Source organism: Microbacterium sp., assembly GCF_051860965.1.
Taxonomy (GTDB): domain Bacteria; phylum Actinomycetota; class Actinomycetes; order Actinomycetales; family Microbacteriaceae; genus Microbacterium.
On the sequence record NZ_JBIMKU010000001.1, the window covers coordinates 1 to 56363 of the forward strand.

Annotated in this window: 52 protein-coding genes and 2 tRNA genes (1 of these 54 running past the window's edge); 21 read left to right on the forward strand and 33 right to left on the reverse strand. The window is 69.2% G+C overall.

Annotated elements, in window-relative coordinates:
• Positions 1 to 273: 273 nt before the first annotated feature.
• Positions 274 to 1647, reverse strand: a complete 1374-nt coding sequence (locus ACTIFV_RS00005) for a ParB/RepB/Spo0J family partition protein (RefSeq protein ID WP_439590751.1) — start codon at positions 1645 to 1647, stop codon at positions 274 to 276.
• Between the two features lie 266 nt (positions 1648 to 1913).
• On the opposite strand from ACTIFV_RS00005, the gene ACTIFV_RS00010 reads away from it, so the two are divergent.
• Both ACTIFV_RS00010 and ACTIFV_RS00015 read left to right on the forward strand, forming a co-directional pair.
• A complete protein-coding gene (locus ACTIFV_RS00010; RefSeq protein ID WP_439590752.1) occupies positions 1914 to 3098 on the forward strand; it encodes a zeta toxin family protein in 1185 nt (394 codons plus the stop codon).
• Positions 3095 to 3655, forward strand: a complete 561-nt coding sequence (locus ACTIFV_RS00015) for a recombinase family protein (protein ID WP_439590753.1) — start codon at positions 3095 to 3097, stop codon at positions 3653 to 3655. Before ACTIFV_RS00010 ends, ACTIFV_RS00015 begins: the two co-directional genes overlap by 4 nt.
• Here ACTIFV_RS00015 and ACTIFV_RS00020 read toward each other — a convergent pair.
• The 5 genes from ACTIFV_RS00020 to ACTIFV_RS00040 form a co-directional block, all read right to left on the reverse strand.
• Positions 3652 to 3873, reverse strand: coding sequence for a hypothetical protein (locus ACTIFV_RS00020; protein ID WP_439590754.1), 222 nt, complete (start codon positions 3871 to 3873; stop codon positions 3652 to 3654). The genes ACTIFV_RS00015 and ACTIFV_RS00020 overlap by 4 nt on opposite strands.
• Positions 3870 to 4139: a hypothetical protein gene (locus ACTIFV_RS00025; RefSeq protein WP_439590755.1), complete on the reverse strand. Its 270-nt coding sequence runs from the start codon at positions 4137 to 4139 to the stop codon at positions 3870 to 3872. Before ACTIFV_RS00025 ends, ACTIFV_RS00020 begins: the two co-directional genes overlap by 4 nt.
• A 56-nt stretch (positions 4140 to 4195) precedes the next feature.
• Entirely contained in the window at positions 4196 to 4924 is a 729-nt protein-coding gene (locus ACTIFV_RS00030; RefSeq protein ID WP_439590756.1) for a hypothetical protein, read from the reverse strand.
• A 403-nt stretch (positions 4925 to 5327) separates the two neighbouring features.
• On the reverse strand, positions 5328 to 5570 hold the full coding sequence (locus ACTIFV_RS00035; RefSeq protein ID WP_439590757.1) for a glutaredoxin family protein: 243 nt from the start codon (positions 5568 to 5570) through the stop codon (positions 5328 to 5330).
• 11 nt (positions 5571 to 5581) lie between these two features.
• A complete protein-coding gene (locus tag ACTIFV_RS00040) occupies positions 5582 to 5746 on the reverse strand; it encodes a hypothetical protein (RefSeq protein WP_439590758.1) in 165 nt (54 codons plus the stop codon).
• A 186-nt stretch (positions 5747 to 5932) separates the two neighbouring features.
• Here ACTIFV_RS00040 and ACTIFV_RS00045 point away from each other — a divergent pair, with 186 nt between their 5' ends.
• Together ACTIFV_RS00045 and ACTIFV_RS00050 are read left to right on the forward strand one after the other, a co-directional pair.
• A complete protein-coding gene (locus ACTIFV_RS00045) occupies positions 5933 to 6535 on the forward strand; it encodes a helix-turn-helix domain-containing protein (RefSeq protein WP_439590759.1) in 603 nt (200 codons plus the stop codon).
• Positions 6528 to 7661 (forward strand): tyrosine-type recombinase/integrase, encoded by a 1134-nt coding sequence (locus ACTIFV_RS00050; RefSeq protein ID WP_439590760.1) that lies wholly within the window; start codon positions 6528 to 6530, stop codon positions 7659 to 7661. Before ACTIFV_RS00045 ends, ACTIFV_RS00050 begins: the two co-directional genes overlap by 8 nt.
• A 197-nt stretch (positions 7662 to 7858) precedes the next feature.
• Here ACTIFV_RS00050 and ACTIFV_RS00055 read toward each other — a convergent pair.
• Positions 7859 to 7950, reverse strand: a tRNA-Ser gene (locus ACTIFV_RS00055).
• Between the two features lie 103 nt (positions 7951 to 8053).
• Here ACTIFV_RS00055 and ACTIFV_RS00060 point away from each other — a divergent pair.
• On the forward strand, positions 8054 to 9277 hold the full coding sequence (locus ACTIFV_RS00060) for a M23 family metallopeptidase (RefSeq protein ID WP_439590761.1): 1224 nt from the start codon (positions 8054 to 8056) through the stop codon (positions 9275 to 9277).
• On the opposite strand, the gene ACTIFV_RS00065 is transcribed toward ACTIFV_RS00060, so the two are convergent.
• From ACTIFV_RS00065 to serS, 5 genes are all read right to left on the reverse strand, one after another.
• Entirely contained in the window at positions 9278 to 10579 is a 1302-nt protein-coding gene (locus tag ACTIFV_RS00065; protein WP_439590762.1) for an LCP family protein, read from the reverse strand.
• A 6-nt stretch (positions 10580 to 10585) separates the two neighbouring features.
• Positions 10586 to 11860 (reverse strand): LCP family protein, encoded by a 1275-nt coding sequence (locus ACTIFV_RS00070; RefSeq protein ID WP_439590763.1) that lies wholly within the window; start codon positions 11858 to 11860, stop codon positions 10586 to 10588.
• 31 nt (positions 11861 to 11891) lie between these two features.
• Positions 11892 to 11976 (reverse strand) — tRNA-Ser (locus ACTIFV_RS00075).
• Positions 11977 to 12094: 118 nt separating this feature from the next.
• Positions 12095 to 13003, reverse strand: coding sequence for an HAD family hydrolase (locus ACTIFV_RS00080; protein ID WP_439590764.1), 909 nt, complete (start codon positions 13001 to 13003; stop codon positions 12095 to 12097).
• Positions 13000 to 14265, reverse strand: coding sequence for a serine--tRNA ligase (serS, locus tag ACTIFV_RS00085; protein WP_439590765.1), 1266 nt, complete (start codon positions 14263 to 14265; stop codon positions 13000 to 13002). The genes ACTIFV_RS00080 and serS overlap by 4 nt, the downstream gene beginning before the upstream one ends.
• Before the next feature lie 69 nt (positions 14266 to 14334).
• Here serS and ACTIFV_RS00090 point away from each other — a divergent pair, with 69 nt between their 5' ends.
• From ACTIFV_RS00090 to ACTIFV_RS00105, 4 genes are all read left to right on the forward strand, one after another.
• Positions 14335 to 15363, forward strand: a complete 1029-nt coding sequence (locus ACTIFV_RS00090; protein ID WP_439590766.1) for a diacylglycerol/lipid kinase family protein — start codon at positions 14335 to 14337, stop codon at positions 15361 to 15363.
• Positions 15364 to 15388: 25 nt separating this feature from the next.
• Entirely contained in the window at positions 15389 to 15967 is a 579-nt protein-coding gene (locus ACTIFV_RS00095) for a hypothetical protein (protein ID WP_439590767.1), read from the forward strand.
• A 50-nt stretch (positions 15968 to 16017) separates the two neighbouring features.
• A complete protein-coding gene (locus tag ACTIFV_RS00100) occupies positions 16018 to 17361 on the forward strand; it encodes a cryptochrome/photolyase family protein (RefSeq protein WP_439590768.1) in 1344 nt (447 codons plus the stop codon).
• Between the two features lie 127 nt (positions 17362 to 17488).
• Positions 17489 to 18523, forward strand: a complete 1035-nt coding sequence (locus ACTIFV_RS00105) for an MsnO8 family LLM class oxidoreductase (RefSeq protein ID WP_439590769.1) — start codon at positions 17489 to 17491, stop codon at positions 18521 to 18523.
• Between the two features lie 26 nt (positions 18524 to 18549).
• Here the strand turns inward: ACTIFV_RS00105 and ACTIFV_RS00110 are convergent, their stop codons facing one another.
• From ACTIFV_RS00110 to ACTIFV_RS00120, 3 genes are read right to left on the reverse strand one after another with little or no spacing between them, the layout of a single operon-like run.
• Positions 18550 to 18984, reverse strand: coding sequence for a pyridoxamine 5'-phosphate oxidase family protein (locus ACTIFV_RS00110; RefSeq protein ID WP_439590770.1), 435 nt, complete (start codon positions 18982 to 18984; stop codon positions 18550 to 18552).
• Positions 18981 to 19940, reverse strand: a complete 960-nt coding sequence (pheA, locus tag ACTIFV_RS00115; protein WP_439590771.1) for a prephenate dehydratase — start codon at positions 19938 to 19940, stop codon at positions 18981 to 18983. Before pheA ends, ACTIFV_RS00110 begins: the two co-directional genes overlap by 4 nt.
• A gap of 41 nt (positions 19941 to 19981) precedes the next feature.
• The gene (locus ACTIFV_RS00120) at positions 19982 to 20935 is read right to left on the reverse strand and encodes an EamA family transporter (protein WP_439590772.1); all 954 of its coding nucleotides are present in this window, start codon (positions 20933 to 20935) and stop codon (positions 19982 to 19984) included.
• Between the two features lie 72 nt (positions 20936 to 21007).
• On the opposite strand from ACTIFV_RS00120, the gene ACTIFV_RS00125 reads away from it, so the two are divergent.
• Positions 21008 to 21925: a LysR family transcriptional regulator gene (locus ACTIFV_RS00125; RefSeq protein WP_439590773.1), complete on the forward strand. Its 918-nt coding sequence runs from the start codon at positions 21008 to 21010 to the stop codon at positions 21923 to 21925.
• 17 nt (positions 21926 to 21942) lie between these two features.
• Here ACTIFV_RS00125 and ACTIFV_RS00130 read toward each other — a convergent pair whose 3' ends face one another.
• Both ACTIFV_RS00130 and ACTIFV_RS00135 read right to left on the reverse strand, forming a co-directional pair.
• On the reverse strand, positions 21943 to 23049 hold the full coding sequence (locus ACTIFV_RS00130; protein ID WP_439590774.1) for a Gfo/Idh/MocA family protein: 1107 nt from the start codon (positions 23047 to 23049) through the stop codon (positions 21943 to 21945).
• Positions 23019 to 23726 (reverse strand): ThuA domain-containing protein, encoded by a 708-nt coding sequence (locus ACTIFV_RS00135; protein WP_439590775.1) that lies wholly within the window; start codon positions 23724 to 23726, stop codon positions 23019 to 23021. The genes ACTIFV_RS00130 and ACTIFV_RS00135 overlap by 31 nt, the downstream gene beginning before the upstream one ends.
• 111 nt (positions 23727 to 23837) lie before the next feature.
• Between ACTIFV_RS00135 and pgm the strand changes: the two genes are divergently transcribed.
• Positions 23838 to 25478 (forward strand): phosphoglucomutase (alpha-D-glucose-1,6-bisphosphate-dependent), encoded by a 1641-nt coding sequence (pgm, locus tag ACTIFV_RS00140; protein WP_439590776.1) that lies wholly within the window; start codon positions 23838 to 23840, stop codon positions 25476 to 25478.
• Between the two features lie 105 nt (positions 25479 to 25583).
• Here the strand turns inward: pgm and ACTIFV_RS00145 are convergent, their stop codons facing one another.
• Together ACTIFV_RS00145 and ACTIFV_RS00150 are read right to left on the reverse strand one after the other, a co-directional pair.
• Positions 25584 to 27629: a hypothetical protein gene (locus ACTIFV_RS00145; RefSeq protein WP_439590777.1), complete on the reverse strand. Its 2046-nt coding sequence runs from the start codon at positions 27627 to 27629 to the stop codon at positions 25584 to 25586.
• Positions 27630 to 27768: 139 nt separating this feature from the next.
• Entirely contained in the window at positions 27769 to 28833 is a 1065-nt protein-coding gene (locus ACTIFV_RS00150; protein ID WP_439590778.1) for a LacI family DNA-binding transcriptional regulator, read from the reverse strand.
• Positions 28834 to 29094: 261 nt separating this feature from the next.
• Here ACTIFV_RS00150 and ACTIFV_RS00155 point away from each other — a divergent pair, with 261 nt between their 5' ends.
• From ACTIFV_RS00155 to arfA (ACTIFV_RS00170), 4 genes are all read left to right on the forward strand, one after another.
• Positions 29095 to 30450: an ABC transporter substrate-binding protein gene (locus ACTIFV_RS00155; RefSeq protein ID WP_439590779.1), complete on the forward strand. Its 1356-nt coding sequence runs from the start codon at positions 29095 to 29097 to the stop codon at positions 30448 to 30450.
• Positions 30451 to 30527: 77 nt separating this feature from the next.
• A complete protein-coding gene (locus tag ACTIFV_RS00160; RefSeq protein WP_439590780.1) occupies positions 30528 to 31457 on the forward strand; it encodes a carbohydrate ABC transporter permease in 930 nt (309 codons plus the stop codon).
• Positions 31454 to 32380, forward strand: a complete 927-nt coding sequence (locus ACTIFV_RS00165; protein WP_439590781.1) for a carbohydrate ABC transporter permease — start codon at positions 31454 to 31456, stop codon at positions 32378 to 32380. The genes ACTIFV_RS00160 and ACTIFV_RS00165 overlap by 4 nt, the downstream gene beginning before the upstream one ends.
• Before the next feature lie 42 nt (positions 32381 to 32422).
• Positions 32423 to 33934, forward strand: a complete 1512-nt coding sequence (gene arfA, locus ACTIFV_RS00170; RefSeq protein ID WP_439590782.1) for an arabinosylfuranosidase ArfA — start codon at positions 32423 to 32425, stop codon at positions 33932 to 33934.
• Here the strand turns inward: arfA (ACTIFV_RS00170) and ACTIFV_RS00175 are convergent, their stop codons facing one another.
• The 14 genes from ACTIFV_RS00175 to ACTIFV_RS00240 all read right to left on the reverse strand — a co-directional run bounded on the left by ACTIFV_RS00175 (position 33935) and on the right by ACTIFV_RS00240 (position 49896).
• A complete protein-coding gene (locus ACTIFV_RS00175; protein WP_439590783.1) occupies positions 33935 to 35035 on the reverse strand; it encodes a glycerate kinase in 1101 nt (366 codons plus the stop codon).
• Positions 35032 to 36081: a LacI family DNA-binding transcriptional regulator gene (locus tag ACTIFV_RS00180; protein WP_439590784.1), complete on the reverse strand. Its 1050-nt coding sequence runs from the start codon at positions 36079 to 36081 to the stop codon at positions 35032 to 35034. Before ACTIFV_RS00180 ends, ACTIFV_RS00175 begins: the two co-directional genes overlap by 4 nt.
• Positions 36081 to 36962 (reverse strand): sugar phosphate isomerase/epimerase family protein, encoded by an 882-nt coding sequence (locus ACTIFV_RS00185; RefSeq protein WP_439590785.1) that lies wholly within the window; start codon positions 36960 to 36962, stop codon positions 36081 to 36083. Before ACTIFV_RS00185 ends, ACTIFV_RS00180 begins: the two co-directional genes overlap by 1 nt.
• Positions 36959 to 38170, reverse strand: a complete 1212-nt coding sequence (locus tag ACTIFV_RS00190; RefSeq protein WP_439590786.1) for a dihydrodipicolinate synthase family protein — start codon at positions 38168 to 38170, stop codon at positions 36959 to 36961. The genes ACTIFV_RS00185 and ACTIFV_RS00190 overlap by 4 nt, the downstream gene beginning before the upstream one ends.
• A gap of 3 nt (positions 38171 to 38173) precedes the next feature.
• On the reverse strand, positions 38174 to 39379 hold the full coding sequence (locus ACTIFV_RS00195) for a Gfo/Idh/MocA family protein (RefSeq protein ID WP_439590787.1): 1206 nt from the start codon (positions 39377 to 39379) through the stop codon (positions 38174 to 38176).
• A gap of 97 nt (positions 39380 to 39476) precedes the next feature.
• On the reverse strand, positions 39477 to 40985 hold the full coding sequence (gene arfA / locus ACTIFV_RS00200) for an arabinosylfuranosidase ArfA (protein WP_439590788.1): 1509 nt from the start codon (positions 40983 to 40985) through the stop codon (positions 39477 to 39479).
• Positions 40986 to 41009: 24 nt separating this feature from the next.
• A complete protein-coding gene (locus tag ACTIFV_RS00205; RefSeq protein WP_439590789.1) occupies positions 41010 to 41672 on the reverse strand; it encodes a hypothetical protein in 663 nt (220 codons plus the stop codon).
• Positions 41673 to 41676: 4 nt separating this feature from the next.
• The gene (locus ACTIFV_RS00210; protein WP_439590790.1) at positions 41677 to 42615 is read right to left on the reverse strand and encodes a carbohydrate ABC transporter permease; all 939 of its coding nucleotides are present in this window, start codon (positions 42613 to 42615) and stop codon (positions 41677 to 41679) included.
• The gene (locus ACTIFV_RS00215) at positions 42612 to 43577 is read right to left on the reverse strand and encodes a carbohydrate ABC transporter permease (RefSeq protein ID WP_439591369.1); all 966 of its coding nucleotides are present in this window, start codon (positions 43575 to 43577) and stop codon (positions 42612 to 42614) included. Before ACTIFV_RS00215 ends, ACTIFV_RS00210 begins: the two co-directional genes overlap by 4 nt.
• A 102-nt stretch (positions 43578 to 43679) precedes the next feature.
• Positions 43680 to 44966: an ABC transporter substrate-binding protein gene (locus ACTIFV_RS00220; protein ID WP_439590791.1), complete on the reverse strand. Its 1287-nt coding sequence runs from the start codon at positions 44964 to 44966 to the stop codon at positions 43680 to 43682.
• Between the two features lie 192 nt (positions 44967 to 45158).
• Entirely contained in the window at positions 45159 to 46073 is a 915-nt protein-coding gene (locus tag ACTIFV_RS00225; RefSeq protein ID WP_439590792.1) for a family 43 glycosylhydrolase, read from the reverse strand.
• Positions 46070 to 47194, reverse strand: a complete 1125-nt coding sequence (locus tag ACTIFV_RS00230) for a Gfo/Idh/MocA family protein (protein WP_439590793.1) — start codon at positions 47192 to 47194, stop codon at positions 46070 to 46072. The genes ACTIFV_RS00225 and ACTIFV_RS00230 overlap by 4 nt, the downstream gene beginning before the upstream one ends.
• Positions 47191 to 48060 (reverse strand): PmoA family protein, encoded by an 870-nt coding sequence (locus tag ACTIFV_RS00235; RefSeq protein WP_439590794.1) that lies wholly within the window; start codon positions 48058 to 48060, stop codon positions 47191 to 47193. Before ACTIFV_RS00235 ends, ACTIFV_RS00230 begins: the two co-directional genes overlap by 4 nt.
• Positions 48061 to 48123: 63 nt before the next feature.
• Positions 48124 to 49896 carry an ABC transporter ATP-binding protein gene (locus ACTIFV_RS00240; protein WP_439590795.1) on the reverse strand — a complete coding sequence of 591 codons (1773 nt, stop codon included), beginning with the start codon at positions 49894 to 49896 and terminating at the stop codon, positions 48124 to 48126.
• Positions 49897 to 49959: 63 nt separating this feature from the next.
• Between ACTIFV_RS00240 and ACTIFV_RS00245 the strand changes: the two genes are divergently transcribed.
• The 6 genes from ACTIFV_RS00245 to ACTIFV_RS00270 all read left to right on the forward strand — a co-directional run.
• Positions 49960 to 50958 carry a LacI family DNA-binding transcriptional regulator gene (locus ACTIFV_RS00245; protein WP_439590796.1) on the forward strand — a complete coding sequence of 333 codons (999 nt, stop codon included), beginning with the start codon at positions 49960 to 49962 and terminating at the stop codon, positions 50956 to 50958.
• Positions 50959 to 51044: 86 nt separating this feature from the next.
• The gene (locus ACTIFV_RS00250; RefSeq protein ID WP_439590797.1) at positions 51045 to 52382 is read left to right on the forward strand and encodes a Gfo/Idh/MocA family protein; all 1338 of its coding nucleotides are present in this window, start codon (positions 51045 to 51047) and stop codon (positions 52380 to 52382) included.
• Complete coding sequence (locus tag ACTIFV_RS00255; RefSeq protein ID WP_439590798.1) at positions 52379 to 53296, forward strand: NAD-dependent epimerase/dehydratase family protein; 918 nt, start codon at positions 52379 to 52381, stop codon at positions 53294 to 53296. Before ACTIFV_RS00250 ends, ACTIFV_RS00255 begins: the two co-directional genes overlap by 4 nt.
• The gene (locus tag ACTIFV_RS00260; protein ID WP_439590799.1) at positions 53293 to 54192 is read left to right on the forward strand and encodes a 5-dehydro-4-deoxyglucarate dehydratase; all 900 of its coding nucleotides are present in this window, start codon (positions 53293 to 53295) and stop codon (positions 54190 to 54192) included. Before ACTIFV_RS00255 ends, ACTIFV_RS00260 begins: the two co-directional genes overlap by 4 nt.
• Positions 54189 to 55256: a mandelate racemase/muconate lactonizing enzyme family protein gene (locus tag ACTIFV_RS00265; RefSeq protein WP_439590800.1), complete on the forward strand. Its 1068-nt coding sequence runs from the start codon at positions 54189 to 54191 to the stop codon at positions 55254 to 55256. The genes ACTIFV_RS00260 and ACTIFV_RS00265 overlap by 4 nt, the downstream gene beginning before the upstream one ends.
• A gap of 1 nt (position 55257) precedes the next feature.
• Positions 55258 to 56363 carry the 5' portion of an aldehyde dehydrogenase (NADP(+)) gene (locus ACTIFV_RS00270; protein WP_439590801.1) on the forward strand. The gene runs 337 nt beyond the window's last position, so the window shows 1106 of its 1443 coding nt (coding positions 1-1106); it begins with the start codon at positions 55258 to 55260; the stop codon falls past the right edge of the window.

Genomic DNA, 56363 nt, shown 5'->3' on the forward strand with positions numbered 1-56363 from the left:
CTTTATGAGAGTGCTCTCATCTCGCGCCAGGGTAGGACGACGCGAGTGATGCACTTCCACTCCCCGGGTGCGGATTCCGCCCACCCATTCGCAAAGTTCGGCCGCTGGCTACGGCTTTTGCCAGCCACAGCACGCAGACGGGCTGCGAAGTGGGTTCCTCCGGGCCCACCCACGTTTGGTTGTTGAGCTCGCATGTCCTCCCTTTACAACCGCCCATCCGTCCCGGTCGCTATCGAGCGCAGACGTGCCCCCCCCGCTAAGCGTGGCCACGACTCACATTGGGCGGATGTTCAGCCGTCGTGCTTCTTCGCTGGCAACGGAGCTGCCTGCGGCGATCTGCTCGACAGTCGTGAGTGCGTAGCCCCAGGCGGCGAGGGTCTGCAGGTACCAGCCGACATCGGCGCGTGGGCTGCGCCAGGAGTCGCGTCCGGTGGTCCGTTCGATGCCGCCGAGGACGACGGCGAGGGCGACGTGTGTGGCGCGGGTGGGGTGCGCGTCGAGGTAGCCGGTGATGACGTCGCGGGTGCTGTCGTCGAGTCCGAGCAGCGAAGCGGCCCTGCTATTGCTGCGTTCCATGGATGCGCCGACGAGGTGTCGCGCCCGGGTGAGGCCGGTGGCGATCACGGCGGTCGCGTCCTTCGGGAGGGTCTTGCGGGAGAGGAGGGTGGTGATCCATTCGCGGCGGACGGTTTCGGCGGCGTCCCACTCCGTGTTGTTGGCGATGATCTGCTTCCGTTCGGCTTTCTGCTCGTCGCTCATCGGTCCGGCCTTCGGCTCACTCACGAGCACGTCGTCCCGCACGACCAGCCCCAATGCTTCCGGGTCGTCGACGTAGTACTCGGCTCGGGCTTCCCCGCCGTAGTACGTCGCGACGTGCACCGAGACGCCCTCCTTGCCTTGCACGTCGCCGGCGGTGACTCCGTCGCCGTCGGCGGTGGTGAGCATCCGCAGCCGGTACGGAGTTTCGTTCCACCCGGGTCGGTCGTGGAGGATCCGGTGTCCCTTGGCGGCTTCCTCCTGCTCGACCCGCGCCTTCGCCTCCCGCGCGACGCGCTCCTGGCGTGCGCGTTCGACCGCGACGGGGAAGTACCCCGGCTCGGTGGTCGCGGTGCGGGTGAGTTCCTGCACGGTGTCGTCGTCGCCGTCGAACTCGAGGAGGGTCGCGGCCTGGTCGAGGGTGATCCCGTGTTCACTGACGAGGGCAGTTGCGGTGTCTCTGGCGGCGACCGTGAGGCCGGTCTCGACCCGGTCGCGCTTGGTGCCGGTCTTGCGGGCGATCGCGGTGACCGACAGGCCGGCGAGTTCCATTTGCCTCCACGCGGCGACGCGGTCGGTGTCGGTGAGGGCGGTGCGCTGCTCGTTCTCGACCATCTGCTCCACCAGTCGCCGCGCCTCATCTTCCGTGTCGGCGTCGACGAGGTAGACGGGGACGGTGGCGATGCCTGCTTCGCGGGCGGCGAGGGTACGGCGCTGTCCGGCGCGGACGTGCACGGTGCCGCCTTGGTCGCGCCAGCCTAGGAGCGGGGTGAGCACGCCGTTCTCGCGGATGCTGTCCACGAGTCCCTTGTCGGTGGTGGCGAGGGTGCGGACGTTGGTCTCGATCGCGAGGGTCTGCGGGTCGAGGTGTTCGAGGATTCCGGTGGTCATTTCTTCTTCTTCCTTGTGTTGTTTGCCGTGAAGGCACGCAGTGCCGAGGGAGGAAGGTCGGGTGGAGCGCAAGGGACCGTGGAATACCGGACGCAGCGCAGCGGAGGAGGATATGCCGCGAAAGCCCTTGCGCGCAGCCCGGCCGCCGGTACGATGCCGAAGGCTTCACGGCAAACAACAAACGCGCGACTCTCTAGGTGGGCGACCCCGTTGACCCGAAAGTCCTGGGACGACCGATTTCGGGTGAGTAGAATCGCGGCGGAGGGATGATGCGAGTAGCTGTGCCGTCGTGGCGACCTGGGGATGCCGTCGCCTACGACGAACTGCTGACCAGATCTTTCGTCGTTGGCGACGCGACGGAACAGGATCCGATGTGGTCGCGCGCGCTCGGCACGAACGGATTCGATCGGCGCGCGGTGACGGCGATGGCCGAGGAACCCCTCTCGCCTCGTGTGGAGCGATCAGACCGACCGTTCGACTCTGCGCGAGTTCTTGCGGACGAGATCCTTCCGATCCTGTTCGCAGGAGCTCAAGCCTCCGACACACCCCGTCTCGTCCTCCTGAACGGCCTGGCCGGTTCAGGCAGCGCACGCGCGATCGCACAGCTCGTCACCGAACGAACGGACGGCATCGCGGTCGTGTCACCCGCCATCCTTCGCCGGCTCATTCCAGAATCGGAATCCACCGGCTCCGACATTGCCGTCGATGCGAACGCGATCGTTGCGGAGTGGCTGAGCGCGTGCCTGCGACACGCGCGCGACAACCACCTCCCCCTGCTCGTCGATGCGCCCTTCCGATCAGCGGACGCGACCCTCGGCCTCGCGAAGAACTTCGCGAGTCAGAACTTCGAGCCCGTGGTGGCCGTCGTCGCCGTATCACGCGCCGAGAGCCTCATGGCGCAGACATCGGCAGCGCTCCGCTCCCCCGGGCGCGAGGTCCCCACCGTTGCGATCGAGGCACACAACCGAGATCTCGCACAGACCCGCGCCACGCTCGAAGCATTCGCGCAATCATCGACAGAGGCCCGTGTGGTCGTCCTCGACCGGAACGGTACCGCCCAGTTCGACAGTGCTCAGAGCGCCGAGAGGACAGGCGCGGTCACCGCTCTTGACCGCGCTGCGGGGTCGCGGATGTCGACCTTGCAGGCGACGCAGTGGCTCAGCGAGCTGCGCCACATCACGGAGTTCGTGAAGAACCCGGCCACCCGCCGCAGGGACATGACCGACGCGGTCATCGCGCTGAACGACCTGGCCCTCCGCGACGTCATCCCCCGTCTTGCGCTGCCCACCGGCTCGCCGGTGGCGAAGATGCTCGAGACCCGGATCGCCGGCGAACTGCAGCCGTTGCGTGAGGTCGCACACAAGCGTCCCCGCCGTGATGTCGACGTCGAGCGCGGCACGGGTCCGGCCGTTCCTCCCCCGTCGCCTGACCGGTCGGGTCCGTCCCGGTGAGCAAGGTCGTCGGGTACACACGCGCACTGCTCGAGGACGACACCTCCGCCGACGCCGCGGCACTCACGTCGTCGGGCGCGGCAATCGTCTTCACCGACACGTCACCCGACGTCCCCACAGCGTTCCCCGAGCTCGAGCGGTGTCTCGCCGAGTTGAGCGAGGGGGACACGCTCATGGTCACGGCAGCGGTACGACTGGCACCCTCGTCCACGCGATTCGTGAAGATCGTCGCAGCCCTGCGGGCGCGTGGCGTGCGATTCCGCTCACTCGGTGAGACGGCGCTGTCGACGGATGCCGGCCCGGTCGATGCGGCGGAGGTGTTCGCGGCGCTCGAGTCGCTGCGGGTGGACCTGGCGCGCGTGCGAGCACGGAAACGTCTCGGCGAGGACGGCGCGTCTGGTCGTCGGCGCGGACGGCCCTCGGTGGTCACGCCGGAGCGGCTCGCGATCGCGGTCGAGCTGCGACGGCACGACAGGTCACTGGCACATATCGCTGGAGTGCTCGGGGTGAGCGCCAGCGCGGTTCAGCGGGCGCTGGCTGATCCGCCTCGTGACTAGCCGGTGAGGACCGCAGCCGACTCGACGGCTGTCCCTACGACTAGACCGGCCATGGCGGCCAGAGCAACCAGCGCAGTCAGAGTCAGGAGCAGCCGTCTCGCATGGCGACCGTGTCCGCGCAGTCCGGCGACGGCGACCGCCGGGAGCATCACGACGATCCCCGCGGGGAGCAGGACGGTGCAGACCATTGCGAATGGTGCGACGGTGTCGACGTTCATGGCGTCGCCTCCTCCGGCGCTACGAGGTCGGCCAGCGCGCTGTTGAAGGCGACTCGGTGGCTGGTTGGGTCGACGATGGTTTCCTGGACGAGGTGGCGGAGTCGCTCGAAGGTCTCGGGCTCGATGCCGCGGAGGGGCTGGATGCACCAGTCGACGTCTTCGTCGATCGTGTATCCGGGCTCGGTGGCGGCCTTGTCGGCGCGGTAGGTGAGTGCGGCGACTCCGACGCGGAACGTCGCGGCTTCGGCGTTGGCTCGATCGATCATGGTGATCTCCTTGGTTGCGATTGTGGCTGAGGTGGCGGACAGTGCGCGAGGTGAGGTCATCGGGAGAGTCCTCCGGAGTGCGGTGCGGCGCCGGGGGTGTGCGGCGCTGCGGGGTCGGGTCTGGGCGGGCGTCGGCGCCCTGTCCGCAGTTGGCTGTTGATGCGACGTGCGATCGCATCCATCCGCGCTTCCTCCTCTGCCTCCTGCGCTGCCTGCTTGGTGGCGTGCCGTTCGTCCACGAGTTGATTGACGCTGCGTCGCGTTACGTGGGAGGTCAGCCGCGCCTGCGTGTCCTGCTGGGTAGCGAGGAAGTGGGACGCGCGGGCACGCGCGCAGTCGCGCGTCCATCGCGCGATCAGCTCGGGAGGAGTGGGCAGCCCCGCGCGGTTGGCGTGTAGCCGCTCGTCGGAGAGGGGGTGTGTGAAGAAGGCGTTCGCGGCGGTGCGATGCTCCGCGCGCTCGGCAGTCGTGGTTCGGTGACGACGGTACGGAGGAAGACCCGCGTCGTGGCGGCGACGCTCGCGCATGCGGTACTGTCGCTGGCGGTCGCGTGAGGCGATACGGGCGGCCTTGCGCTGCGCGAGGATCCGTTCCCGGTTCGCGGCATAGTACGCGCGCGCCTTGTCACGGAGTTCGGGGGCGTTGTCGCGGTAGTGTGCGCGCAGCTTCGCGTTCTCGCGATCCTTATTCCGATCGCGCCAGCGCTTGTTGCTCTCCCGCCGCTGAGCGAGATACCGCTCGGGGTCCTTGATCTTCTGCCGCTCCCGCCAGATCCGCGTCGCCATCGCAATCCGATCCCGGTTCTCGAGATAGTACCGCCGCCCGTTGACGCGACGACGCTCAACGCGGTCCCGTTCCTGACGAGCCTCCGCGGCGCGGCGACGCCTGTACTCGCGGTTGCGTGCGTTCTCACGCTCGCGGAACTGCTCGTGATAGCGACGGTGGTACTCGCTCACATGCTCGGCATTCCGCCGGCGCCATTCGCGCTTCCACGCGTTCAGTTCGTCGCGGTGCTGCTCCCGATATGCACGGCTTTGTTCCCGCACGCGATCCGGATTCTTCTTCCGCCACACACGTTGCGTCTCGCCCGCTCGCTCGCGGTCGCGCTCGCGCCCGGACAGTTGAGACTCGCGTGACGGCTCACCGCTCGATATCGCGCTCTCGTCTCGGGGAGAAGGCTCTGGCTGGTCAGACATGCCGCGTCGCCAGTTGCTCGATCAGGTCGGGGCGGAAGCCGCTCCAATGGTGTTGATCGTCATCGTCCACGACCACGACAGGAGCTTCGCTGTACCCGAGGTCGTGGGTGATCCAGTCGCGCGCGGCGCTGTTGGTGTCGTCGCGCAGATCGATGACGGTGTAGTCGAGCCCTCGATCATCGAGACAACGACACGTCAATGTGCACCGCATGCACGACGGACCGGTCGAGTACACGATGATGTAAGTCATCGCCGACCGCCCAGGTTGGCGATCTTGGGGTTGCATGTAGTGACCCCGGAGTCGATCCACTGGCGGATCGCATCCAAGTCGTAGAACACGCGACGGCCGACCTTTACGAAGCTCGGACCGCGGCGGTAATGCCGCCAGATGGTGAGAGTGTTCTCGGTCATCCCGGGCAGCATTTCGCACACCTGCGCCGGAGTGACGTACGTGACCTTTCGTGGCGAGCTCTGAACCTTGGGCACGTCGCCCTCCTTTGCGCATTAGCTCCGCGTTTCATCCTTAGTGTGACATTATTTGATACACTCGGCAAGACCGATCCGCGAAACCGCATCGCGATTAGGCAAACTAAGGGGGTGAAGGTAGACGTGAGTACTCCCGAGGGCACGCCCATGACCGTGGACGCGGCCACTACGGCCGTCGGATCGGCGTTGCGGATCGTCCCACAGTTCGTCGCTCGAACGCACCTCGACGACCTCGATGTCGACGTCACGATCCAGAGCACCTACTCCGCGGAAGCTGGCCGCTACGTCGTCAGCCAGGTCTCGACAAGCGCAAGCGAAGCCGGGACAGATGTGAATCTGAACGTGCTTCGCAAGCTGCCGATCGGCTCGATCGTCCAAGCTGCGGCACCGCACTGCATCGCGTGGACGCTCGACGACGAGAGCGATCCGAAGGCCGAGTGGCTGACTGTTGCGGCGCTCTCGACAAACGATGAGCGCGTCATTCCAGCTTGGCTCGCCGAGTCCGTCGTCGCGCCCGGGAACGAACAGGCACGCATGGAGGTCGTCGAACTGCTCTACGGCGCCAGTGCTCTCGCCGGCATCGCCCCGGTCAAGACCATCGCGGACGAACTCTCCATCCCCCACCGGACCGCCTCCGACTGGATCAGGCGCGCACGGGCGGCAGGACGACTCGAAGGCATGAGGTACCACGTCGGCCGAAAGGCGAATGGCTAGCATCCATGCCTACAGGACGCGCGACGGACGTCGCTATCTAGTTCGGTATCGCAACCCTGATCGCAGCCAAGCGGCGAAACGGGGGTTTCGCACAAAGCGCGAGGCCGAGCAATGGCTGGCAGATCTTGAGTCCCAGCGCAGCCGCGGGACCTACGTTGATCCACAGGCCGGTCGCGCTACCGTGGGGATGCTCGGTGAGCACTGGATGCGGGCAAAGCAGGCGTCGTTGAAGCCTTCGTCGTATGCACCCGTCGAGACTGCCTGGCGTTTGCGCGTCCAACCCAAGTGGGGCAACTGGCCGGTCGCGGACATTCGATTTACAGACGTGCGGGCTTGGGTTGCCGATCTCAGGCGTGAGGCGGGGGCGACAGTGGTCCTTCGGACGCTCGGGGTTCTGGCGGGCATTCTGGACGACGCGGTCCAAGACGATCGCATCGCACGCAATCCCGCTCGAATCGGAGATGTGGGTAGGCCCAAGAAGATCCGTTCTCCGCACACCTACCTCACCCACAAGCAGGTGCAGGCACTCGCGACCGCTGCTGGCGACAGGCGACTCGTGATCTTGATGCTCGCCTACACCGGCATCCGGTGGGCGGAGCTTGCAGGACTCCGAGTCGGCGACGTCGACCTGACGCGTCGTCGCATGACCATCAGCGTCAATGCGGTCGAGGTCGACGGTGAGATCCATGTAGGGACGCCGAAGTCCAACCGCAATCGAGTAGTACCCATCCCGGGCTTCCTGGTCGCAGAGCTCACAAGCACGTTCGCCGGCCGCAAAGTCTCATCGCTGGCCTTCCCCGGGCCAAACGGCGACTACATGCGCCGGGTCCGCGCGAGTTCAGGATCCAAGTCCTGGTTCAAGACAGCCATCAAAGAGGCTGGCGTGCCGTCAATGACCCTCCACGACCTCCGCCACACCGCCGCATCTCTCGCAGTCCAGTCGGGCGCAAACGTCAAGACCATTCAGCGCATGCTCGGGCACAGCTCTGCTGCCATGACCCTCGACGTCTATGCAGACCTTTTTGATCACGACCTCGACGCTGTCTCCGCGGCCCTCGACGGTGCAGTGCGTGACGCTGGCTACCAAGCTCCCACTGCGCCAAGCGGCACGTCCCTCGGGCTGTAGCAGCGGGCGCAACAGAAATCGCTTCTGGCACGACGCGTCTAGAGTCGGTTGAAGCGGTGGGCCGAACCGGGCTTCAACGACCGCAGAACAGCGGCGCGAGAACCAGTTGTTCCCATTTTGTTCCCACGCGGCGCCGTCGGATGATCTCAGATGGCTCGACTCCCCAGTGGTTTCAAGGGAACTAGCGGTGGATCTCGTGGCGGAGACGGAGGGATTTGAACCCTCGGTCCCCTTACGAGGACTCCACCTTAGCAGGGTGGTGCACTAGGCCTGACTATGCGACGTCTCCAGGCATCCGCCGCTCGAAAGCGTGCGCATGCGCCCAGCAATCATAACCGCTCGGCGACCGGTACTCTAACGGCGCAGCGGTGGTGCCGGGCATACTGGGCCGCATGGCTCGATTCGCTCGCGCGGTCGCTGTGGCCGCAGCATCCATCCTTCTCCTCGCCGGCTGCACCGCGCCGGCTGCCGACGAGACACCGTCGCCGACTGCCGCACCGGCTGCGCAGACGGTCGAAGACTCGTTCACGCCTGTGCTCGCCCAGACGCTCGCCGTTCCACGCGGGCTGCCGACGAGCGACGGACGCGTGCATGTCGCGTACGAGCTCCTCCTGTCGAACGTCACGACCCAGACGGCGACGGTCGAGCAGATCGATGTCGTGGACGAGAGCGGGGATTCCGTGGCGACCCTCGACGGAGATGAGGTGACGGGGTGGATGCACGTGTCGGGCACGACCGCGCCGGGTCGAGTGATCGGCCCGGGCCAGAACGCGCTGGTGTGGCTCGACGTCGTCGTCGACTCGATGGACGCGCTCCCCTCGCGGCTGACGCACGACATCACGTTCGCATTCGAACCCGGGGCGCCTCCGGTGATCTCGAACCGGATGACGGAGCGCGTCGCTGAGACCGAGGTCGATCGGTCGGCGCCGATCGTGATCGGACCGCCCCTGCGCGGGCCGGGCTGGCTCAACGGCAACAGCTGCTGCGCGGTCACACCTCATCGTGGCGCCGTCAACGCGATCAACGGCAGCTTCCACGCGCCCGAGCGATACGCGATCGATTACGTCCAGCTCGACGCAGACGGGTCGTTCGTGACGGGGCCGATCGACGAGCTCGAGAGCTACCCCTACTTCGGAGCCGACATCGTCGCCGTGGGCGACGGGCCCATCGTGTCGATGCGGTTCGATCTGCCCGAACAGACTCCGGGCGCCAACCCGACCGGTCTCACGCTCGACGAATACGGCGGAAACCACGTCGTCCAAGACCTCGGCGACGGCGTGTACGCCTTCTACGCGCACCTCCAGCCCGACAATCCCGCAGGTGTCGAGGTCGGTCAGGTGCTGAAGAAGGGAGACGTCCTGGGCCTGCTCGGCAACACGGGCAACACCGACTCGCCGCACCTTCACTTCCACCTGATGGATTCGCCCAGTCCGCTCGGCTCGAACGGCATCCCCTTCGTCTACGACACGTATGAGCTCGAGGGAACGATCTCGGCGGCTGAACTCGACGAGAAGATCGCGGCCGGCGGTCCGTTCGCGATCGACGCCGCAGGAGCAGGTTCCCAGACCGACCTCTACCCGATCTGGCTGACCGTGACGGGCTATCCCGAAGGCTGACTACTGCTGCGGGCGGGTGCAGGTCACCTGTGCGGCCGTCTGCCCGGCGATGATCGACGGCAGCTCGACACGGTCCTCGGGGACGACGGGGTCGACCGGCGCGGTGGTCTCGCCCGGGGTGGCCGACGGATCGGGCGTCGCCGTCGGGGTCGGCTTCGCCGCCTCGCCGGTCACCTCGACGCCCATCCCCTGGCTCGCCTCGCCCGTGAGCGTCAGGGCCTTGTTCTCGCGCAGGGCGGCGAACAGGACGTCGGCGGCGTCGGTCACGGGCAGGACGCGGCTCGCTCCATCGCCCGACGCATACCGCGTGGGGTACTGCAGGAACACGATGTCCTCGTACGGCACGTCCTTGACGGCCATCGCGATCTGGACCATCAGCGTCGGGTTGGTGAGGGACTGACTGAGCGTGAGCTGGCCCGCCGACACCTGCGAAAGCAGAGCGGTCGCGAGGTTGAAGAGCACGGGCGGGTTCGCCAGCACGGCGTCGCTCTGGAGCTTGCGCACCATCGACGACATGAACTGCTGCTGGTTCGAGATGCGGCCGAGGTCGGAGCCGTCGCCGATGCCGTGGCGCATGCGCAGGAACTGCAGCGCACTCCACCCCATCAGCGTGTGCTGACCGGCGGCCAGGCTGAGGCCGGTGTGCGGGTCGTTGACATCGCCGGCGACGCACACGTCGACACCGCCGATGGCGTCGGACATGTTGATGACGCCCGTCCAGCGGATGGATGCCGCGAACTGGATGTTCTCGCCCGTCAGAGCCTCGATCGTCTTGACCGTGCATGCGAGTCCGCCGTACATGTACGACGCGTTCAGCATCTGCGCGCTCATCGCGGAGTAGTCGCCGCTCCCGTCTTCGCGGGGACAGGCCGGGATCGGCACGATCATGTCGCGGGGGAACGACACCACGGTCACGCGACGGGGGTTGTCGGAGATGTGGAGCAGCATCGTGACGTCGTTGCGCTCGCCGGCCGTGTCGCCGTTCTGGCAGGCCGCCGAGATGTTCGCGTTCGCACCCTCGCAGGAGTCGGTGCCGACGACGAGCACGTTGACCCCGCCCTCGATCGCGCCGATCGACGGCGGGAGCACCTCGTCCTCATCGAGGACGACCGCGCTGGCGACGGCCGAGTTCGCGGCATCCCACACGGCGTACGCGCCGACGCCGACCGAACTGATCGAGACCACGCCGACCACGACGAGAAGGAAGGCGAGCGCGGTGCGCAGCGGATGCCGCGTCGGCAGCTCGCCGTGTCGCGCAAGGGGTGCACGGCCCGTGCGTGCGGGCCTGTCGTTCGAAGTCATGTGCCGTCAGCCTCTGAGGTTTCCGGCCGAACACGTCTCGTCCGCGGCAGTGGTGCCCGGGATCGAGTTCGGAAGCTCGACGGCCGTCTCGGTCGGGGGTGGGGTCTCTGTCGACCCCGGCGTCGGGGTCGGAGCGGGTTCGGCGGGTGCGCTCGGCTCGACCGTGATGACTCCGCCTCCACGGTTCGGGTCGTTCGTGACGCTGAGCGGCACGTTCGCGGCGAGCGCCGCCCACAGCTGATCCGCTGCGGCGTAGTTCGGTACGACGCGGTTCGGATCGGCGGGATCGGCGTTGACCGGATACTGCAGGAACACCATCTGGTCGAACGGGACGTCCTTCACGGCGAGGGCGATCTGCACGAGGGTGAGCGGATTCGTCAGGCTCTGGCTCGGCGTCACGTTGTCGACGGCGGTGGTGGCGAGCTTGTAGAGCGTCGGAAGGTCGGTGAGGACCTCTTCGCTCACGAGCTTGCGCGCGAGACGTGACATGTACTGCTGCTGGTTCGAGATGCGCGCGAGGTCGCTGCCGTTCTGCAGACCGTGGCGGGTGCGCAGGAACTGGAGAGCCTCGACACCCGCGACATTGCGGGGTCCGGCGGGCCAGTTGATGCCGGTGTAGCGGTCGCGGATGCCGCCGTTGCCGATGCAGACCTCGACACCGCCGATCGCGTCGGTGATGTTGATGACGTTGCCGAAGCTGACCTTCGCCGCCATCGGGATGCTCTGACCGCTGAGCGCCGAGATCGTCTTGGCGACGCAGGAGAGGCCGCCGTACGACCAGGCCGTGTTGATCTGCTGCTTGCTCATCTCGGACGTCGTCGAGCCGTCCGCCCGTGTGCACGAGGGAATCGGCACCATGAGGTCGCGCGGGAACGACACCACTGTCACCCGACGCGGATTGTTCGAGATGTGCACGAGCATGTTGACGTCGTTGAGCTGGCCGCCGGCATCCGCCCCCGTGCAGCGGTCGCCGAAGTAGCCCGCGTACTCGGGCTCGCACTCGTCGGTGCCGACGATGAGGAGGTCGACACCCGTCTCGATCGCGCCGATGTCGGGCGGCACGGCTGCTTGCCCCTCGAGCGGGACGGCGTCTTCGGCGTAGCTCTGCGTCAGATCGGTCAGCGCGTACGCCGCGACGCCGAAGCCCGAGACGAGCACGACCGCGACCATGACGCCCACGACCTTGAGGAGGAAGGACAGCGGATGCGGCGACTTCAGCGATCCGTGCCGCGCGAGGGGTCGACGACCACGCCGTGCGGGCTTGGTCGTCGTCTGGCTCACGGGGTCCTCTCGGGGCAGGGGGCCGCTACAGCGGAGGGTGTGGGATTCGAACCCACGGGACATTGCTGCCCACTGGTTTTCAAGACCAGGTCCATCGGCCGCTCGGACAACCCTCCCGATCGTGCGCACGCGCACGGTCGAACAGTCGTCGAGTCTAACCGACAGCCCTGTCGGCCCATTGTTCCAGCCACGGCTGAGGAAGCTCTGAAAGGCACGCCCGGAGCGCGCCGAGCCTCACAGCTCCCGCAGCACCGCCGCGACCCCGCCTGCCTCGACCGAGAGGGTCGTCTCGCCCGCGGCATCCCGCACCTCCTGCGGACCCTGCTCCATCGCGACCGCGCGTCCGCCGTTCTCGAGCGCCCAGCGGAACATGCCGAGGTCGTTGCGCCCGTCACCCATCACGAGCACGTGCGCGGGGTCGAACCCGAGCTCGGTGCGGACGAGCTCGAGACCCGTCGATTTGTCGACGCCCTGCGGCGCGATGTCGAGCCAGGCGGTCCAGCCGACGGCGTACGACACCTGATGGAGCCCGATCCGCTCGACGAGCTCGACGAAGTCCTCGGCGCCCTGCTCGGGCGCGACGACGACGATGCGGCAGACCTGCTGCATCCCCAGCTCCTCGAACCGCACCTGCCGCGCGTTGGTGAGCCTCCAGTCCTGGAGGTACTCCGTGTAGAGCCGCTCGCCGTCGGGGAGCTCGACGAGGTAGCGCGCATCGGGCAGGTGCTCGCGCAGCAGCGTCAGCACGTCGGCCGGATCGAACGTCTCGATGTGCCAGCGCTCGTACTGCAGGTCGTCCGCCCCGACGCGAGCGAGCACGACGGCGCCGTTTGAGCACACCACGAACTCGGGGGCGATTCCGAGCGAGCGGATGATGTCGCGCGTGCCCTCCCAGCTCCGGCCCGTCGCGATCATGACCTCGTGCCCCGCGCAGTGGGCGTGTGCGATCGCGTCCACGACCCCGGGACTCAGGCTCTCGTCCTCGAGCAGGACCGTGCCGTCGATGTCGAGCACGATGAGCAGGCGCTCCGTCGGGACACTCGGGTCGTCGGTGTCTCGCGCGACCCGCTCGACGATCTTGGCGGCCTTCCTGGCCTTCACGACCTCGATGCCGCCCGTCGGGGGCAGGTGCGCTTCCGTCACGCGGTCGGCTCCATGACTTCGAGGCCGCCGAGGTAGGGCCTCAGCACCTCCGGCACCGCCACCGAGCCGTCGGCGCGCTGGTGCGTCTCGAGCAGCGCGACGATCCACCGCGTCGTCGCGAGCGTGCCGTTGAGCGTCGCGACGGGCTGCGTCCTGCCGCCTTCGGGCCGGAAGCGGATGTCGAGCCGTCGGGCCTGATAGGTCGTGCAGTTCGACGTCGACGTGAGTTCGCGATACGCGCCCTGCGTCGGCACCCACGCCTCGATGTCGTACTTGCGAGCGGCGCTCGACCCGAGGTCGCCGGCCGCCACGTCGATCACCCGGTACGACAGGCCGAGGTCCTGCAGCATCCCCTCCTGCATCTCGACGAGGCGCAGGTGCTCGGCCTCGGAGTCTTCGGGGGTCGTGTAGACGAACATCTCGAGCTTGTTGAACTGGTGCACCCGGATGATGCCGCGGGTGTCCTTGCCGTACGAGCCGGCCTCGCGCCGGTAGCAGGTCGACCAGCCGGCATAGCGCTTCGCACCCTTGCCCAGATCGAGGATCTCTCCCATGTGATACCCCGCGAGCGGGACCTCGCTCGTGCCGACCAGGTACAGGTCGTCGTCTTCGAGGTGATAGACCTCGTCGGCGTGCTGACCGAGGAATCCGGTGCCCTTCATGACCTCGGGGCGCACCAGGGTCGGCGGGATGATGGGCGTGAAGCCGTGCTGGAGCGCGCGGTCGAGCGCGAGCGTCATGAGGGCGAGCTCGAGCCGGGCGCCGATGCCGGTGAGGAAGTAGAAGCGGCTGCCCGAGACCTTCGTGCCGCGCTCCATGTCGATCGCGCCGAGCTTCTCGCCGAGGGCGAGGTGATCGAGGGGCTCGAAGTCGAAGGTCGGCGTGCCCCCGTGCGTGCGGAGTGTGACGAAGTTCTCCTCGCCGCCGGCCGGAACACCGTCGATGACGATGTTCTCGACGCGGGCGAAGGCGGCGTCGGACGCTTCTTCGGCCGCCGCGACGGCGTGCTGCGCCTGCTTGACCCGCTCGCTGAGCTCCTTCGCCGCGGCGACGAGCGCCGCCTTCTCGTCCTTCGGCGCCTGGGCGACGCGCTTGCCGTGGGCGTTCTGCTCGGCGCGGAGCTCCTCGAATGCCGTGATGGCCGCTCGGCGGTCTCGATCGGCGGCGAGGGCGTCGTCGACGGTGTCGGGCGACTCGCCGCGCGCTTCCTGCGAGCGCTTGACCAGCTCGGGATTCTCACGGAGGAGTACGGGATCGATCACCGGTCAAGTCTACTGAGGGCCTGGAACAGCCGAGAGCGCGGCCTCGGCATCCGGGGCTATCGTTTCACCATGACGCCTCCCCCCGCCGATTCGCCCGACGTCGGCGGCACCCGCACGGACGATCGCCACGCGGCTCTCGTCTACAACCCCATCAAGGTGGACGTCCCGGCGCTGCGGGATGCCGTGTCGAAGGAGTCGAAGGCGGCAGGGTGGGGCGATCCCCTCTTCTACGAGACCACGGTCGAAGACCTCGGCGACGGCGTCACGAAGGAGGCCCTCGAGGAGGGCGCCGATGCGGTCCTCGTCGCCGGCGGCGACGGCACGGTCCGCGCGGTGTCCGAGGCGATGGCGGGCAGCGGCGTGCCGCTCACGATCGTGCCGAGCGGCACCGGCAATCTGCTGGCCCGCAATCTGCGGCTTCCGCTCACCGATCGCCAGGCGATGATCCGCGCGACGTTCGACGGCGATTCGCTGACGATGGATGTCGGACTGGCCGAGCTCCGTCGCGCTGACGGCTCACTCGACAAGCACGCGTTCGTCGTCATGGGCGGGATGGGTCTCGATGCCGCGATGATCGCGAACACCAACCCCCAGCTCAAGAAGTCCGTCGGCTGGGTCGCGTACGTCGACGGCGCGGCGCGCTCGCTCGTCAACGCCAAGCCGTTCCGGATCATGTACCAGCTCCCCGGGCGGCGCCTGCACAGCGCGCGCATCCAGAGCGTGCTGTTCGCCAACTGCGGTTCGCTCCCCGCGGGGCTCGAACTCGTGCCCGACGCGTCGGTGACCGACGGATCGCTCGACGTCGTGATCTTCCAGCCCAAGGGCGCGTTCGGCTGGCTCTTCGTCTGGCGCCGCGTCGCGTGGGACAACAGCGTGCTGCGCAAGACCAAGACGGGGCGACGGATGCTGGCACTGCGCACCAAGGACAACTCGGTGCTCTACTCGCGGGGCGACGGCATCGACCTCGCATCCACGGATCCCAAGCCCGTCCAGCTGGACGGCGACGAGTTCGGCGAGGCCGTCGCCGTCCGCACGCGCATCGATCCGGGCGCTCTCATCGTCGCGGTGCCGCGCGGGCACGACGTGACCGGGCTCTAGCCCTCGGAGCCCTCAAGATGGACACATGAAGACGTTGCGCACGATGGCCCTCCTGGCGGCGGTCGCGATCATCGCGACCGGGTGCACCGCGACGACCACCGACGCCGAGTCGGCAAGACCCACGCCGACTCCCACTCCGACTCCCACCCCGGCGTGCATCGTCGGTGCATGGTCCGTCGGCGCCGACCAGCTCCAGCCGATCTACGACGCCCTGCCGAGCGGTCTCGAATATCCCGCAGCGGTCATCGATCCGTCGGCGTCCGCGAGCATCGACTTCGCGGCGGACGGCACGTTCTCGTTCACGCAGAACGTGCCGACGTCCGTCACATGGCTCGGCCGCACCGCCGCGGTCGCCCTGGGCGGCACGATGTCGGGCGACTACACCGCCGACGACGAGAGCCTCGCGCTCACCGCGCGCGAGAACGGGCTCACCGTCGTTCCGACCGACGACGGCACCGCCAGCGCGATCTTCGCCTCCGAGACGGCCGAGACGCTCGCCGAGTGGCCGGTGTCGGCATCCTCGTTCACGTGCACCGGTGACGCGCTCGTGCTGCACCTCGGCACCGAGGGGTACGCCGCATCCGTCCCCTTCGCACGCCGGTAGAGCCTGTCAACCCCGCCTCACCCGTGCGGACGGGTCGACAGAATGGGCTCATGACGTCGACCATCGTGTGGTTCCGGGACGATCTGCGTCTCGCCGACAACCCGGCGCTGCGAGCGGCCCTGGACAGCGACGAGCCCGTCATCGGTCTCTACGTCCTCGACGAGGAGTCGCCCGGCATCCGTCCGCTCGGCGGAGCCGCGCGGTGGTGGCTGCACCATTCGCTGGCGTCGCTGGGTGAGCGGTTGCGTGAACGCGGGTCGACGCTCGTGCTGAGGCGCGGGGCCGCCGAACGGGTCGTGTCCGAGATGGTGCGGGATGCCGGCGCCACCGCCGTCTTCTGGAACCGCCGCTACGGCGGACCAGAGCGGGAGATCGACACCCGCATCAAGACGGGGCTGCGCGACGACGGCATCGAGGCGCAGTCGTTCTCGGGCTCGCTGCTGCACGAGCCCTGGGAGGTCAAGACCGGCGGAGGCACGCACTTCTCGGTCTTCACGCCGTTCTGGCGCGCCTGCCTCGCCCTGCCGGCTCCGCGGGCGCCGCTGCCCGAACCGCGCGAGATCCCCGGGCCGGGCCGGGCTCCGGCATCCGACGCCCTCGACGAGTGGGGACTGCTGCCGACCAAGCCGGATTGGGCGGAGGGTCTCCGCGAGACCTGGGAACCGGGCGAGCCGGCCGCCCGGCAGCGGCTGCGGGAGTTCCTGGCGGACGACCTCGGCTCGTACGACCGTGCCCGCGACGAGCCCTCGGCGGGAGCGACGTCACTGCTGTCGCCGCGGCTGCGGTGGGGCGAGATCAGTCCCTACACGGTCTGGCACGAGGCCGTCGAGGCAGGCGGAGGCGGACGATTCCTGTCCGAGCTCGGCTGGCGCGAGTTCGCGTGGCACACGCTCTTCCACTTCCCCGACCTCGCGGAGAAGAACCTGCGGCGCGAGTTCGACGCGTTCCCGTGGCCACGGCTCAAGCCGTCCCACCTGCACGCGTGGGAGCGCGGGCGCACGGGCATCCCTCTCGTGGACGCCGGGATGCGGGAGCTCTGGCACACGGGCTACATGCACAACCGCGTGCGGATGGTCACGGCATCCTTCCTCATCAAGAACCTGCTGGTCGACTGGCGGCGCGGCGAGGAATGGTTCTGGGACACGCTCGTCGATGCGGACGCTGCCAACAATCCGTTCAACTGGCAATGGGTCGCCGGCTCGGGAGCGGATGCCGCGCCGTACTTCCGCATCTTCAACCCCGAGCTGCAGGCGAAGAAGTTCGACCCGAAGAGTCGCTACATCGACGAGTGGGTCCCGCAGGACGAGCGTGTCGAGCCGATCGTCGATCTCGCCGAGTCCCGGAAGGCCGCGCTGGAGGCGTACGAGCACGTCAAGCGCGCGCCCCGCGGCTGAGTCCCTCCACCGAATGCACGGGTTCGCATCGAATGGACGACCCCGCGCATGTCGTGAGGTCGTGCGTTCGCCGCCAAGCCGTGCATTCGCGGAATAGCGCGGATGCGACGACGGGTTGTGCGTGAGGATGAATGCTTCACTCTCCGTCCTCGACCTCGTGCCCGTGCGCGCGGGGCAGTCCAGCGCCGAGGCGGTCGCGGCCTCCCTCGCCGTCGCGCAGCGCGCCGACGAACTCGGCTACGCGCGCTACTGGTTCGCCGAGCACCACAACATGCCGGCGGTCGCCTCGACGACCCCGCCCGTGCTCATCGCCGCGGCCGCGGCTCGCACTCGGCGGATCCGCGTCGGATCGGGCGGCGTCATGCTCCCCAACCACTCGCCGCTCGTGGTCGCCGAGCAGTTCGCGGCGCTCGAAGCCCTCGCGCCCGGGCGCATCGATCTCGGCATCGGCAGGGCACCCGGGAGCGACCCGGTGATCTCGCAGCTGCTGCGCCAGAGCGGCACGACCAGCGACGTCGAGCGATTCCCCGACAACATCGCCGACATCCTGTCCCTCGTGTCGGCCGACGGTGCGACCGTGCGGTTCACCTCGGGCGGCACCTACGAGGTGCGCGCGACGCCGGCCTCGACCACGGTCCCCGAGGTGTGGCTGCTCGGCTCGAGCGACTACTCGGCGCAGCTCGCAGCATCCCTGGGACTCCCCTACGTCTTCGCGAACCACTTCTCGGGCGAGGGCCTCGAACGGGCACTCCAGCTGTACCGATCGCAGTTCCGCGCGGGCGTGATCGCCGAACCGCGGACCTTCCTCACGGCGAACGCGATCGCGGCACCCACGGCCGAAGAGGCCGAAGCGCGCGCGCTGCCGCAGCTGCGGATGATGGCGCGGCTGCGCACCAACCGCCCGCTCGTCGCGCTCGAGACCGTGGAGCAGGCGATCGCGGGGGCAGCCGACTTCGACGGGCTCGCGGAGTCGATCATGGCCCAGTCGCGGTCGAAGTGGTTCGTCGGCACCGGCGAGACGGTGCGCGCAGAGCTCGACGAGTTCGCGGCACGTCACGGCGTCGACGAGGTCATGATCTCGCCCATCGCCGGGTCGTATGCCGACGAGGGAATGGATGCCGCGCCCGGCCGCATCCAGACGCTCGAACTGCTCGCATCCTGAGCCCTCACCCGGTTCGGGGCGGGGCGCTACCAGGCGATGAGCTTCTCGGGCGTGAACTCGATCACGGTGGAGTATCTCTGCGCCATCGAGGCCGCCGTGAGCTCGAGGCCCCGCAGCCCGTCCTCGTATTTGGCGGTGTAGTCGTCGCCGATGTCGGCGACCCACTCGATCGCCGCGTCATCGTGCAGCACCGCCGTGCCGCGCAGCACGGTGAGCTGCTCGCCGTCCGCCCCCGCTTCGAGGTGCAGGGCGACCTTGTCGTCCGTGCGGATGTTGGCGACCTTCGCCGTCTTGGGCTCGCTGAAGACGATGGCCTTGCCCTCCAGCCAGAGGAACCACACGGGAACGGCGTGCGGGTAGCCGTCGCGCCCCGATGTCACGATCCAGGCGATCTTCTCGGACTCCAGGCGCGCGAGCGAACGCAGGTGCACCTGGTCATCGGGATCGAATTCGAAGCTCATGATTCGGGCTCTCCGCTCAACAGGCCGCGCAGCCAGTCCCGCGCTTCGACGAAGACGTCGTCGGAGTACCGGTCGGGATAGTGCACGACGGCTCGGTCGGCTCGCGGGTACGAACCGAGGAACACGACCTTCGGGCTGAAGCGCCTCAGGCCGAGGAGGGCATCGGCCATGCGCTCGTCGTGCACGTGGCCGTCGGCGTCGATGACGAACCGGTAGCGCCCGAGGGCGTCTCCGATCGGCCGCGATGCCAGCAGCGAGAGGTTGATGCCGCGCGTCGCGAACTGCTCGAGCATCTCCATCAGGGCACCCGGGTGGTCCTCGGGCAGCTCGACCATGAGCGACGTCTTGTCGGCGCCGGTCGGCGGCGGTGGGGCGACCGTGCGGCTGACCAGCACGAAGCGCGTGAGCGCGTTGGCGTTGTCGCCGATCCGCTCGGCGAGGAGCTCGACGTCATGATGCTCGAGGATGCCCGGCGGCGCGATCGCGGCATCCGCCTCACTCGTGCCGTCGAGCAGTCCCACGGCGCTCGCGACGTTGCTCGCCGCGGGGACGTGCGCGTGCGACGGCAGCGTGCGCGTGAGCCACTGCAGGCACTGGGCATAGGCGACGGGGTGCGCCGCGATGAGCGACACGTCCTCCAGTCTGGTGCCGGGCCGCGCGACGAGCACGAAGTCGACGGGCACGAGGTACTCCCCGACGATCCGCAGGCCGCCGACGGTCGCGAGGGCGTCCTGCGCCGTCGAGACACCGCCGTCGACCGAGTTCTCGATCGCGATCATCGCGGCATCCGATCGCCCCTCGACGACGTCGGCGAGCGCCTCTCCCACGTTGCGGACAGGGCTCCAGCGCTGCCCGCGCGCTTCGGGCACCTGCGCGAGCGCCGCCTCTGTGAAGGTTCCGGCAGGCCCGAGGAAGCTGTACGTGCGGATTCCGGATGCCTCGGGCTCGACAGTCACGCGGTCCAGCCTAGTCACGGGCGGACGGTGCCGTGTCGGACTCAGCGACGAGCGCGCTCGCGCGGGGCGGGAGGCCGCTCCTGCTCGGGCAGCGGGGCCGCGAGGTCGGGCAGCGCGGCTCGCGCGGTCCTGCCGCGGAGGTTGGTGACGAGCACCCCGGCCACCAGCACGACGCCGCCGACGGCCTCGGCGATCGTGGGGATCTGTCCGAGCAGCAGCGCCGCGGCGATCATCGCGACCACCGGCGCGAGGAGCACCCACGGGACGACCGCTGCAGACCTGTTGCGCGCCAGGAGGCCGTTGAAGATCGTGTATCCGACGAGCGTGCACAGCAGGCCGGTGTAGAGGGTCGACAGCGCCGGACGCCATCCGAACGCCGCGAGTCCCTCGGCGATCGCCGCAGGCCCCTCGAAGGCGAACGAGAGCGCGAGGGCGGGAACCGGCACGACCAGCGCCGCCCACACGGTGAGCGAGAGCGCGCCCAGGCGCCCTCGTCCGCGGCCGACGCCGGCGCGACGGGAGATGACGTTGCCGATCGCCCATGAGAGCGCGGCCGCGAGCGCGAGGACCACGGCGATCGCCGGCGCGTCGCCCCCGCGCCCCGCCGCCACGACGGCGAGGCCGATCACGCCGATCGCCACGCCGACGGTCTGAGGCAGGGTGGGGCGCTCGCGCAGCACGCCCGCCGCCAGGACGATCGTGAAGACCGCCTGCGCCTGCAGCAGCAGCGCCGCCAGTCCGGGCTGCAGGCCGAGCGCCAACGACGAGTAGAGCAGTCCGAACTGGCCGAGGCTCATGAACAGGCCGATGCCCACGACGGCTTTCCATGACGCCTTCGGTCTCGGGACCACGACGACGGCGGCCGCCACGACAAGGAAGCGGATCGCGACGAAGAGGAGCGGGGGGATGCCGTCCATCCCCCAGTCGATCACGACGAAGTTGAAGCCCCAGAGCGTCGCGACGGAGGCGGCGAGGATCATGTCACGACGGGTCATGCATCCAGTTCATCCCGCCCCCGGATGAAGGACAAGCGATGGTTTATCGCGATCATTCGGTAGCGTGGCTGCATGATCGATCTCGAGGCCGTCATCTCGCTGCGTGCCGTGGCGATGCAGGGCAGTGTCGTCGCGGCCGCGACGACACTGGGCTACACGCCGTCGGCGGTCTCGCAGCAGGTGAAGCGGCTCGAGAAGGAGACCGGCGTGGCGCTGCTCGAGCGGGCCGGGCGCGGTGTCGTGCTGACCGAGGCGGGCACCCGGCTCGTCGTGGCATCCACGCCGATCCTCGCCGACCTCGAGCGCCTGCGCGCCGACCTCCACGTCACGGCCGCCGAAGACGCCCGCGTCGTGGGCGAGATCCGCCTTGCCGCGTTCTCGACGGTCGTCCGCGGGCTCATGACGACCGTGCTGACCGATCTCGCCGAGCGGCACCCGGGCCTCGCGCTCTCGCTGCGCGAGAGCGAACCGTGGGAGTCGATCGCTCTGGTGGCTTCGGGTCAGCGGGACCTCGGCATCGTCCACCGTTGGGGCGGGGTCGCGCTCGCGATGCCGGACCAGGTCGTCGCGACTCCGCTCTTCACCGATGCCGCCGACGTCATCCTGCGCACGGATCATCCGCTCGCGACGCGCGATGTCGTGCACCCGGAAGAGCTCGCGGGCGAGAAGTGGGTCGCGACGTTCGAATCCACCATCTGCCGCCAGTGGCTGCGACGCCTGTTCGACGGCGTCCCCAACGCCCCGCGGATCGTGCACGAGTCCATGGAGTTCGAGAATCACCTCGAGCTGGCGCGCGCCGGTCTGGCGGTCGCGCTGATCCCCCGGCTCGGCCGCGGAGAGCTCGGACCGGGAGTCGTGGCGATCCCGACGGCGGGACCGGCCTCGACGCGGGACGTGCTCGCCATCCATCGCCGCACGCAGGCGGACTCGCCGGCCCTGCGCGCGACGCTCGACAGCGTCATCGCGCACGCGGCGCACCTCGCGAGCTGAGCCGGACGCGACGTCCGTCAGGCGAAGCGGAGCCATTCGTCCCGCGGGGTGAGCGGGACGAGCGCAGGCCGCACGGCCGTCGACTCGAGGGTGACCCGCGAGCCCGAGCGAGCCGACGCGAGGAGCGCCGTCATCGCTTCGAGCACGTGCAGCGCCAGTGCGCCCGCCGCGCGGGCCGGGCGATCGGGCGTCGCCGTGACGAAGTCGATGAGCCCGACACCCCGCGCGCTGTCGGCGTACCCCGCCGACGGGGCGAGGGTGCGCCAGTCGGGGTCGCCGGTGCGGATGAGCCGCACGTCGCCGGCGAACGTGTTCGGGTCGGGCACGACGAGGCTGCCCTCGTCGCCGTGCACCTCGATCGGCGCCGCCGTCGTGCGCGTCGCGTCGAAGCTCGTCGTGAGGGTCGACAGGACGCCGCTCTCGTGCTCGAGAACCCCCGACACGTGCGTCTCGACGTCGACCTCGATGATCTCGCCCGCGCGCGGCCCGCTGCCGATCGTGCGGGTCGTGCGGGGCGTGCTCGCGGAGCCGACGACGGAGCGGATCGGGCCGAGCAGCTGCACGAGCGCCGTCACGTAGTAGGGACCCATGTCGAGAAGCGGGCCGCCGCCGGGGCGGTAGTAGAAGTCGGGATTCGGATGCCAGCGCTCGTGCCCCGGCGTCACCATGACCGCCGTCGCCGCCGTCGGGCGCCCGATCAGTCCGTCGTCGATCGCGACGCGCGCGGTCTGGGTGCCCGTGCCCAGCACGGTGTCCGGCGCGCTGCCGAGGCCGCGTCCGGCGGCCGTCGCCGCGGCGAGCATGTCCAGAGCCGCAGGCAGGTCGGCAGCGAGCGGCTTCTCCCCGTAGACGTCCTTGCCGGCGGCGAGGGCTGCGAGGGCGATCTCTGCGTGGGCCGCGGGGATGGTGAGGTTGAGCACCGTGTCCACGTCGGGGGATGCGAGCAGTTCCGCGACGGTGAGGGCCGCGGCATCCGGAAGCCTCTCCGCCAGCGCGTGCGCGCGCGACGCGTCGAGGTCGGCGACGGCGGCGATGCGGATTCCCTTCGCGAGCGCGAGCGTGTCGAGGTACGCCGCGCTGATCGCGCCGAGCCCTACGATGCCGATGCCGTGCGGCTGACCCACAGGATGCTCCTCTCGACGATGGTGCGGACGTGCTCGTTGCGCAGCACGTCCGGACTGTGGCCCGGGGTCGCGACGGCGATGCGACCGCTCCCCCAGCGGCGCGTCCACACGGCGGGGGTGGTGAGAGCGCGCTGCCAGGGATGCCACGCGGGGGCGGGATGCGTCGTCGTCGCGAGCACGTCGTTGAGCTCGTCGGTGAGCACCCAGTACTGCTCGGTCTCGAGTTCGAAGTCCGGGATGCCGCGGGTGATGGGATGCTCGCGACCGAGGTCGGTCATCTCGACCGTGTAGCGCAGGAAGTTGTCGGTCTCGGCGCCGATGACCTCGTCGGGGTGCTTGCTCGGGTGCGTGGCGAACTGGCCGCCCACGAGCTGCAGGTAGTCCGACGATGCGCGGAACGAGTCCGCGATGCCGCCGTGCCAGCCGGTCAGGCCCGTACCCGCGGCGACGGCGTTGCGCAGGCCCTCGAGCTCGGCGCGTTCGATCGTCGACATCGTGACGGACTGGACGATGACATCCACCTCCGACATGACAGCGGCGTCGGCGTAGACGGCCGGCGACGGCTCGATGCGGATGTCGTAATCCTGCGCCTCGAGGAAGGGGACGAACAGGTCGGTGCTCTCGACGGGCTTGTGTCCTTCCCATCCTCCGCGGACGATGAGCGCCTGCTTGCTCACGATGTGATTCCTCCGTCGATCGGGGCGCGACGGCGCGCCGTCTACATCGTTGCATGCCGCCGGGCCCGTCAAGGTCGCGACATCCGCCCTCGAAAGCGGCAGACTGAAGCCATGAGCCGCGCAGGACAGCCCGCCGAATCCTCCGACCTCATCGACATCGATGAGCTCATCTCCGCGTACTACGACCGAGTGCCCGATCCGACGGTGCCCGAGCAGCGCGTCGCCTTCGGCACGAGCGGCCATCGCGGCTCGTCACTGTCGACGAGCTTCAACGAATGGCACATCCTCGCCACGACGCAGGCGATCGTCGACTACCGGCGGTCGCAGGGCATCGAGGGTCCGCTCTTCCTCGGACGCGACACGCACGGGCTGTCGCTCCCGGCGGAGCGCAGCGCGATCGAGGTGCTCGTCGCCAACGGCATCGACGTCCGCGTCGACAGCCGGGATGCCTGGGTGCCGACCCCCGCCCTCAGCCACGCGATCCTGACCTACAACCACGGCCGGGCGCTGGACGACCGCGGCCGCTCCGACGGCATCGTGGTGACCCCGTCGCACAACCCGCCCCGCGACGGCGGGTTCAAGTACAACCCGCCCAACGGCGGACCCGCCGACACCGACGCGACCGGGTGGATCGCCGATCGCGCGAACGAGCTCATCGCCGCGAAGCTCGAAGGGGTCGCGCGCACGCCGTTCAAGGATCTCGACGGCGACGCGATCGGAGACTACGACTTCCGCGAGGGATACGTGGCGGACCTCGGCTCGATCATCGACCTCGACGCGATCCGCGAGGCGGGCGTGCGGATCGGCGCCGACCCCCTCGGTGGCGCCTCGGTCGAGTACTGGGCGCTCATCGGCGAGAAGTACGGACTCGACCTGACGGTCGTGAACCCCGACGTGGATCCCACGTGGAGGTTCATGACGCTCGACTGGGACGAGAAGATCCGCATGGATCCGTCGTCGCCGTCGGCGATGGCCTCGCTCGTCGAGCGCCGGCACGAGTACGACATCCTGACGGGCAACGACGCCGACGCCGACCGGCACGGCATCGTGACGCCCGATGCGGGCCTCATGAACCCCAACCACTACCTCGCGGTCGCGATCGACTATCTCTACTCGCACCGCGAGGGGTGGCCGACGGATGCCGCGGTCGGCAAGACCCTCGTGTCGTCGATGATCATCGACAAGGTGGTGGCGGCGCTCGGCCGCAAGCTCTACGAAGTGCCGGTCGGGTTCAAGTGGTTCGTGCCCGGGCTGCTCGACGGCTCGATCGCGTTCGGCGGCGAGGAGTCGGCCGGCGCCTCCTTCCTCCGCCGCGACGGCTCGGTCTGGACGACCGACAAGGACGGCATCCTGCTGTGCCTGCTCGCCGCCGAGATCCTCGCCGTGACGGGCAAGACTCCCTCGCAGCGTTACGCCGAGCTCGAGGCCGAGTACGGCTCATCCGCCTATCAGCGAGTCGATGCGCCGGCCACTCCCGCGCAGAAGGCGCAGCTGGCTCGCCTGGCTCCCGAGGCGGTCGCCGCGACCGAGCTCGCGGGAGAGCCCATCACGGGCAAGCTGTCGCACGCGCCGGGCAACGGCGCCGCGATCGGCGGGCTGAAGGTGCAGACCGAGCACGCGTGGTTCGCCGCGCGCCCCTCGGGCACGGAGGACGTCTACAAGCTCTACGCCGAGAGCCTGCGCGGGCCCGAGCATCTCGCCGAGGTGCAGGCCGAGGCCCGCGCGGTCGTGTCGGAGGCTCTCGGCGCGTAGCCCGCAGCATCCACCCGCGTCGTCGAACCCAACCACTCTCGCCGAACCCACGCAGTTCTGTCGACGAAAGCGGGTGGGTCCGCGCGAAGTGAGTGGGTTCGGGGGCTACCAGGCGATCGCGGCCTCCCAGACCTTCACATAGTGCTCGGCGCCCGACATGAGCTGCTGCTTCAGCAGGGGGCCGTCGGCACCGGCGGCATGGACGACATCCACCGTCCAGTCCGCCTGCAGCCCGTACGTCGCGACGCCGTCGACATTGACGTCGTACGTGCGCTGTCCGACGGTGTACTTGCCGAGCGTCACGCCGTTGAGCGCCGTCAGCGGGTAGACGACGGGGTCGGATGCCGCACCCGCCCGTGCCGCCGCCTGCGCGCCGAGCCCGTTGACATCCGAGCCGAAGCCGTACGCGGGGATCGCGCCGGGTGCCGCGGCGGCACGGTTCTCGCGCCACTCGTCGACGAAGCCCTCGCGTCCGCCCTGGTCGAAGGCCGCGTTCGCGTACGAGCCGACGAAGCCGCCGACGTTCGCGATGCGGGCGATCATCGAGCGGTCCGACCACGTGTGCGACGTCAGCACACCCGGGTACCCGCGCTGTTCGGCCAGCTGCAGCACGGCGTCCGCCGTCTTGACGCTCATGTGGTCGATGTTGATCATGATGCCGCGGTCCATGGCCCGATCGACGAGGTAGCGGCCGAGATCGGTGAGGCCTCGGATGTTGCACACCGGTCCGTTCGGATACACCGGCACGATCGTTCCGGCCGGCAGTCCGGATGTCGAGAGCAGACCGGCGACGAGGTCGCTGCGGAGGGGCTGCTCGTTGTCGTGCGCCGCCGTCGGGCACGACTCGACCTGCCAGAAGTTGCCCGTCGACACCTTGTTGCCGATGTTGACCGCGGCACCCTGCGTACCCGAGTCGAACCGCGTGCCGCCGAAGGCGTTGTCGAACTTGTGGACGGGGTAGATGTTGCTGACACCCCACGACTGGATCTCGTCGAGCCCGGCGTCGATCTGCGCCGTCGTGCACTGCGGCGCGTCGAGGATCTGCCGGCAGCCGAACAGCTCGGAGTTCTCGACGCCGACGATGACGGCGAGTTTGCCCTGAGCGGCGATCGCGCGCACGTCCGCCGGCGTCTTGGCGATGCGGAAGAAGCCCTTGCCCGGCCCGCCCGACTGCGCGTCGATGTAGTCCTGCATGTCGACGAGGTACTGCGCCTGCAGCCGGAGCTGCTCCATCTCGTCGCAGCTCGTGACCTTCTCGGGGTAGACCTCGCAGATCACGCGGTTGGCGACGAGGAGGGCGTTCATGACGCGCTCGCCGGACTGCCAGGTGCGCTGGATCCCCTTCCAGTACGCCTGCTCGTGCAGGAGCGTCGTGGGGGTCGGCCAGTCCTTGAACGTCGGCCAGCCCTTGTAGTCCATGAACGGGTCGGTTCCTGCGATCAGCGCACCCGTGTATCCGGAGGCCCCGATCGCGGAGTGGGAGAGGCATCCCTTCAGTGCCTCTTCGACGCCACCGGGGTGGAACGGCGTGCCGCAGCGCATCTTGCCGCCGAAGCCCACCGCGGCCGTGATGTGCGTGTGCGCGTCGATGAAGCCGTTCAGCGTGCCGTCGGCGTTCACCGCGGGCTGCGGCGTGCCCGACACGTTGGTCGCTACGTCGGCGACCCCCGCGCAGCCGGTCGCCGGGACGAACGTGAACGTGCCGTTCGCGGCGACGAGTCCGCCGAGGAAGGAGCCGATGCGCTTGCCGTAGTTCGTCGCCGTGATCTGGTACGTCGACCCGTCGCGGGTGATCGTCCAGTCCGCGCGGTCGCCGTAGCGCGAGCCCGGCATGACGGTGTTGACGACGCTCAGGTACAGCACGCCGCCTCTGTGATCGATGAGGCGGTACCGCCCGAGGTCGGTCGCCTCGAAGCGCACCTTGGTCGCGGCCGACGCCGAGCCGTTCGTGCCGTAGCCGACCGAGCCGCGCGTCACGTAGTTGTTCGTGCCGGATCCGACGCGCAGGACGGCGCACGTGTCGTCGAGATCGTTCGCGGGCGCGGGGGCCGCGTGCGCCGCCGTCAGCGGGGCGATGATGAGCGCGGCTGCAGCCGCGACGGCGATCAGGGTGCGGCGAAGGCGGGCTGTCGATGAAGTGCGGGGGGTCACTGTTCCTCCTCGAACGGCATTGTGCGAGATGTTCCGGACCCTATCCCTCCGCTGTGAGGGCGTGCGGAAACTCTGTCGCGTCGGGACAGACAGCGTCCGCCGGGTTGGTGGGGTTCCTACAGCGAGCGGCGGGCGCTGGTCACAGCGAATCCGCAACCTCGAGCGTGGCGCCCACGGCGGTCGACTCGCGCTCCACGATCGAGAACTCCGGCTTCAGGGTGCGAGGCGGCCGTCGGGTGCCCTTCTCGTTGATGCGCTCGACGAGGAGCTCCACCGCCATCTCGGCGATAGCCGCCCGGCCGGTGTCGACAGAGGTCAGCGACGGCAGCGAGAAGCGCGCCTCGTCGATGTTGTCGAAGCCGATGACGGCGACGTCCTCGGGGACTCGGAGACCCTCCTCGCCGAGAGCCCGCAGCACCCCGAGCGCGAGCGTGTCGTTGAGCGCGAAGACGGCGTCGAAGGACACCTCGTCGGCGAAGAGATGGCGCATGGTGGCGAGCCCGGACTCGCGGCTCCAGTGCCCGCTCCCGCGCACCAAGCGAGGATCGAAACGGATGCCGGCGGCTTCGAGACCGCGTCGATAGCCGAGAAGGCGCAGACCTGCAGAACTGATGTCATCGGCATCGCCGGTGCTCGCGCCGACGAGCGCGATGCGTCGGCGGCCGAGAGCGACCAAATGCGCGACGGCCGCCTCGGCCGATGTCGTGTTGTGCATCGTGACGTGGTCGGTCGGTCCGCCGAAGATGCGTTCCCCCAGAAGCACCAGGGGGAACGGGACGTCGAGCACGTCGACGTCCTCCTGCCCGAGGGCGACGGGGCTGAAGAGCAGTCCGTCGATGAAGCGACGCGGTCCGCCCGATACAGCGAGGATCTCGCGGGATCTCTCCTCGCTCGTCTGCTCCACAACGACCCCCAGGCCGCGTCTCTCAGCGGCACGGATGACGGAGTCGGCGAGCTCAGCGAAGTAGTTCTCACGAAGCGCGGGGACGGCGAGGCCGATGATCCCCGTGCGCCCCGAACGCAATCCGCGCGCCGAAAGATTGGGCCGGTAGTCCAGTTCGGCGATAGCCCTCTCGACGCGGTCACGCGTGTCGCGGCTGACGTGCGGATAGTCGTTGACGACGTTGGAGACGGTCTTGATCGAGACGCCGGCCGCGCGGGCGACATCGTGCATCGTCGCACCCATCGCTTTCCCCCCGTCCACGCGATTCCGCAACTCTAGCGCCCACGGAGCCCACGGCCGCGACGCTCCCGCCGTCTTCGCGATAGAGCGCGAGGACGGTGGCGCACGTCGATCCTCTGAGATCTTGACATGCACGAGCTGCGCTGGGATCCTCGGTGTACAACGTTGATATACAACGTTGTACACCAGGGCCAGCACATCAAGGAAGAGCTGCTGAAAGTTCCGAATGCTCGCAACGTGGTGTTGCACCGACAGAGAAGTCCAGCATCCGAAAGGAACACCGTGAAGACGAAACCAGTCATTGCTGCGGGGGCGATTCTCGCTCTCGCGGCCGCGCTCGCCGCGTGCACCGGCGGCGGGGACGAAACCACCGACGGCGGGAACGACGCGACGAACTGCACCAACACGATCTCCAAGACCGACGCTCCCGTCGTGACGATGTGGGCGTGGTATCCGAACATGGAGACGGTCGTCGACAACTTCAACGCCGACAACGACGACGTCCAGGTCTGCTGGACGAACGCCGGCGCCGGCGGAGACGCCTACGACAAGTTCCAGACCGCCATCTCTGCGGGCAGCGGCGCGCCCGACGTCATGATGATCGAAGCCGACCGCGTGCCCGCCTTCCAGATCCAGGAGGCGCTCGTCGACCTCACCGATCTGGGCTACGAGGACGTGAAGGACAACTTCAGCGAAGGCGCGTGGAAGGACGTGTCGGTCGGCGACGCCATCTACGGAGCTCCGGTCGACGGCGGTCCGATGGGGATGATCTACCGCACCGACATCTTCGAGCAATACGGTCTCACCGCTCCCACCACCTGGGCTGAGCTCGAGACGACGGCGCAGGCACTGAAGGACGCGGGCGGACCGGTCTTCGCCAGCTTCGCGGCCAACCAGCCCGCGACGGCCACGGCGTACTTCTACGGAAACGGCGCCGAGCCGTTCACGTACGACCCCTCGGCCGAAGGCGAGATCGGGATCAACCTGAACAGCCCCGAGATCAAGGAGGTCCTCGACTACTGGGACGGCCTCGTCGACAAGGGCCTGGTGGGCACCGAAGACCAGTTCACCCCCGAGTACATCGCCGGCGTGATCGGCGGAGACTACGCCACCTACCTCTCGGCGGCGTGGGCCCCGGGATACCTCCAGGGAGCCGGAGTCGGCGAAGGCGCGGATGCCGGCGTGTGGGCCACCGCCCCGATGCCCCAGTGGGACCCCGACAATCCGATCGCCATCAACTGGGGCGGTTCGGCCTTCGTGGTGAGCAGCCAGGCGCAGAACCCCGAACTCGCCGCCAAGGTGGCCTTCGGCGTCTATGCGGATCAGGCGTCGCTGGATGAGGGCTGGCAGGACCAGATCATCTTCCCGCTGAACGTCGACGTGCTCGACTCGACGGAGTTCCAGGACTACGAGGTGCCCTTCTTCAGCGGCCAGCAGGCCAACAAGGAGGTGTACGTCCCGGCGGCCAACGCCTACACGGGCATGACGTACACGCCGCTCGGACAGTACTACTACTCTGCGCTGACGAACCAGATCGCCGCCATCATCGATGGCTCCGCGACCGGCTCCGAAGCAGCGGATGCCCTCCAGGCGGATGTGGTGGCCTACGCCGAGGAGCAGGGGTTCACCGTCAAGTGACCCCGAACCCGGGGGCCGGCCCGCGCTCGCGCCGGCCGGCCCTCGGGTCGTTCCCTTCACACACTGGAGAAGAAATCATGACCACCACGCTCGAAGACGTCGCCATCCCGACGAAGCGCCGCAGGTCTACCGCAGCCCGCCAGAACCTGATGGGCTGGCTCTTCGTCGGGCCGTTCGGGATCGTCTTCCTCGCCCTCCTCGTGCTCCCGATCGGCTACGCCCTCTACTTGAGCATGTTCCAGAAGTCGCTGATCGGCGGCACGAAGTTCGTGCTGTTCGGCAACTACGCGAAGGCCTTCACCGACCCGTCGTTCCTCGACGGCGTCTGGTTCGTCATCAGGTTCTCGCTCGTGCTCATCCCCCTGCAGATGGCCGTCTCGCTGGCGATCGCTCTCATCCTCGACATCGTGGTCACCCGCTACGCCCGCTTCTCACGACTCATGATCTTCCTGCCCTACGCGATCCCGACCGTGATCGGCGCGCTCATGTGGGGGTTCCTCTACAGCGACAACTTCGGCCCGCTGGCCGAGATCTTCGAGGCCTTCGGCCAGCAGGCCCCGGATTTCCTCAGCTCGAGCCTGATCTTCTACGGCCTGCTCAACATCGTGACGTGGCAGTGGGCGGGCTACTACATGATCATCATCTACGCGGCATTGCAGGGCATCGATCCGACGCTCTACGAGGCTGCTCGCATCGACGGCGCCTCGCAGTGGCAGATCGTCCTGCGGATCAAGATCCCGCTCCTGACCCCGGCGCTCCTGCTGATCCTCGTCTTCGCGCTCATCGGAACACTGCAGTTCTTCAACGAGCCGCAGATCCTCCAACAGCTCGCCGCAGGTGCGATCCCGAACGACTTCACCCCGAACATGTACGCCTACCAGCAGGCGTTCTCGCTCGCGAACTACAACTACGGCGCGACCATCTCGTTCGCTCTGGGTGCCGTGGTGTTCGTGTGCGTGTACATATTCCTGTTCGCGACCCGCAAGCGAGGGAGCTTCACCTCATGAGCGTCACGCCCATCGAGCGCACCGACGCACGCCGCTCGCCCCGCAAGGGCCTGGAGCGCCGCACGTCGCCACGCAAGCCGGCACGCGTGCCCCTGAACATCGTGCTCGGGCTGCTGATGCTGTACTTCCTCATCCCGTTCTGGTGGCTCATCGTCAACAGCTCCAAGAGCTCGGCCGGTCTGTTCGGCGGAGGCAGCTCGCTGTGGTTCGCCGACGACATCAACTACGTCCAGAACTTCATCGACCTGTTCACCTACGGGGGCGGCATCTACGCGCGGTGGCTCGCCAACTCGGCGCTGTACGCGCTCGTCGGCGGCATCGGCGCTACGGCGCTGGCCGTCCTCGCCGGCTATGGACTGGCGAAGTACAGCTTCGCCGGCCGGCGTTTCTCGTTTGCGATCCTGCTGGGCGCGGTCATGGTGCCCACGACGGCGCTCGTGATCCCGACGTTCGTGCTGTTCGCTCAGGTGGGGTGGACGAACACGATCTGGGCGGTGATCTTCCCGACACTCCTCAATCCGTTCGGGGTCTACCTCATGAACGTCTACGCGCGCGACGCGGTTCCCGACGAGCTGCTCGACGCCGCACGCGTGGACGGGGCGGGAGAGTTCCGCTCGTTCGTCCAGGTCGCCCTGCCGCTCCTGCGGCCCGCCATCGTGACCGTGCTGCTGCTGTCGGTCGTCGCGTCGTGGAACAACTACTTCCTACCGCTCGTCATGCTGTCGGACAACCGGCTGTTCCCCGTCACGGTGGGCATCGGCCTCTGGCAGTCGACGGCGTCCACGTACGGCGCGGCCGGCGGTCAGAGTCTGTGGAGCATCATCGTGCTCGGCTCGCTCGTCTCGGTGATCCCGCTCATCATCGCGTTCCTCACGCTCCAGCGCTACTGGCGAGGTGGGCTCGCCATCGGGAGCCTCAAGTAGCACCGCCCGCCCCCGTCTCCACGACTACTCGAGAAGAGGACCATGATCTCCGCACGTCTCACCATCGACCCGCACTTCGTCGTCGGGCCCATCAACCGCCGACTGTTCGGGTCGTTCGTCGAGCACCTCGGGCGCTGCGTCTACGACGGCATCTACGAGCCCACGCACCCCCGAGCCGACGACTCGGGCTTCCGGACGGACGTGATCGACCTCGTGAAAGAGCTCGGGGTCGCGACGATCCGCTACCCCGGCGGCAACTTCGTCTCGGGCTATCGTTGGGAGGACGGGGTCGGACCGCGCGCTGAGCGCCCCCGTCGGCTGGATCTCGCGTGGCACTCGACCGAGACGAACGAAGTGGGCCTCGACGACTTCGCGCAATGGTCGCGCACCGTCGGCAGTGAACTGATGTACGCCGTGAACCTCGGCACCCGCGGGGTGCAGGAGGCCCTGGATGTCCTGGAGTACGCGAACCATCGTTCGGGGACCGCACTTTCGGATCAGCGTGTGGCCAACGGCGCCACCGAGCCGCACAACGTGCGGATGTGGTGCCTGGGTAACGAGATGGACGGTCCCTGGCAGCTCGGCCACGGGACGGCGCGAGACTATGCGAGGCTCGCATCCAAGACCGCCCGGGCCATGCGTCAAGTCGACCCCGACCTGGAGCTCGTGGTCTGCGGCAGCTCTGGCGCCCAGATGCCGACTTTCGGCACGTGGGAGCGCGTCGTGCTGGAGGAGACGTACGACGACGTCGACTTCATCTCGTGCCACGCGTACTACGAACCGGTCGATGACGACTACGGCAGCTTCCTCGCGTCAGCGGTCGACATGGATCGCTTCATCGACTCGGTTGTCGCGACCGCCGATCACGTCAAGGCCGTCCGCGGCAACGACAAGACGATGCGCATCTCGTTCGACGAGTGGAACGTCTGGTATCAATCGCGATATCGAGACGTCGACAAGATCACGTCCGTGGACCAGTGGCCTGTCGCTCCGCGGCTCCTGGAGGACTCGTACTCGGTGATGGATGCCGTCGTGTTCGGCAACCTCCTGATCTCCCTCATCCGCCATGCCGATCGCGTCACCTCGGCGAGTCTCGCGCAGCTGGTCAACGTCATCGCACCGATCATGACGGAGCCAGGAGGGGACGCTTGGCGCCAGACGACGTTCTTCCCCTTCGCGGTGACGTCGCGCCTTGCGCGGGGAAGCGCACTCGAGCTCAAGCTCGAAAGTCCCACGTACGAGACGGGGATGTACGGGCCTGTCTCGGTCGTGGACGCCGTCGCGACATTCGACGGTGCGAGCGGTCAGACAGCGGTGTTCCTCGTCAACCGCAGTCTCGACCAAGACGCCACGGTCACCGTCGACATCTCGAGCCTCGGGCCGGTCTCTGTCGGCGAGACCTACATGATCCATGACGAGGACATCCACGCCGCGAACACCTTCGCAGACCAGACTCGCGTGCAGCTGCGGGACAACGACTCCGTAGACATCTCGAGCGGAACCCTGACAGTCAGCCTTCCCCCGGTGTCCTGGACGGCGGTGACGCTCCGCTGATCAGTTCGCGGCGTCGAGCGCGGCCGCGAGTTCGGCGCCTGCGACGCGCAGCCAGTGCGCGGGGTCTGCGAGAGCGGCAGCGGGCGAGCCCGCGAGAGCCGTGAGGGAGACGGATGCCGCGAACGCCGAAGTGTCGGCATCCGCAGCGATGCGTCCTGCGACCAGTCCCGCCCGCGTGCCCGTCTCGGCCGCGATCGCGGCGACCTGAGCGGGGGCCTTGCCGCCCGCCGACTGCGCGTCGAACGAGCCTTCGCCCGTGATGACGATGGATGCCTCGGCCACCGCCGCGCGCAGGCCGATCAGGTCTGCGACCTCGGCCGAGCCGGGCACGAGCGACGCACCCCACGCGAGCAGGGCGAAACCCGTCCCCCCGGCGGCGCCGGCGCCCGGCGTCGCCGGGTCGACGTCGATCAGACGAGCGAGGGAAGCCAGCGCGGCATCGGCATCGGCGATCCCGACGGCATCCAGACCCTTCTGAGGCCCGAACACCGCCGCGGCCCCTGACGGGCCGAGGAGGGGATTCGTGACGTCGGACAGCACGAGCACGCCGCCTGCGGGCGCTGGGCGAAGACCGCCGAGGTCGATCCGAGCGATTCGGGCGAGCCCCCGAGCGCCTTCCGGCGCATCGCGACCCTCCCCGTCGAGGAACCGTGCGCCGAGGGCTGCCAGCAGGCCGGTTCCGCCGTCGGTCGACGCGCTCGAGCCGATGCCGAGGACGAGTCGGGTCGCCCCCGCATCGAGTGCCGCCGCCACGGCCTGCCCGAAGCCGAGAGTGTGGGCGTCCCAGGGGAGCCGACGATCGCCCAGCAGCTCGATGCCGGAGGTCGAGGCGAGCTCGACGACGGCGGTGCCGTCGGGCAGCCGGAGCCACGAAGCATCCATCGTCGCTCCGTCGGGCCCCGTCACGACGACCGGCATGCGGGTCGCGCCGGGAACGGCCGCGGCGAAGGCGTCCAGGGTTCCCTCGCCGCCGTCCGCCATCGGGAGCAGCACGGCGTCGTCGTCGGGCCGCACGTCGGCCCACCCCTCGGCGAGAGCGGCCGCCGCCGCGGTCGCGGCGATGGAGCCCTTGAAGCTGTCGGGGGCGAAGACGACCGTCATCGCGGGGGCGTGCTGTCGCGCAGCTCCACCGAGAGCTCGAGCGCCGCGGGATCGACCGTCCAGTCCGCGTCGACGGCGGCGCGCAGCGTCTCGTGGCCGACGGCCTCGAGCGGCACCCGCACGGTGGTGAGCGCGGGCGTGACGTCGCGGCCGGTGGGGATGTCGTCGAATCCCGCGAGCGCGATGTCGTGACCCACGGAGCGTCCGGCGGCGCGGATCGCGGCGAGGGCGCCGATCGCGACGACGTCGTTGACACCGAACACGAGGGTCCCCGGCTCGATCCCGTCCTCCAGCGCCTCGTGCATCAGACGCTCACCCGAATCGCGGGTGAAGCCCCCGCGGTAGACGCGCGGCGGCTCACCGCCCCCCGAGGTGAAGCCCTCGGTGAAGCCCGCGACGCGATCGTCGGAGGTGCGCATGCCCGCGTACGCCGCGAGGATGACCGCCCTGCGGTAGCCGAGTCCCGCGAGGGACGAGGCGAGCGCACGCGCCCCCGCGAGGTTGTCGATGATGACGGTGCGGACGTCGTCGATTCCGCGACCCAGCGCGACGATGCGGCCGCCGGATGCGGCCAGTGCGTCGAGCTCCTGCTGGAGCTCGGGCGTCGTGCCGCCCGTCGTGCGCGATGCCGCGAGGATGAGCCCCCGGGGTCGCTGGCCGCGCAGGGCCCGCACGAGCCGGACCTCGCGGTCGGGATCGCGCTCGGTGATCGCGATCGTGACGATGAGGCCCGCCTCGTCGGCGCCGCGTGCGACACCCGAGGCGATCTGGCCGAAGTAGGGGTCGGCGATGTCGGCCACGAGCAGCGCGATGATCCCCGACGTCCCGCGAGCCGTCGCCTGCGCGGAGAGGTTCGCGCTGTACCCGAGGCGGGCGGCGGCGGCCTCGACGCGCTCGCGGTAGGACTCCGCCACTTTGCGGGTCGAGCCGTTGAGCACCCGTGAGGCGGTCGCGAGCGACACCCCCGCCTCGCGCGCCACGTCGTGCAGGGTCGCGGCGACGCCGCGGGGGCGCTCGCGACCGGCGTCGACGGTGGTCTCGGACATCAGGCCGAGTCTAGGGCGGCAGAGAGGTGTGGTGAGACGACCTCGCCGAATGCCGAGGCGGTGCGGCGTACGACTTCGGCGGGGTCGGCGGCCCAGATGTCGGCGTGGAAGATCTCGACTTCGATGTCTCCCGTGTAGCCCGCGGCTTCGACGGCCCGGGTCAGCGAGGCGAAGTCGATCACGCCGTCACCCGGGTAATGGCGGCTGAGAAGGACGTCGGCGGGCAGCGGTGTCTTCCAATCGCACACCTGGTACGTGGCGATCCGGCCCTCGCGTCCGGCGCGGGCGATCTGGGTGTGGACATCCGGATCCCAGAAGACGTGGAACGTGTCCACTGTCGCTCCGACGACCGACGCATCGAAGTCGGCCGCGATGTCGAGCGCCTGGCCGAGGGTCGACACGACGGCGCGGTCGGTGACGTACATGGGATGCAGCGGCTCGATCGCGAGCGTCACCCCGGCGGCCGCGGCATCCGGAGCCAGTTCTCCGATCGCGTCGCGGACGCGCTCGCGCGCGCCGACGAGATCGCGCGAGCCGTCCGGCAGCCCCCCGGCGACGAGCACGAGGATCGCGGTGGATCCCTCGGCACCGGCCGCGGCGAGCGTCGCGGTCTCGTCGATCGCGCGGCGGTTGTCGTCGAGTGCCGCGACGCGCGCGGCGCCGTCGGGAACCGTGAAGAACCCGCCGCGGCAATGGGTGGTGACACGCAGTCCGGAATCGGTCAGCATGCGGGCCGCCGTGTCGAGACCGACCTCGTTGACCGGCTCCCGCCAGAGGCCGATGGCCTGGACACCGGCATCCGCCGTCACCCGCAGTGCCGTGGCGAGGTCGGCGCGCTTGATCGTGGCCTGATTGATGGACAGGCGCGGGTCGACGGTCATGAGAGCACCCCCGGGATGTCGATTCCGGACTGGCGGAGCATCCCGTGCCAGCGGGCAGCGGCGAGCTCGGGCTGCTCGAGCGCGTGCGACGCGTTCGCGAGTTCGACGATGCGGCTGAGGTGGGACAGGCTGCGGGCCGAGTGCAGGCCCGCCACCATCTGGAAAGCGGGCTGGTGACCGTTGAGCCACGAGAGGAAGGCGACTCCGGTCTTGTAGTAGAAGGTCGGCGCCGCGAAGATCTGGCGGCTGAGCTCCTCCGTCGGGCCGAGGATCGCGAGGTAGCGCGCCGGGTCGCCCGCATCGAGCGCCTGGATCGCCGCGGAGGCGACGGGGGTGAGGGCGGCGAACGCGCCGAGCAGGGCGTCGGAGTGCTGACGAGAGGATGCCGGGTCGCGCTCGGGCTGCGCCGCCTCGGGCACGTCGGCGCCGGCGATGAGGCCGACGTAGTTGAAGTCGTCGCCCGTGAACATGCGCACGCCCTCGGGCAGGCGCTCCCGCACCGAGACCTCGGAGGCGGCATCCAGCAGGCTCATCTTGACGCCCGACACCGCGCCCGGGTTCTCGGCGATGATCTCGAGCAGCACCTCCGACGCGAGTCGCCAGTCGCTCGAGCCGAAGTAGCCCTCGAGCGACGGATCGAACGCGGTGCCGAGCCAGTGGAGGACGACCGGGACCGTCGCGGATCTCAGGACCTCGCGGTACACGCGGCGGTAGTCGTCGGCGGACTCGGCGACGCGGGCGAGGTGCCGCGAGGCCATCAGCACGGGACCGGCGCCCTGTTCCTCGGTGAAGTGCAGCTGCTCCCTGTACGCGTCGACAACTTCGCCGAGAGAGAGGTGCTCGGCCTCGACATGGTCGGTGTTGACGCCGACGACGACGGAGCCGCCCGCTTCGCGCGCGACCTGCGCCGATCGGGAGATGAGCTCGCGGGTGGCCGCGGCATCCAGCCCCATGTTCCGCTGCGCCGTGTCCATCGCGTCGGCGACCCCGAGGCCCCACGAGTAGACCGAGCGGCGGAAGTCGAGCGTGGCGTCCCAGTCGACCTGCGCCGGCTGTCCGGGAGTGTTGTCGCCCCACGTCACGGGTACGACGTGGGCTGCGGCGTAGGCGACACGCGACCGGAGCGGCCCGGTCGGCTTCGCGAAGTCCGGTGCGCCGGCGAGCTCGACGCGCGAGACGACGCCGTCGGCCGAGAGGAGGTGCAGCATGCGTCAGTCCAGCGACAGCGTCGGCAGGGCGATCTTGCGACCTTCGCGGCTCGACTGCAGTCCGGCTTCGGCCAGCTGCACCCCGCGCGCACCCGAGAGCAGGTCGAATTCGTAGGGGGTGTCGAGCACGTAGGACTCGAGGAACTCCTCCCACTGCTGGCGGAACCCGTTCTGGAAGACGTCGTTCACCGGCACGTCCGCCCAGTCGGCGTCGTAGTCGTGGTCGTCGGCGAGGTCCGGGTTCCACACCGGCTTGGGCGTCTGATTGCGGTGCTGCACCTTGGCGCCGAAGAGGCCCACGACGGCAGAGCCGTGCGTCCCATCGACGTGGAACTCGACGAGCTCGTCGCGGTTGACGCGCACGGTCCACGAGGAGTTGATCTGGGCGACGATGTCGCCCTGCTCGCTCGACAGCTCGAAGATGCCGTAGGCGGCGTCCTCGGCCGTGGCGGTGTAATGCTCGCCGTTCTCGTCCCAGCGATCGGCGATGTGCACGGCGGCCTGCGCGTAGACCGAGGTCACTTCACCGAAGAGGTTCTCGAGCACGTAGTTCCAGTGCGGGAACATGTCGACGATGATTCCGCCGCCGTCTTCGGCACGGTAGTTCCAGGACGGTCGCTGCGCGGGCTGCCAGTCCCCCTCGAAGACCCAGTAGCCGAACTCGCCGCGCACCGACAGGATGCGCCCGAAGAAGCCCGAGTCGATGAGCCGCTTGAGCTTCTGAAGGCCCGGCAGGTAGAGCTTGTCGTGCACGACGCCGGTCTTCACGCCCGCCGCGGCGGCGAGGTTCGCGAGCTCGAGGGCCTCTGCGGCCGTCTCCGCCGTCGGCTTCTCGGTGTAGATGGTCTTGCCGGCGGCGATGGCCCTGCGCAGCGCCGAGGAGCGCGCCTTCGTGACGAGGAAGTCGGCGTAGATCTCCCACCGCGGGTCGGCGAGCGCGGCATCCAGATCCGTCGTCCAGTCCTCGATGCCGTGCTTCGCGGCGAGGTCGGCGAGCTTCGCCTCACTCCGCCCCACGAGGAGCGGCTTGACCGTGACCTTCGTGCCGTCGGACAGCTCGATACCGCCCTGGTCGCGGATGGCGAGGATCGACCGCACGAGGTGCTGGCGGTAGCCCATGCGGCCCGAGACGCCGTTCATGATGATGCCGATCTCGCGCACGTCGGGGCGCGTCTCGGCGGGGGTTGCGGCGAGGGTCGTGTCGGTCACGGCGTCTGCTTTCTCGAAGGACCCGAGATAATCGGGTAAACGTTTTCCAATAGTGAATCACAGGATCGGGAGAACGCGCAAGCGCTTTCCGAACGGCTCAGGCGAACCGGAGGGCCGCCCAGCTGACGGGCGGCAGAACGGCCGTGAGAGTGGATGCCTCGAGCGTCGCGCCGTCGATGGGTCGCACGCCGACGCGCTCAGGGTCGGCGAGCGTGTTCGCGGCGTACGGGTCGTCCTCGTGGAGCAGATGCGACTCCACCAGTGCGAGATCCTCGCCGAAGGCCGACAGGTCGATGCGCAGGTCCGCGGCATCCGTCGTCGACCGATTCACGACGAAGAGCGAGACTCCCCCGTCGTCGACGGTCGCGACGGCGTTGACGTTCGGGACCTCGCCGAACTGCGCACTGGCGAACGTGCCGGTGTCGACGGGAACGCGGATCGCGCGCTCACCCGCGAGGCGCGAGGTGATCGAGAAGGGGAAGAACGTCGTCTGACGCCAGGCGATCCCGCCGGGCTCGGTCATGATCGGGGCGATGACGTTCACGAGCTGGGCCAACGACGCCGAGCGCACGCGATCCGCGTGCTGCAGCAGGGTGATGAGCAGATCTCCGAAGACGACGGCGTCGAGGGCGTGGTACTGATCCTCGAGCTGACGGGGAGCGACGGGCCACTCGTCGGGACCGTAGGTGACAGCCTGCTCGTCCCACTTCGAGAGGTACCACACGTTCCATTCGTCGAACGAGAGCATGATGCGCTTGTCGCTCTTCTTCACGGCCGCGACGTGATCGGCCGTCTCGACGACCGACTCGATGAACTTCGACATGTCGACCGCAGAGGCGAGGAACTCCTGGGCGTCGCCGTCGCGCTCCTGGTAGTAGGCGTGGCACGAGATGAAGTCGACGTCGTCGAACGTGTGCTCCAGCACGGTGCGCTCCCACGATCCGAACGTCGGCATGCTCCGACCCGACGAGCCGCATACCACGAGCTCGATCGAAGGGTCGAGCTGCCGCATCCCCTTCGCCGTCCGCGACGCGAGCTTTCCGTAGTCGTCGGCGTTGCGATGACCGAGCTGCCACGGACCGTCCATCTCGTTGCCGAGGCCCCACATCTTCACCGCGAACGGAGCGGGACGCCCGTTGGCCGCGCGCTCCGCGGTGCGCGTTGTCGCGACCGACGTGTTGGCGTACTCGAGCAGGTCGAGAGCCTCGGCGGTGCCGCGCGTGCCGAGGTTGACGGCGAGCATGAGGTCTGACCCGACCTTGTCGAGCCAGTCCTGGAACTCGTGCAGGCCGACCTGGTTGGTCTCGGTCGCGTGCCAGGCGAGGTCGAGCCTTCTCGGGCGCTGGTCTTTCGGGCCGACGCCGTCCTCCCACCGATAGCCCGAGACGAAGTTGCCGCCCGGGTAGCGGATCGTGCTCACGCCGAGCTCGCGGACGAGTGCGACGACGTCGGCACGGAATCCATCGGCATCCGCGGTCTCATGACCCGGTTCGAAGATGCCGTCGTAGATATGACGGCCGAGGTGCTCGACGAACCCGCCGAAGACGCGGCGATCGATGTCGGCGATCTCGGCCCGGGGATCGATGCGGGCGCGGGTGATCGTCATGGTCGCTTCCTTCATGAAGACGGATCAGTGGATGCGGCGGCGCGGCCGCTGCGGGACGGCCACGACGGCCAGGGCCGTGCAGCCGATCGCGGCGATGAACAGGGGTGGGAGCACCCACGTGAGTACCACGACGAAGACGGCCGTCGCGAGCAGATACACGACTCCCACGATGTCGGCACGGGCTGCCGCGGGCACCGTCCGCAGTGCGGCACGCCAGCCGGTCTCGGGCGACCAGGACCCGGCGGCGAGGAGGACCGCGATCGCCACGGATGCCAGCCCGGCCCAGCCGACGATCTCGATCGCGACTCCGCCCGGGAGGAATCCCGAGCGGGCGAGGTCGATGTCCAGGAGCAGGATGCCGGCGAGGATCGCCGCGACGATTCCGACGACGGCCCCGCCGAGGGCACCGCGCAGGGTGTCGCGCCAGAATCCGGCGACGGGGGCGTGCTCGGCGGCGATGAATCGACGCATGTGCCGGATGCCCGCCGCGAGAGCCGCGGGCAGCGTCACCACCGGGAGCGAGGCGACCGTGATGAGAAGACCGATGAGGAGCACCTCGCCCAGGAGGGCGAAGGCCGCCGTCGCACCGGGGAACCGGGCGGGCGGGCGCTCGTCGATCGTGGGTCCCGACCCGTCGCGGTCGGCACGGACGGCGGCGCGATAGGCGCTCCTGGTCGTCGTGGCCACGCGCTCAGCCTTTCAGACCCTGAGTGGCCACGCCGTCGACGAGGAAGCGCTGGAAGACGAGGAAGAACAGCAGCACCGGGACGAGCGCGAGGAACGACGCCGTGACGGTCGCGCCGTAGTCGCTCGACGACGACTGGTCGACGTAGAGGCGGAGAGCGATGGGGAGCGGGTAGTTCTCGGGGCTGGTGAGGTAGAGCAGCGGCCCGAGGAAGTCGTTCCACGCCCAGATGAACGCGAAGATCGAGCACGTGATCAGTGCCGGCCGCACGAGGGGCAGGATGATCGACCAGAAGATGCGGATGTGACCGGCGCCGTCGATGCGGGCGGCCTCATCCATGTCGCGGGGCATCTGACGCATGAACTGCACGAGCAGGAACACGAAGAACGCTTCGGTGGCGAGGAACTTCGGCAGTAGCAGCGGCCAGAACGTGTCGACCATGCCCAGATTGTTGAACAGGATGTACTGCGGGATGATCACGACGTGGAACGGCAGCAGCAGCGTCCCGATCATCGCGGCGAACAGGATGCCGAGACCCTTGAACTGGATGCGGGCGAACGCGTAGGCGGCCAGCGCTGACGAGAGCACCGTGCCGATCACCGAGCCGACGGCGATGATGAACGAGTTGAGGAAGAACTTCCACAGCGGGATGCCGGCGATGCCCTCGAGGACCTTGACGTAGTTGTCGAGCGTCGGGCTGTTCGGCACGAGCCCCATGTTCTGGCCGAACTCGGCGTTGGGCTTGAACGTCGACAGGAGCAGCCACACGAGCGGGTAGAGCACGACAGCCGTGATCGCGAGGAGGACGACGAACCACACCACGGTCTGCCAGGTCTTGCGCTTCACGCGTCGGCGCGGCGCGACGACTGCGGGCTTGCTGTCGGGGTCGGTCTGGTTCTCGGTGAGGATCAGCGCATTCTCGCCGAAGGAGGATGTGGTGGTCATCGAGTGTCTCCCGAGTAGTGGACCCAGCTTCTCTGGGTGCGGAAGAGGATGAAGGCGATGATGGCGACGACCACGAGCAGCACCCAGGCGATGGCCGCGGCGTAGCCCATCTGTCCGTCGCTGAAACCGCGCTTGTAGAGGTAGAGGGTGATGAAGTTCGTCATTCCCGCCGGGCCGCCGGAGCCGTTGCTGATGATGTACGCGGAAGAGAACACCTGGAACGCGCCGATGAGGCCGAGCAGGAGATTGAAGAAGATGACGGGCGACAGCAGCGGCACGGTGACGGCGCGGAACCGGTGGAGCGCACCGGCGCCGTCCATCTCGGCCGCCTCGTAGAGCTCTTTGGGGATCTGCTTGAGGCCCGCGAGGAAGATCACCATCGTGGCGCCGAACTGCCAGATCGCCAGGAGGATCATCATCGGCAGCACCAGCGACGGGTTGCCGACCCAGCCGCCCAGATCGATGCCGAAGATCGAGAGCGAGTTGTCGACGGGCCCGTCGGCGGAGAACATCGCCCGCCAGACGATCGCGACCGAGACCGACCCGCCGATCAGCGACGGCGCGTAGAACGCGGAGCGGAAGAACCCGGCCCCGCGGTCGCGGTAGTTGAGCAGCATCGCGACCAGGAGAGCCGCGATCAGAGTGATCGGCGTGCCGACGAGCACGTAGATCAGAGTGATCTGCGCGGACTGGATGAACGCCGGATCGCTCGTGAACATGCGGACGTAGTTGTCGAACCCGATCCACTTGGGCGGGGCGAAGATGTTGTAGCTCGTGAACGACAGGTACAGCGAGTACGCCATCGGGATGATCGTGAGGCCGAAGAAGCCGATCAGCCACGGGATCAGGAAGCCGTAGCCGGCGAGGGTCTCTTTGCGTGACCGGGCCCGGGCTCCGGGACGGTCGTAGTGCTCCGGGCGGCTCTTGCGGAAGATCGACGTGCGCGAGGGCTTTCCCGTCACGATGACTCTTGTCGCAGTGGTGTTGCTCACGTCGACTCTCCGATCCGTGGGGCAGGTGGTGTTCCGGACCCGGGTGGGACTGCACCCGGGTCCGGAAAGGCGTTACTGGTTGAGGACGACGTCCATCTCAGCGAAGAACTGCGTGACAGCGTCCTCGACCGTGATGGTGCCGAACCCCAGCTCGGTGCCGAGCTGGCGGAACTTCTCCTCCAGCGTGCCGTACCCGACGATCGGCACGGGCGGGGCGTCGCCGAGGCGGTCGGCGATCGACGCCTCGTAGTCGCGCACCTGCTGGCTGAGCGGATCCAGGTCGGCGCCTTCGAGAGCCGTCTCGGAAGCCGGGAGCCCGCGGTTGGTTCCGAAGATCTCGCCCGACTTCGGGGAGTTGACGAGGAAGTTCACCAGCGTCGCCGCAGCCTCGGGGTGCTCGGTCTTGGCCGAGATCGTGTGCAGCATCGAGGGCTTCAGGTAGAGGTCCTTCGCGCCTTCCTTCGTGACGGGCGGCGCGACGAGACCGATCTCGTCGATGCCGAGATTCGCGAGGTAGCCCGCGCCGAAGTTGTCCCACGTGAGCTCGGATGCCGTGATGCCGGCGTCGAACCCGGACTTGGGGAGAACTTCTTCGAGGCGCTGCTGCGGGGCGCCGATGCCGTCGCGGAAGTCCGCTCCCGACTCCCAGAACTCGGTGAGGCGCTGCTCGTCGAAGCCGGGCTCGCCCTCCTCGCTGAAGAGGTAGGACCCCTCGGAGCGCAGCTGGATCTCGAAGTTCTGGATGCGGCCGGTGTAGTCCGTGCCGCCCCACGTCGCGCCGCCGAGGGCATCGGTGATCTCGCCGGCCCAGTCGGTGTAGTCCTGCCAGTCGCCCGCGAACTCATCCACGCCCGCCTGCTCGAGCAGATCGGGGTTCGTGAAGAGGCCCCACGCGTTGGTCGACGTCGCGATGCCGTAGGTGACGTCGCCGACGACGCCGATGCCGAGGATGTTTTCGGGCAGGGGGTCGGTCTCGATGATGTTGCCGAGGTACGGGTCGAGGTCCAGGAGCAGGTTGTTCTGCGAGTACTGACGCAGGTACGAGTAGTCGAACTGCATGACATCGGGCAGGTTGCCGCCGGCGGCCTCGGTCTGGCGCTTCTCCCAGAACTCGGGGAAGCCGAGGAACGAGGTGTTCACCGTGATGTTCGGGTACTCCTCGTTGAACGCGGCGATCGCCTCGTTGTAGAGCTCTGCGCGTACATCGTTGCCCCAGAATGCGAGGTCGAGCGTGACCTTCTCGTTCGGGTCGAATGTCGGGGCCGTGTCGGGTGCATCGCCGCCGGCGCAGCCGGCGAGTGCGAGGGCGGCGCCGGTCGCGATGGCGATGCCGGCGAGTGCCCGCTTCTTGCTGAACATCCTTGTCCTCTCTTTCGAACGTCTGCGTTCTGTGCTCCGCGAGACGTTCGTCGTCCGTGTGTGCGGTGTGCGCGCTTCATGTGGTGCGTGCTTCCGAGGGATGCGGGAAAGCGCTTGCCGGCAACCGTACTATGCGATGAATCGTTTCGCAAGCGGATAGTGGAAAACGTTTCCCCGCAGTGACGGAACCCGTCATCCGGGCGTCAGCACACCGCTTTCGACCGTGAGCCGCGTGCGATGGACGGCGCAGCGCCGATCTTCGATCTCGCCCGCGCCGACTCCCTTCTCAGGATGCCCGAAGTAGTAGAACCAGACGGCATCGCCGTCGCGGACGGCGGCGCCGTGATGGCCGAACCCCGGACAGGGGACACTCCCCTCACCCAGGATGACGGCATCCCGATCCCCCTGCCTCGTCCAGACCTGGGCGTCGTCCGACCGGTAGACGGCCATCCCCCGCCACTCGTCGACGACCATCCACCACACCCCGGCGAGCTCGAACGCGCAGGGTCCTTCGTGCGCGCGCCCGCCGATCGCGATCCCCTCCACCAGCCAGCCGTCGAGGTCGTCCGAGGACGCGACCATCGTCACGGACTCGGCCGCTTCGTCCTTGTACCACAGGCGCCAGCGTCCGTCGGGGGTGCGGGCGACGCAGGCGTCGATGACCCGGTCGCTCGAGAGCCGGAGCGCGCCGATGCGCTGCCACGATCTCAGGTCCGTGGAGCGGTACTCCACGATCTCGCGCGCGAAACCGGGCCACCGGTCGGGCACACCGTCGATCTCGGTGAGGTACATCCGCCACTGCACGCCGTCGTGGACGACCTCGGGCGCCCAATGCGTGCGGTCGACCTCGACCGGGGGCGGTCCCGCGCGCAGGGCGAGGCCCGCGGCATCCGGCTCCAGCGTCCCCGCGTACGCCCACGCGATCCCGTCGGTCGAGCGCGCGACGCCGACACGACTGCCGTGCACCCACGCGACGCCCGGCCCCGGATCGGGATGCGTCGCCCGGCGCTGCGTGTAGAACATCCACCATCCGTCGTCGGCGATCACCACGAGCGGGTCGGTCGCGCCGTCGTAGACGGGATCGCGGTACAGCTCGGCTGCCGTCATCGGCCGTCTCGCGCGGGGAGCGGCCGGGAGCGCCCCACTGCGCGCATGTCGGTGACGGGACTCGCGAACGAGCGACGATGGGTCGGATGCCGCGCGATGTCGGCGGGCGTGATGACCGCGCCGTCGGCGGCCGCCGAGGCGTAGATGGCCGCGACGATCTCGAAGGAGCGCGACGGATCGGACGCCGTGTCGGGCAGGGCTTCACTCGCGAGGAGGGCATCGAACACGTCGCGCAGGAGCGGCGCGTGGCCGCTGCGCTCCTCCGCCCCCGGCATCGCCCACGACTGCGCGTCGACGTCGGACCCCGGCGCGGGAGTGATCGACCAGTTCTCGTGCCCGTGTCCGTAGAGGTGGTCGACGGTGATCGTCGCCTTCTGCGTGTCGATCCGGATCGAACTCGTCTCGCGCGGCGATACGGCGCTCGTCGTGATCTGGGCGACGACGCCGTTCGCGAACGTGACGGTCGCCGTCGAGGCATCCTCGGTCTCGGTGTCGCGATCGAGCCTCCAGAGGCGTCCTTGCACGCTCGCCCAATCCCCCAGCAGGTAGGAGAGCAGGTCGATCTGATGGATGCCGTGCCCGAGCGTCGTGCCGCCGCCCTCGGTCTGCCATCGGCCGCGCCACGGCACCGCGAAGTACTCGGCGTCGCGATACCAGAGCGTCTCGCACACGGCGATCAGCGGCCGGCCGAGCGAACCGTCCCGAAGCAGGCGCCGCGCGTGGGCGGCCGCCGTACCCGTGCGCTGCTGGAAGACGACCGCGAGTCGCCGATCCGCGGCGTCCGCCGCCGCGCGCATCTCGTCCAGGTCGTCGAGAGACGACGCGGGGGGCTTCTCGACGACGACGTGCGCGCCCGCGGCGAACGACGCGAGCACCTGACCGTGGTGAGCGCCCGGCGGCGTGCAGACGAGCACGACATCCGGATGCTCCGCCGCCAGCAGACCGTCGAGATCGTCGTACACGGACGCCACCCCCCACGTCGCGGCGAAGAAGTCCGCAGCGTCGCGCGAGTGATCGGTCACGGCGACGAGATCGGCCCGAGGGTGTGCTGCGACGGCTTCCGCGTGCAGCCGGGCGACGGAGCCCGTGCCCACGAGGGCGACGCGCAGGATCGTTGTCATGAGGACTCCTCGTCGGGGTCGATGGATGCGGCGGCCCGCAGCCGCTCGGCGAGCAGCGCGTGGCGGGCCACCTCTCGATCGCCGACGATCACGGCCGCGGACAGCAGGATCGTCTCGTTCGGCGCGAGCACGGTCTCCTCGAAGAAGAACGGCGCCGAGGCGAGTCCGGCGTAATCGGCGCTGCGCGCGAACCACGGCGCCTCCGGATCCCCCGCCATGAGCACTCCGACGTCACCCGCGACAGCGGCGAGCCACGGAGAGCGCCTGCCTCGCGCGGTGTCGTCGACGCGTCCCGACGGCCCTTCGATGGCGCAGTCGGTGAAGGAGGACGCGCCGCGCCAGAATATGCCGGCGTATCCCGCATCCGGGCGACCCTTCGTCGTGGGTGAGCCCAGGGCGAGCGCCGCGCCCGATGCATTGCGCAGAGAACTGCACCATGTGAGCGCCCAGGTCGCGTCATCCACGATCCGCACGCCCACCGTCCGTCGCTCCGTGAGCACGAGTTCGCCGCGTTCGGCGATCCATTCCAGTCGCTCGTCGATGCCGGGCGAGGGGGCGAAGGAGCGGTGCACCTGCGCACCGTTGTTCGGCAGCTGCATGTAGCCCTCGCCGGCGACGAAGGTGGGTCCACCCCAGAAGTTGTGCGGCCCCACGTTGGGCAGGGCGAGCGAGAGACCTTTGTGCCACACGTGGTCGGCCGGCCGATACGCGGTGACGTCCGCTCCCGTGCGCGTGCGCAGCAGCGCGTAGGGGCGGGGCGACTCGACAGCGGCATCCGTCGGCGCGAAGACGTAGTCGAGGAGCACGGTGTCACCGTCCCGCACGACGACGCGATCGTGCGTGCGCTCGAATGTCGGCGTCGTCATCGCGGGGCCTCCTCGCCTTCCATCTTCGCCCGCCCTCGGGGATCAGCACTCACGATGTCGTCGTCATGCGCGGCCGGCCTGGGTGAGATGCAGCTGCGCGTAGCGGCCGTCGTGCGCGAGGAGCTCATCGTGGCTGCCCTGCTCGACGATGCGCCCGCGTTCGAGGACGACGATGCGATCGGCCTGGCGGATCGTCGAGAGCCGGTGAGCGACGACCAGCGTCGTGCGGCCCTGCATGAGACGCGACAGGGCATCCTTCACCAGCTCTTCGGACTCCGGGTCGAGGGCGCTCGTCGCCTCGTCGAGGAGCAGGATGCGCGGGTCGCGCACGAGCGCGCGGGCGATCGCGAGGCGCTGGCGCTGACCGCCGGAGAGCCGCGCACCGCGCTCGCCCACGACGGTGTCCCAGCCTTCGGGGAGCTCCTCCACGAACGCGAGCGCGTTGGCGTCGCGCAGTGCATCGAGGATGCGCCGATCGTCGACGTGCGGCAGCCCGTAGGCGATGTTCTCGCGGATCGTGCCCTCGAAGAGCACCGACTCCTGCGGCACGACCGAGACGAATCTGCGCGCCGTGCGCATGTCGAGCTGCTGCACGTCGACGCCGTCGAGCAGCACCTCGCCGCTGGTCGTGCGCACGAATCCGAGCACGAGGTTGAGCAGGGTCGACTTCCCCGATCCGGACGACCCGACGAAGGCGATGGTCCGGCCCGGCTCGATGTCGAGATCTATGTCGTGGAGCGCGTCGGAATCGGCATCCGGATAGCGGTGCGTCGCATGCACGAGACGGATGCCGCCCTCGACCTGCTCGACGGGGCGCTTGCCGGCGTTCAGCTCGAGGTCGGGCTCCTGCATGACCTCGGCGATCGAGCGCACCGACTCGAGACCGCGCGCGCCCACCGGGATCAGCATGAGCAGCTGGGTCAGCCCACCGGTGAGCGTGAAGTACGTCGACAGCAGGACGACTTCACCGGGCGTGATGGGCAGGATCCCGGTGAGCGAGAAGATCGCCGCGAGGACGAGGCACCCCACCCCCAGCAGCTGCATCGAGACCCACGACAGCGAGGCGACGTGGCCGTTGAGCATGTCGAGGCGGAATCCGGCGTCCCGCACGCCCTCGGCGCCGTGCGTGACGCGCGTCACCGCGGTCTCCTCGAGTCCGTGCGCGCGGGTGACCGGGATGAGGGAGGCCATCTCTCCGACGCGCGCGGAGAGGGTCTCGACCTCGCGACGGAACGCCTCGTTGCGCACACGCGAGCGATTGCGCATGCCGTACCGGATGCCGATGGCGATGGGGACGGCGAGTGCATAGACGGGCAGGAACTCGGGCACGAGGACCGCCGTCGTCGCGATCGCCCCCGCCATGACCATGACGGCCGACAGGAGGGGATGCGTCACCTGCTGCAGCATGAGCTCGACGTTCTCGACGTCGCGGACGACCTTCGTCTGCACGATCGAGGAGCTGACCCGGGTGTGGTAGCCGATCGAGAGGCTCTGCAGTCGTGAAGCGAGCGCGTTGCGCAGGTCGGCGCCGGTGTCGCGCACGACGCGCATGAAGCTGCGCGTGTAGAGGATGTGGTTCGGATAGTTCTGCAGGAGCAGGACGACGGCCAGCGCGAACCACCAGAGCACCGTCGTGACCTCGCCGCCGTCGGCGACGATGTCGATGATGGCCGCGGTGATGGCGGGGAGGAACCAGAGCGGGATCTCCTTCAGCGAGAACGCCAGGAGGGCTATGGACATGCGTCCCGGGCGCCGGGCGAGCAGGCGGACGACCGACCGGGCGGGGTGGGCGCCGTCGATCGACCGAGAGAAGTGGGAAAGCGGTTTCCGTGCCACTTCTCCATGCTAGCCCGATGGGAGGGCGCGAGGAAACGATTTCTCGCAACTAGGCTGACGAGCATGCCCGATGCGCCGCGCAAGACGACGATCACCGACGTCGCCCGGGCCGCCGGCGTCTCCCTCTCGACCGTGTCCCGCGTGATGAACGGCAACGCGACGGTCGACCCCGTGCTCGTCGAGCGCGTCCGCGCGACAGCCGCCGAACTCGGATACGCCGCCAATCCGCTCGCTCGCAGCCTCGTGCTCGGCCGCACGCAGACGATCGCGGTCGTCGTGCCCGACCTCGGCAACCCGACGTTCCAGGCGATTCTGCGCGGCATCAGCCATGCGGCCGCCGTCGACGGCTTCCACGTGCTGATCGCGGACTCCGGCGAGCGCGTCGAGGAGGAGCGGGTCCTCGCCGAAGAGACACGTCGACGCACGGACGGCGTCATCCTGTGCGCGCCGCGCATGGAGGAGGCGCTGCTGGGTCCACTGCTGGACAGCCTGTCACCGGTCGTCGTGGTCAATCGCGGACGACAGGATGCCGCGCCCGTCGTCGCCGCGGACTACCGCCACGCCCTGCGCGAGCTGGCCGAGCACCTCCACTCCCTCGGCCACCGGCGGCTGGTGTTCCTCGCGGGCGTGGCGCGCAGCGCCTCCAACTCAGCGCGCCTGGCAGCGCTCGAAGACGCGAGGGCGGCGCACGACGATCTCGAGATCATCGAGATCCCGGCGGGCGTCGACGTCGACAGCGGAGCGGATGCCGTGGAGGCCGTGCTCGCGACCGGCGCCACGGGGGTGCTCGCGTTCAACGATCTCGTCGCGATGGGTCTGCTCACGGCGCTGACCGAGCGCGGCATCCGCGTTCCCGAGGACATCTCGATCACGGGCTTCGACGACATCCCGTTCGCACGCCACACGTCGCCCCCGCTCACCACCTCCGCCGTCCCGGCGGTCGAACTCGGCGCTGAGGCGTGGCGTGCTCTGCACGCGGGGCTCACCGGGGGCGAGCCCACGCCGTTCACGAGCCTCGTGCCGCAGCTCGTGCTGCGCGCCAGCACGGCTCTCGCCCCCTGACGCACCTCGGCCGCGTAGCGGCGGCGCGGTCTGCTAGCCTGAGAAAACGTTTCCTCACGCTCTCGAGAACATCGTCGGAGAACCCCATGACCCGCACCCGGTACGCGATCGTCGGAGCCGGCGGCCGTTCGCAGATGTACGTCGACGCCATCGCGGGCGCGTACTCCGATCGAGCCGAGCTCGTGGCCGTCGTCGAGCCCAACCCCGTGCGCGCCGCCCTCGCCGTGGCTCGTGCCGTGGAGCGCGGCGCCCCTGCCCCGTCGACCTGGCATCCGGCCCGGCTCGAGGAGGTCATCCGAGACGAGCGCATCGACCGTGTCGTGATCACGGCTCGTGACGACCAGCACGCTCCGCTCATCGTCCGGGCGCTCGATGCCGGCGCGGACGTCGTGGTCGAGAAGCCGCTGACGATCGACGCCGAGAGCGCCGCGGAGATCGAGGCCGCCGTCGAGAGGACCGGCCGCCGGGTCGTGCTGACCTTCAACTATCGCTACTCGCCGCGCAACAGCGCCCTGCGCCGGGTCATCCAGGATGGCCTCATCGGCGACGTGACGTCGATCGACTTCCAGTGGATGCTCGACACCAAGCACGGCGCGGACTACTTCCGCCGCTGGCACCGCGAGAAGCTCAACTCGGGCGGCCTGCTCGTCCACAAGTCCAGCCACCACTTCGATCTCGTCAACTGGTGGATCCACTCCACGCCGCGGCGGGTCTACGCCTCGGGCGGACTCCGCTTCTACGGCGCCGAGAACGCGGCGGCCCGAGGTCTCGCGCCCCGCCATGATCGCGGCACTCACGACGGAGCCCACGACGGGTTCGACCTCGACCTGCGTCAGCATCCGCAGCTCAAGGAGCTCTACCTCGACGCCGAGGGCCATGACGGCTACCTGCGCGACCGCGATGTGTTCGGCGAGGGAATCACGATCGAGGACAACCTCGCGCTCGTCGTCGACTACGCGAACGGGGCGACCCTGAGCTACTCCCTCAACGCGCATGCGCCATGGGAGGGCTATCGCGTTGCGATCAACGGCACCGAGGGTCGCGTCGAGCTCGACGTCGTCGAGCGCGGCGCCGTCCTGGAGGGCGAGGGCCTGCATCCCGTCCTCGACCCGAGCGCCGTCGACGCCGGCTCGTCCGGATCGCTGCGCCCCGAGGGCGAGCGGCTCCTGCTCCAGCGCCACTGGGAGGCCCCCGTCGAGGTCGAGATCCTCGGCGGCGACGGAGGCCACGGCGGCGGCGACGCGATCCTCCTGTCCGACGTGTTCGTGGGCCCCGGGGACGACCCGCTCGCCCGCCCCGCCGACTGGCGCGACGGCGTGCAGTCGATCGCGGTCGGCATCGCCGGCAACCGGTCGCTCGCGACCGGCCTGCCCGTCGACGTCGCCGAGCTCGGCATCCCGCTCCTCGCGCGGGCGGTGCGATGAGCCGCATCGTCGTCACGGGCGGCGCGGGCAGACTCGGCCGCAGCCTCGTCGCCGGGCTCGTCGAACGCGGGCACGAGGTCGTCTCCTTCGACCGCACCCGCTCCGACGCTCTCGAGCTCGCGTCCGCCGAGCAGGTCGCGATCGATCTGCTGGATGCCGGCGCCACGGAATCCGCCCTCGCCGACGCCCGCGCGGATGCCGTCGTCCACCTCGCGGCGATCGCCGTGCCGTTCAGCGCACCCGAGGACGTCATCATGCGCACCAACACGGGGCTCGCCGTGTCGGTGCTCGGCGGAGCCGTGGCCGCGGGCATCCGCAGGATCGTCGCCGCCTCGAGCCCCACGGTGCTCGGCTACGGCGCGCCGACCGGGTGGGTGCCGGAGCGCTTCCCGCTCGACGAGGACACTCCGACACTCCCGTGGAACGCGTACGGGCTGTCGAAGCTCGTGATCGAGCAGTCGCTCCGGATGCTGCAGCGCCAGACCGGCGACGACGTGCGATTCGCGGCGTTCCGCCCGTGCTACGTCATCGCACCCGAGGAGTGGGACGGCGCCGTCACGCAGCAGGGCCACACGGTGCGCGAGCGACTCGACGACCCGGCGCTGTCGGCACCCGCCGTCTTCAACTACGTCGATGCGAGGGATGTCGCGGCCTTCGCGGATCGTCTCCTCGAGGCGCTCCCGCACATCCCCAACGCCGAGACGTTCTTCGTCGCGGCGGACGACGCTCTTGCGCGCGAACCGCTCGCAGATCTCGTGCCGCGCTTCTTCCCCGGCACGGAGAAGGTGGCGGCTTCGCTCACCGGCACAGCGTCGGCGTTCTCCAACGCGAAGGCGAAGCGCCTTCTCGGGTGGTCCCCCGCCCACGACTGGCGCACCGAGCTCGCGCCCGAACGAACGGACGCGCACGTATGAACTTCGACGGCATCCTCTTCTTCCCCGTCACCCCCTTCGACACCTCCGGGAGCATCGACCACGACCTGCTCGCTCAGCACGTCGGGACGGGTGTCGACGCCGGAGCAGGCGGCGTCTTCCCCGCATGCGGCACCGGCGAGTACCACGCCCTCTCGGGAGACGAGGCGGCGAGCGTCGTGCGCACGGCCGTGGGTGCCGTCGACGGTCGCGTGCCGGTCGTCGCGGGCTCGGGCGGCACGCTCGGCCACGCGATCGAGGTCGCGCGGGCCGCATCCGATGCAGGCGCCGACGCGCTCCTCGTGCTGCCGCCCTACCTGGTCGGCGGCCCGCAGGCGGGACTCGTGGCCTACGTCGAGGCGATCGCCGCGGCATCCGATCTCCCCGTCGTCGTCTATCACCGCGGGACGGCGCAGTACTCCGTCGACTCGGTCCGCCGGCTCGCCGCCAACCCGAAGGTCGTCGGCTTCAAGGACGGCGTGGGCGATCTCGCGACCGCGCAGCTCGTCGTGCGCGCCGTCGCCGAGACCGGGCGCCGCGACTTCGCCTTCTTCAACGGTCTGCTCACGGCAGAGCTGACGCAGGCGGCGTACCGCGGCATCGGCATGCCGCTGTACTCGTCGGCCGCCTTCGCGATGGTGCCCGAGGTCGCGAACGCGTTCTACCGCGCCTACGTCGACGGCGACGACGATCGTCGCATCGCACTCCTCGACGGCTTCTACACGCCGCTCGTGGCGCTGCGCGACGAGACGCCCGGCTTCGGCGTCTCGCTCATCAAAGCCGGCCTGCGCCTCGGCGGGCTCCCGGTCGGCGGCGTGCGCGCACCGCTCGTCGACCCGACGCCCGCGCAGGAGGAACGCCTCGCCGAGATCCTCGCGGCGGGGCGAGCCCTCGTATGACGACGATCGCGTCGTTCGACGCGCGACTCCTCCGGGTTCCGCTCATCCGGCCCTGGGCGGCCGACGTGACATCCGTCGGCGTCATCGCGACGCACGTCACGCGGTCCGACGGCGTCGAGGGGTGGGGCTTCTCGTGGACCCCGCAGATCGGCGCCTCCGCCGTCCTCGCGCTGCTCACCGAGGACATCGCGCCGGTGGCGACGGGGAGGGATGCCGACCCCGAGGCGCTCTGGGATCCGCTCTGGCGGCACCTGCACGAGGCCGGCGGTGGCGGACTCACCACCATCGCGCTCGCGGGCCTCGACCTCGCACTGTGGGATGCATCGGCTCGCGCGACGGGGGTATCGGTGTCATCCGTGCTCGGACGCCGACGCGACGGCGTCCGGGTCTACGGCAGCGGCGTCAACCTCCACTACCCGCTCGACGAGCTGCTCGAACAAGTGCAGCGGTGGATGGATGCGGGGCTCACCGCGATCAAGATCAAGGTCGGCAAGCCCGACCTCGCCGAGGACGTCGAGCGTGTCGGCGCCGTGCGGGCGCTGCTCGGCGCCGACCGCGACCTCATGATCGATGCCAACCAGCGGTGGGACCTGGAGCGCGCGACGACGGCGATCGACGCCCTGTCGCAGTTCTCGCTCGGGTGGATCGAAGAGCCTCTGCGCGCCGACGACCTCGCCGGCCACGCGGAACTCGCGCGCCGCATCGAGGTGCCGATCGCCGTGGGAGAGAACCTGCACACGATCCATCGCTTCGGCGAGTACCTGCGGGCGGGTGCCACGCAGATCGTGCAGCCCAACATCGTGCGCGTGGGGGGTATCACTCCGTTCCGACGCATCGCGGCGCTCGCGTCCGCGCACGGCGTCGCCCTGCATCCGCACCTCCTTCCCGAGCTCTCGGGTCAGCTCGCCCTGACGCTCGACGGCGAGCCCTGGGCGGAGGACGTCGAGGACGCGGGTTTCGGCGACCTCGGAGTCCTGCGCGACCCGAGCCCCGTCTCGATCTCGTCCGGGCGTCTCACCGAGACGACCCACCACGGACTCGGCCTGCGCTTCAGAGAGGCATGACATGACCACCACCCCCGAACAGCTCGATGCGATCCTGGCCGAGGCGGCGGCCGCCGCTCCGGTGTGGGCGAGCTCGTCGCGCGCGGACCGCGCCGCCTGGCTGCGCGCCGCCGCGGACGCGCTCGACGCCGCGGCCGACGAACTGGTGCCGATCGCGGATCGCGAGACGCGCCTGGGCGAGACGCGACTGCGCGGCGAGGTCGGGCGAACGACGGGGCAGCTGCGACTCTTCGCGAGCGTCGTCGAGGAGGGCTCGTACCTCGAGCTGACCGTCGACGATGCGGATGCCGCCGCCACGCCGCCCCGGCCCGAGCTGCGGCGCCTGCTCGTGCCCGTCGGGCCCGTCGCGGTGTTCTCGGCCTCGAACTTCCCCTTCGCCTTCTCGGTCGCGGGCGGCGACACGGCCTCGGCGCTCGCGTCGGGCGCGCCGGTGGTCGTGAAGGCGCACTCCGGTCACCCCGAGCTCTCTCGCCGCACGGCCGAGATCGTGGCGTCCGCGCTCGAGGCGGCCGGCGCGCCGTCCGGCTCGCTCGCGCTCGTCGAAGGCCGCGAGGCGGGGAACGCCCTCGTGCAGCATCCCGTGATCCAGGCGGCCGGCTTCACCGGATCGCTCTCGGGCGGGCGGGCCCTGTTCGATCTCGCGACCGGTCGCCCCGATCCCATCCCCTTCTACGGCGAGCTCGGGAGCGTCAACCCCGTCGTGGTCACGGCCGCGGCGGCCGCCACGCGCGGCGAGGAGCTCGCGCAGGGTCTCGCAACGTCGTTCACGATGGGGGTCGGGCAGTTCTGCACGAAGCCCGGCGTCGTGTTCATCCCCGCGGACTCGGGATTCGAGGCATCCCTCGCCGCTCTCGTTCCCGCGACCACCGGCGGGCCGCTGCTCACGGATCGCATCACCAGCGCCTTCCCCGACGGCGTCGCGCATCTCGTGGGCGACCCCTCGGTCGAGGTCGTCGCGAGCGGCACCGCTCACGAGGGCGAGGCGGCGCCGATCGTGCTGGCGACGGATGCCGCGGCCGTCGCCGCGCGCCCCGAGGTGCTGCTCGAGGAGTGCTTCGGTCCCGTGACGCTGCTCGTGCGGTACGCGTCCGAGGCCGACCTGCACGC

Excerpts from the sequence above, each read along its gene's own strand:
- ACTIFV_RS00235 (WP_439590794.1), bottom strand. The coding sequence starts at position 48,060 with ATGACGACGCCGACATTCGAGCGCACGCACGATCGCGTCGTCGTGCGG.
- ACTIFV_RS00040 (WP_439590758.1), bottom strand. The coding sequence starts at position 5,746 with ATGACCGAGAACACTCTCACCATCTGGCGGCATTACCGCCGCGGTCCG.
- ACTIFV_RS00060 (WP_439590761.1), top strand. The coding sequence starts at position 8,054 with ATGGCTCGATTCGCTCGCGCGGTCGCTGTGGCCGCAGCATCCATCCTT.
- ACTIFV_RS00105 (WP_439590769.1), top strand. The coding sequence starts at position 17,489 with ATGAATGCTTCACTCTCCGTCCTCGACCTCGTGCCCGTGCGCGCGGGG.
- ACTIFV_RS00175 (WP_439590783.1), bottom strand. The coding sequence starts at position 35,035 with ATGACGGTCGTCTTCGCCCCCGACAGCTTCAAGGGCTCCATCGCCGCG.
- ACTIFV_RS00165 (WP_439590781.1), top strand. The coding sequence starts at position 31,454 with ATGAGCGTCACGCCCATCGAGCGCACCGACGCACGCCGCTCGCCCCGC.
- ACTIFV_RS00220 (WP_439590791.1), bottom strand. The coding sequence starts at position 44,966 with ATGTTCAGCAAGAAGCGGGCACTCGCCGGCATCGCCATCGCGACCGGC.
- ACTIFV_RS00245 (WP_439590796.1), top strand. The coding sequence starts at position 49,960 with ATGCCCGATGCGCCGCGCAAGACGACGATCACCGACGTCGCCCGGGCC.
- ACTIFV_RS00180 (WP_439590784.1), bottom strand. The coding sequence starts at position 36,081 with ATGTCCGAGACCACCGTCGACGCCGGTCGCGAGCGCCCCCGCGGCGTC.
- ACTIFV_RS00025 (WP_439590755.1), bottom strand. The coding sequence starts at position 4,139 with ATGATCGATCGAGCCAACGCCGAAGCCGCGACGTTCCGCGTCGGAGTC.
- ACTIFV_RS00030 (WP_439590756.1), bottom strand. The coding sequence starts at position 4,924 with ATGGCGACGCGGATCTGGCGGGAGCGGCAGAAGATCAAGGACCCCGAG.
- arfA (WP_439590782.1), top strand. The coding sequence starts at position 32,423 with ATGATCTCCGCACGTCTCACCATCGACCCGCACTTCGTCGTCGGGCCC.
- ACTIFV_RS00230 (WP_439590793.1), bottom strand. The coding sequence starts at position 47,194 with ATGACAACGATCCTGCGCGTCGCCCTCGTGGGCACGGGCTCCGTCGCC.
- ACTIFV_RS00210 (WP_439590790.1), bottom strand. The coding sequence starts at position 42,615 with ATGACCACCACATCCTCCTTCGGCGAGAATGCGCTGATCCTCACCGAG.
- ACTIFV_RS00050 (WP_439590760.1), top strand. The coding sequence starts at position 6,528 with ATGGCTAGCATCCATGCCTACAGGACGCGCGACGGACGTCGCTATCTA.
- ACTIFV_RS00185 (WP_439590785.1), bottom strand. The coding sequence starts at position 36,962 with ATGACCGTCGACCCGCGCCTGTCCATCAATCAGGCCACGATCAAGCGC.
- ACTIFV_RS00005 (WP_439590751.1), bottom strand. The coding sequence starts at position 1,647 with ATGACCACCGGAATCCTCGAACACCTCGACCCGCAGACCCTCGCGATC.
- pgm (WP_439590776.1), top strand. The coding sequence starts at position 23,838 with ATGAGCCGCGCAGGACAGCCCGCCGAATCCTCCGACCTCATCGACATC.
- ACTIFV_RS00160 (WP_439590780.1), top strand. The coding sequence starts at position 30,528 with ATGACCACCACGCTCGAAGACGTCGCCATCCCGACGAAGCGCCGCAGG.
- ACTIFV_RS00255 (WP_439590798.1), top strand. The coding sequence starts at position 52,379 with ATGAGCCGCATCGTCGTCACGGGCGGCGCGGGCAGACTCGGCCGCAGC.
- ACTIFV_RS00265 (WP_439590800.1), top strand. The coding sequence starts at position 54,189 with ATGACGACGATCGCGTCGTTCGACGCGCGACTCCTCCGGGTTCCGCTC.
- ACTIFV_RS00190 (WP_439590786.1), bottom strand. The coding sequence starts at position 38,170 with ATGCTGCACCTCCTCTCGGCCGACGGCGTCGTCTCGCGCGTCGAGCTC.
- ACTIFV_RS00260 (WP_439590799.1), top strand. The coding sequence starts at position 53,293 with ATGAACTTCGACGGCATCCTCTTCTTCCCCGTCACCCCCTTCGACACC.
- ACTIFV_RS00090 (WP_439590766.1), top strand. The coding sequence starts at position 14,335 with ATGACGCCTCCCCCCGCCGATTCGCCCGACGTCGGCGGCACCCGCACG.
- ACTIFV_RS00110 (WP_439590770.1), bottom strand. The coding sequence starts at position 18,984 with ATGAGCTTCGAATTCGATCCCGATGACCAGGTGCACCTGCGTTCGCTC.
- ACTIFV_RS00065 (WP_439590762.1), bottom strand. The coding sequence starts at position 10,579 with ATGACTTCGAACGACAGGCCCGCACGCACGGGCCGTGCACCCCTTGCG.
- ACTIFV_RS00020 (WP_439590754.1), bottom strand. The coding sequence starts at position 3,873 with ATGAACGTCGACACCGTCGCACCATTCGCAATGGTCTGCACCGTCCTG.
- ACTIFV_RS00100 (WP_439590768.1), top strand. The coding sequence starts at position 16,018 with ATGACGTCGACCATCGTGTGGTTCCGGGACGATCTGCGTCTCGCCGAC.
- ACTIFV_RS00225 (WP_439590792.1), bottom strand. The coding sequence starts at position 46,073 with ATGACGGCAGCCGAGCTGTACCGCGATCCCGTCTACGACGGCGCGACC.
- ACTIFV_RS00120 (WP_439590772.1), bottom strand. The coding sequence starts at position 20,935 with ATGACCCGTCGTGACATGATCCTCGCCGCCTCCGTCGCGACGCTCTGG.
- ACTIFV_RS00250 (WP_439590797.1), top strand. The coding sequence starts at position 51,045 with ATGACCCGCACCCGGTACGCGATCGTCGGAGCCGGCGGCCGTTCGCAG.
- ACTIFV_RS00010 (WP_439590752.1), top strand. The coding sequence starts at position 1,914 with ATGATGCGAGTAGCTGTGCCGTCGTGGCGACCTGGGGATGCCGTCGCC.
- ACTIFV_RS00125 (WP_439590773.1), top strand. The coding sequence starts at position 21,008 with ATGATCGATCTCGAGGCCGTCATCTCGCTGCGTGCCGTGGCGATGCAG.
- arfA (WP_439590788.1), bottom strand. The coding sequence starts at position 40,985 with ATGACGATCACCCGCGCCCGCATCGATCCCCGGGCCGAGATCGCCGAC.
- ACTIFV_RS00095 (WP_439590767.1), top strand. The coding sequence starts at position 15,389 with ATGAAGACGTTGCGCACGATGGCCCTCCTGGCGGCGGTCGCGATCATC.